The sequence below is a fragment of the Planktotalea sp. genome, assembly GCF_050633725.1.
Taxonomy (GTDB): domain Bacteria; phylum Pseudomonadota; class Alphaproteobacteria; order Rhodobacterales; family Rhodobacteraceae; genus Planktotalea.
Genome location: NZ_JBOEHB010000003.1, coordinates 170876 through 228546, shown reverse-complemented (window position 1 = coordinate 228546; position 57671 = coordinate 170876). Strand labels below are relative to the sequence as shown.

Here is a 57671-nt window from a genome sequence, read left to right as displayed (position 1 = left end):
TCATGATACAGTATTACCAATTTTGTTTCATCTCCTGACTGTGCATAACCTCTGGTTTGTCTCCGATTGGGCGTCTCAGATACGTGCTTTAGGAGATCGGAAATGAAGACAATTCCCACAACATCCGCCCTGTTACTTTCAACCTTTGTAGTCGCTGGCTGCATGCCAGGAACGGCCATCATGGAAGGTATGCAAGGCAAGGAGTCCGTAGCTGCAAGTCAGACGCTCATGGTTGACGGTTTCATGCGATCAAGCTGCCGAACGCTTTCCTTGCAAGAGCGCTCGCTTCGCGGACCAGTGACCAATCCACTCGCCAATATCGCGGGCGGTGGCATCTACGGTCAGCAGTACAAGGCAATCAAAATTGCCATGAAGCGCAAAGGCTGCGCGTCATGAATGAAGAGATATTGCTCGCCCAATTGAATGCACCATCAGTTGACTACTCTGGTGTCAAAGCGTTCAAACCCACCCAAGTCATTGTTTCTGAACCGAGTAGAACAGAACAAGCAGCTGATGACCCAACCAACTACCTCTTGGCAATTGGATTGATTGCCTCGGCGCTGGCTGTGTTCTTCTTTTCACGAGTCAAACAGGCGCAACCTGCCCCAAGCCGCACAACCATTGCAGCACTCGGAGGCTTGGGTGCCGCTTCACTTGCTTTGATGGCGCTCTGGCCGTCATTCTTTGGTCAGCCGCTACCGCTGAGTATTGTAGGCGAGATGGGGCCCCGTGTTCTTGAAGAACTAGTTGTTCCCGCTGTTCTCAAAGCCTTGTTCGCTGGGCTGGTTGTAGGTGGTCTTGTCTACGCACTGTTGCCGGGTGACGCCAAATCCCACGTGCCTCAGCCAATAAAGGAAGTGACGATGCAACGAGGTCTCACAACAGAAGTTGGTGAACGGATAAAGGTGTATAAAGGGTATGAAATTCTCAAGGCTGAGACAGGTGTGACGGTCAATGGGCAACCATATGGTGGCATCATTGCCGCCGAGAAGGCTATCACTGAGATGGTAGAGAACGCGCAGTGAAGGCTTTGCTCTGTACGCCATTAATCAATAACTTGATGAACACGCGGTAGTTGGGCAGGTTCAACAGGTCTGCCGGATCAGTCCAACCCACCTGGCGGGCCATAACTGGTGCATCTTTGGCACCAATCCTGAAGAGAATCATGGTTCCGACATTTCCAAAGATCGCATCCAGGATGCGGTCTTTGATGGCACTGGTGTACTGTGCGGCCAGAACAAGCCCCACGCGATACTTACGGAGCTCTGAGAGCATGCCTGCGATGGTACCCGTTGTCATGGATGCAAACTCATCGGCATAGATGACATAGGGCTTGCGTTAAAGTTCCGGGGTATCACTACGGGTGAAGGCAGCACTGGTCATCATTGAAAGGATTAACCCACCCAGGACAGATGAGATATCTGATCCCAGCTTTCCTTTTGAGAGGTTCACAACAAGCGGCGTTCCTTCATCCATTAGTGACCGGAAACGAAGGTTCTGATTTGGTGAGCAAAGCACCTTCTTGACCACTGGATTGGACAAGAACGCTCCCAGCTTGTTGGCAATCGGAGCCACACCATCAAACGCTGTTTTGTAGTTGAGTTTGGGGAATTCTTCCTGCCAGAACTTGAGGACTTCTTCATTGGTAACTGACTGAAGAACAGTCCTACGGAAGGCTTTGTTGGTGAAAATAGGGACAATGTCAGCAAAAGAAGACCCGGATCGTGAGATGAGCGCTAATACACTGAAACGTAACAAGTGTTCCATGCGTACACCCCAGGCATCTCGCCATTGCTGACGTAGGGCGTCGATGACTGCTGAGGCAACAAGTGGCCTGAACTCCTCGGTGACATAGCCCAATGGATTGTAGCCGTAGGGGCAGTCTGGATCAGCCACATCCCAATACATGGCATTCTCTGGCAACATGGGTTTGACTGCTTCTGCCAAGTCCCCATGCGGATCAATCAGACAGAAACCAACTCCTTGCTCAATATCCTGACGTATCATGTTGAGGATCAGCGTGGACTTACCTGTTCCTGTTTGACCGAGAATGAAGGTGTGGAAGAGACGGTCGGGTTGATAGATTCCGAATGGTTTCGGTTCTGATCGGCCCACAGTCTCTGCAAGGTAGGTGATGGGTTGATGGAATGGGTTGGGCATAACGCGATTGTCGCGTGCTAAGCCGCTTGGTCATAGGTGTTTTGGGTTTCAGTTTTGGGTAAATTGGCGGCACTTGTCCGGTCATGAATACCGGTGTGGAGCTCACAAAGTTGTTTCCAATCTTGGGACATGAACAGCTTTAAAAACTCGTCCATTCCCAGCTCTGGTATGTCCTGCCCCCTTCGAGATGTGGCGTGAGAATGGGGACAAAGCGTCTAGAGACTACGTGTTTCTAAAAGTGGATAGAAATCCACTTATTGGGTAATCTTGATATCATGAGGGCAGTTCTCGAACTGCTCCTGTTTGCGTGCATAAATTTCTTGGATACACTCAGTCAAATCAATCCATTTTTGGGACATGAACAGTCTCAAAAAATCTTCATATTCCAGCTCTGGTATCTCCTGCCCCCTTCGAGATGTGGCATGAGAAGGGGGACCAACATGGAAAGCGGCCCATTCCGACGTGCGCTCAAGCCACCAAACTGGCTGTAGTTCAACGTTTTTGCCGGACACCAAGCGGTTCGAGAACAGGGTTTCGAGCATTCGGCGCTTTTCGGCAGGAATAGCCAGAGAATGGCTAAGACAAAGGGTTTTGAGGAGTTCGAGCAGCTTTGCACTTTGCACTCTGAACCACGCCGGATCGATGGTTTTTTGCGATGTTTCGGAGAGAGCCTTTTCCTGAAGCAGAAACTGCGCGTTGCGCGCTTCAAAGACCTGTTTGTCGATCAATCCATCAAGTAGCGCATCCAATAGCTGCGCTTTTTTATTGGCGATCTTGCTCATCTCTAAGGCCGTGGTGTCAGCGCGTTCGGTTTCCAGTACACGTTCACCCCATCGCCCAAGTCTTCCCTGCAAAGCCCCCGCCGCATGTATGTTTAACTGGTATTTTCGAAGCTGCGTGGAAATCGAATTTTCTATGGCTTCCTCTCGCAGCGAACCGCTTGTGCACCCCTTTGTATGACATCGGTAGTACGCGTGACCTTTCTGACGCTCGGGTATGATCGCGGTTTGGCAGCGCGCACAGCGAAAAATCCTCCGGTAGTCAAATCCGTGTTTGGTGACCTTCTTGACTGTGCGTCTCGCTCGCACGGCACGCACCTGCTCAAACAAAGCCGATGAAATCAACGCCTCATGCTTACCTTGATAGGTCTTTTGTTGTCGGGATACGCGCATCAAACCAACATAGAACGGATTGGAGATCATGTTCTCGATGGTTGTCTTCCCAATTTTGGCATTGCCATGCGATGTCAGGCCAATCCTCTTGGCCTCATCAACCAGCGACCACAAAGAATGCTCTCCGGCGGCATAAACCTTAAACAAATGTCGGACTTTCGGTCCTTTGACGGGACAGATGGTTTTGAGCTTGCCGCCGCCGTTATCAAGATAACCGATAGGGGCTTTAAAAGGATACAGACCCTGCTTGAGCCGTCCGTCCAAACCCTTGATCGTCTCCTCTCGCAGGTTGCGGATATAGTCAGCTGCGATCACAGCCTGGATGTCGGCGGTCAGCCGCCCTCCCCTGCTGGCAAAGTCCACGCTTTCGGCTGCAAAGTGCACATCAATGCCAGCATCAGACAGATCGCCAACGGTTGCCCAGTCCCGCAAGTTGCGCGCGGAGCGATCAATCTTGTGCATGACGACGCCTTTTGCCTTACCTGCGCGCAAAAGCTTAATCATTTCTGTAAATATCGGCCGCCCACGTTTCGCCGCCGTTTCCTTTTCTTCAAACCAGCGCGTGATAGCGAGGTCTTGTGTGGCGCAATACCGCTCTATTGCTTCTCGCTGTGCCTCGAGCGAAACTCCTTCGCCTTGCTTGACGGTCGATACCCTAATGTATCCAAAATATTGTTTATTCATGATTACTTGAGATTATCATTCGACTCTACCAGATCGCATGAAAGAGTCGAATCTGGTGGATTGTCGAATGGCCATTTGCCTTCATCGAAAAGGCGCTGCGCCATCCGCTCACAGAGGTCTAAAAATGCATCAAAGTCATGTTGTGTAGTCATGTGCTGATTGTAGTGATGAGGCGTGTTTCTGATAGGTGCTGGCAGTTGCTGGTTTTGGACAATGCGCTGAGTGGAAAGGGTCAGATCGTGGAATGACCTCATATATCATGTAGCGATTTGACCCTTGGAACGGTACTGAAACTGCTACCGACTAGTTGGGGGTATGTGTGGGATGATATATTCATTCTCGGGTGGGTGCCGAACACGAGATAAATCGCATTGCCTTCGTGTTTGTTGCTCAGATTGATTTACACGGATGGTGTTAACCATCCTTTTTGTATTCCCGTTCGTGTTGATCAGTTTGAGCAAGAGATACCCACAAAGCGGATGCGAGGAGTTTCCGTTTTCGGCAACTCCTGCCCTCGTGTGGATGCATCAATCTTTACATATACTGCCTGAGCGGTCCGGACCGCAGATTACCAGGACCGGATTAATGATTTGGATTATGAAAGAATTTTTGAAAGTCGATCTACGGATCGCACGGCAGCGCTCAGGGCTTTTGGGCCAAGATGTTGCGACACTGCTAGGGACCAGCCGCGCACGCTTGTCAAAGCTAGAGAACGGTTATGCACGGCCCAAAGTCAAAGAACTGATTGGCCTCTCGATTGTCTACGACAAACCGCTCGATGAGTTGTTCCAGCTGTCAGCCAGTCGCTTGACTGAGAAACTGCAAAGCAGGCTAGCTCAACTGAAGCCAGCGCCTGAAATAGAAGCAAGAATTACCACGCTGTCGCGGCTAGCTGACCGATTACACAGCCTAAACCAAGAGAGGTATGACGCGTAAGCCATTTACGGTCATGGCCATCACAGCAAGCCACAACCGAATTGGGTTTTGCTTTCTCATCGACAAGCAACCTATGGATTGGCAGTTGGCGCATCATGCCTCCAAAAGCCCTGAGCTGACGTATGAGAAAGCAGCCCAATGGTTCGCCTACTATCAGCCTGATATCATTGTGACCGAAGACCTCAACGGGTCTCTAACCAAAGGTAAGAAAGCGCAGCGCCTGATCCTAGCGATCAAAGAAGCTGCCTTGCTGACAGATGCCCAGCACATAGAATGCGAACGTGTTCAGCCCTATGCCAACAAATACGAGCAGATAGATCGGCTGTGTGCTGAGTTTCCTCAGATGAGTGCAGTCGCACCAAAACGCCGACGCATCTTCGACAACGAACCTGCCGCCACCACGATCTTTGAATGTCTGGTGCTGGCAAAGCAGCTACAGAGTTAGACGTCTTTCAGAGGACTTGTCCGGACGGGTCCTCTGTTTGCTGGTGCATCCGAAATGGTTCGGATGCACCTCAAGCACAACATAGACAACTAATATGTAAGAGGGCACCAAAACCTCCAGCCATTTCAACGATCGACTACGGCTAGGCCATGACTGTGTCCCCGTCCAGGTCGTCGTAATACGCAGGAATGTTGATACCTCTGAGAAGGGCGACAAGGCTTCCATAGCCCCTTGTGCCTGGACCGCCTGTGTGTCAACTTCAAAGCACAAAGAGACCACATCGCTAACTGCAAAATATGAGAAAAGTGACCACGAACACATTTGCCGATGATTTCTAATTTCAACGAAACGCGGATTCGTGGTTCCATTTTCAATCAAAATCAAATGCCGATGTCACATCGTCGTTAAGGATTTTCCGGCCTATGCCTTTCAGCGCGTCAATTTCTTCGTGAGTAAGATTAGCATGGCCAACAGCTAGTTCTGCTTGTGCGCGCGTCACGAGTTCTTTTTGTTGAGCTAATACTCTAATTGCATCCTTGAATTCAGAACGGGTCGCTTCGTCATAACCACCCTCTTTCATTAACTCTGCTCTCAATCCAAGCTCATTTTCGATCACGTTCAGCATAAAAGAACAATACCGAATTAGTGAACGCGTCCGATCCACTTCAGCCGTGTCTATGGAAGACATTCTCTCGGGGAGCACCGAGAATATTTGCGAGTACTTTTCGGTACCAAATCTTGCTAAATCCCCAAGACTCGCTTTAAGTATTTCAAAAACCAGAACATATGCCCGAGATGCAACCTGAGCAAGTTTCGAACTTTCAACACCTTCCTCTGTGGCCAATATAGAAGTCCGACTGAGCGCCCATTGCTCAGCGGAAAGCAACCATTCGAGAATGAACTTGATTTCTTCAATATACGACTTCCAATCATGGCCGAGCTTGATTTTAACGATAAGCACGTCGATCACGGTGATCTCTTTTCCGGGCCGCATCCATTCGGACTTGTTTTCAGAAAGGAAGTTTGTTGATCTTTGAATTTTCTGGTTCGCAACCCCGATCCCTGCATCTGCAAGAGCCGAAATCGCCATAGCCGTTGCTTGGTAACTATCGTTCCATGAACCGGTTCCGGCCTCCCAATGGTCTTCACGAAATGGCCCGTCTGGATAGTCCAGAAGCAGCCATTCTGAGATTCTCTTGGCTTGCGCACTGGTATGGATGTTTTGACCGCAACTACTTAAGCCTGACAGAACACGAGCAGCGACCCAAGGCACACGCTTGGGATGTATCTCACCCAGAACACCAATCCTCTTCTCAAGTTCAGCAAGAATGGAAGCTGTGCGTTCACCATCTTGGAGAGCTGAGGATCCAAGAGCCATTAGTAACAGACCAAGGCACCAGTTGACGTGCATCGCATCCATATCAACCTCAGAATACCCTTCCCAAGCCACGTGATTAGACGCATCTTCTTCTTTCATCCGCTCTCGGATTGCGTCGAAATCGTCACGCTCAGAAACTTTTCCTTTCAGAGCAACCATGCCCGAATGACAATCCCAAATTGCAAAGACTTTTTTGAAGCAGGTCTCCCAAGCTCCCCAGTCAATTTGACCTAGCACAGTCAAAGCAAAACTCGCTGAAGCAGTGTTTGCCCCCCAGCTCGGATCGGCAACAGTCACGTTGAGTATTCGGCTTCGAATAGTGAGAAAAGCCCGCCACAACTCCAACGTCATACTTTCCCACTCAACTAAAGCCTGCCCTTCTGATTGATGTTCTGCAAGATCAAGCCGTTCAATTGTTTGAGCAACTGCCGCATCGCCCACTGTTCGGCAGTACTCAACCACTATTTCATCAATTTCACCAAATTTTGCCGAAAGCGTCGGATCAATAGTTAGCAAATACTTGCTGAGCACAAATGCCTTTGATCTGTGACCAAGTGAAACTTGTTCCAACGTCTGCCGCAAACCGACCAATGAACTTAGTTCACGAGAGCTGATCCCAGACCTGAACTGAAGCCATTTTCGATCCGCGTAAATTTCCAAAGCACCAAGCGCTGACAATAGGTACAACGCGCCAACAGCATTGTCAGAAATCGGATCGTCTCCAGCGGTTGCCATAAGAATCGCACGACCTATGTGCTCGAAACTAGGGAGACCGGATGCATCCGAAGTCGTATCAGAAATCTGCTTGGCAATGAAGCAGTCTCCAACAATTGCTGAGAGAATATCGTCCAGGACGCGCGGATCGCCAGAAAAGAACGGATTTGACGCCAAAATCGAACGAGCTTGGGCATCCGCGTCTAAGACCTTACTGCCGGGTGATTGCTTCTGAAGCAGTTCGATTTGACCTGCTTCTGGCCAACCTAAGTACAAGAATGTTGGTGTCGAGCTCTGGTCAGCGGAAAATCCATTTAGTACTGTCAATGCTTTAGAAAACTGCCGTACAGAACCTTGAATATTATCTATAATGATCAACGGCGGATTGTCAGATGTCTTGTCATGTTGTTGACATGACTTGATTATCGAAACGAAATTGCGAGAAAATTCGTCATATGATGAATTGACATCCAAATAGAAAAACTTGGTCCCTCGGCTTTCGGCGATTGAAGCGCATTGGGCCGCTAGTACTGTTTTCCCTGACGCCGATGGGCCTAGTAGTAGGAAATTTTCTCGCCGATCAAGTTTTGCGAGTATTTCATGTTGCAAAGCAGAATATACAGCATTGTTCGGGATCGATGCGAATAACTTTGCTCGCGATATTTTAACCGGATCGCCCTCAACAGGAATCGCTTCACTGAATGAATGTCCTCCAAAGTAATTGTGTAACAGTTCGGTCGTTATCCCAATCAAATCCGTCGAGCGTTCCAAGATATCCGTGACTTGCGTTTGCAAGAGACGGCGACCAGTGACCCGTTCGTGTATGTATAGAGCTTCGCCTTCTTCTCCGGCAGAAACGGAAAAATGGGAAGACAGAGTATCAACTATGCACTGCTTGAGTTCGGATGAGATCGACTTAGCAATCACTGTGAACACTGCCTGCTCAAGATCAGCACCCTTCTCAGTCAGAGTCCTTAGTGCATCTGCAAAATTCATAGTCAGTGTCCTCTAGGCGTGCTACATCTGCTGAATGCTTAATTTCATCCACTTTCAAAATTTATCGACCAGTCTTGGCTTTTTATCCGGCGCGGTTGCTTCGGTTGCAGTCACGTGGCTAATCCCCAGCAACAATGTCACAAAGAACGACACTATCACTTGCACTTCTGAAGCCAACGTTAACCATCTTTTGTGCGAATTCGTAAACCCGATCACAACGTCTGTCGAGTTGAACGATCAGGTTGGCGGTGGACTTGTGCTTTTGTCGTCATTTTTTGTTATGATCCTTGCTGCGTTGTCCAGCTCTATGAAATCCTGCTTTGAAAGAGCGGATCGTTTAAGTGAACGAGAGAGATTAGCAGTGTTACAAGGATTCGAAAGAAAAATTTTGGGCCGCGTGGTACTGACAACCATCGCTGCTACAGTTTGTGCTGTTGCAGGTGGAATATTTGTGACTCGATGAGTTATTTTCCTATCTCCATCCTAAGGTAAATACTCTCCTCAGACTCTCCCGGAACTATGACTTCCTCATATTCCAGAAGTTTGAGTTCCGCAGCTTTGAGGAAGTATTTGATTTCACTTAAGTCTGAAAAACGATACGACTCCATGGAGCGCATGTAATTTTGCGCAAGCTCTTTGACTATAGTTTCTTCAAATCCTGGGACTCCACCAAGTTCGTTGAAGCGCGCGATCGCTCGTTCGACAAACCAGCGCTTTCTGTCACCGCCTGACATATAACCATCCGCGTCATTGATTTTTCCACCCATTCTAACAGTTGTCACAAATCGGCCATTTGGCTGCAACAGACTGCTTACATTTGAAAGCACGCGCATCTTTTCAATTGAACGGAACCTAGTCAAAAACGCATCGGTAACAATCAGTTCAAATCGACGATCAATCGACCCATTTAGGATATCCATTTTCTGGCATGTGATATCACGCCCCAATTCCTCAGCCAGTTCTTTAGATAAAACTAACGGCGTGTCGCAAATGTCCGCCACTGTTAGGTAACAATCGCTTTGCAAAAGGACTAAATGTGCCATTGATGCATCTGCACAAGCCAAAACGAGAGCGTTGTCCTGAGCGTTGAGCTTAGCCACTCGAGAAGAGAAAAACTGAAAGTGCCAATAGGGATTCGACACAAGCCCCAAAACCCTTAGCAAGGTCCAAGAACCATGGTACCAACCACAGTTTTCAAGGTCCACCCAGCCGCCCTGGCAAAGCCCCTCGGATAATTCGAGAGCGCGTTTTGCTTGGGATTGCTGGAACTCATAGAGCCCCAAGTCCGTCAACCAAGCATCTCCAAAAGCAGTGGGAACTCATCAAATCCAGCAGATGAGTTTAAGTGTGCACCGCCTGGAATAACTTCCACTGACGCGCCAATTCTCAAGGAGAACTCGTTTGATAGCTCGATAGGAACATAGGGATCATTATCGGAATAGATACAAGTTACTTTCGAGAAGCGTCGAGCAGCAGCATCAATTAACTTCTTGTCGGCAAAAAAAGTTCGATTTACAGCGTCAAACTCAGGTATGTCTATCAATCCGTAAAACGGAGCAACCGCCACGAAGTGATTAGCTTTGACGCCCGTTTTTGCAAACCAATCGACAACAAAAGCTGGCCCAAGACTATGAGCCACAACATTTGTTTTCGGGCCGATCAAGCTTGAGTAACCACTCATTATCTCGGTCCAAGTGCTCAGATTTTGCATTTCGTCTGCTGTAAAGTGCGGAACTAGTACCTTTTGCCCTTGCTCTGTGAGCTGTCGATAAAGCCAAGGCGCCCAGTTTTGATATGGGCTACCGAAACTTCCATGAATAATTATACAATCAACAAACATAAATAGCTGTCCTTTATTGCGCCCATTATCCTACTGCGCTTAACGTCAGTTTACCAACGAAAGCACACTTTGCAACCTGTGTACTAGCCAAGGAGATTTGGCCGCAGTTACCTCCAGCCGTCGCTCGCGACTCGGACTATTCTCAAAGCATAAAAGCAAGAGTGGTGCTTGAATCTGAAGGTGACGTTTGTACTCTTTTTTACCAATATACACCTCATACATTGCCTCCATCCGCTCAACTGACTTCCGATCCAACTTACTGGTTTTAGGGTTGGTTCCACGCTCCACCTCAACCACGAACCACTTGTAGCGTGGCCCGTCTTCCGTGAGGTACTCAATACCGAATATCTGGTCCGGAATAAGGTCACGGGTCAGTGTTTTTCCGGTACTCGGGTCACTGAAAGTCACAGGGTATCGCAAGCGTCTTTGCGCTCTCTCAAGAACCCGCCAGCCTTGGATGTAGTTGCGGTCGGGCCGTTTGAGACAGTCGATCTCAACACCTGCTGTCAGTTTCGCAACCTCTCGCTGATGCCAGAACGGGCCTCCCGCCTTGTGAACCCAGTCCGACCACATATCCGCTTCTTTGAGTGCATCCTGCCCAGCATCCGTCAATCCATAAATCAAGGGTTTGTACCGGGCATCAATGGTTTGGAATTGTTGTGGCGGCCTTGAGAGATACGGGCTGTGGTGTGCTGTGTTCGCCTCATTGAACAAGTCAGTGAGACGGTTCTGTGCTCGGGCTTTGTTTTGCCCCAAACCTTCAGAGAACGCCAAAAGCTCTGAAGTAGACAACGGCCCGTGATGGTGAATGGCCTGCATCCACAACAAGTCCCGCTCGGTCAGCCGTATCCGCTTGCCTGTTGACTGCGCCACCATGCGGCTGCGCCGTCCAACGGCGTCGTGTGAGGCTCTGTGTACCATCACCAGTACGGAGTTGGCTCATTGGGGTCTGTGGGTGGCTCTTCGTTCTCCTGAGGCTCTTCTGGAGCTTGCGTTCTCCCATCAAGCTCTGAGTAGTGCACGGCATAGCGCTCACGCATGATGGTGCGCAAATCATCCTTCTCCCAAGGGGCCATCCTCTCCATGTTCTCCATGACAAAGAATGGGAACGAGAGCGGCACAGCCTGCGGGGTAATCCCACGCAAGTAACTCGCAAATCTACCCTTCGGTTGTCGCTCAATCATAGAAGCATCCGCATGCATGCCGTTCGACAGCACCCTCGCATCTTTGTTGGACACTCCTCCTGCCATTTTGATGGAGGTATTGGCTGCAAAGGCTTCTTGCAGACGTGGTTCCAGCTGCCCCAGGAACTGGTGCGCTAGCACCATGCCAATCTTGTATTTGCGTGCTTGGCTTAAGATCGTACCGATTTTGCGGTCAAAGTAGTCCTGTGCCTCATCAATGTAGACCATGGTGGGCATGCGGTCATTCTTGGGCAAGGTGGCGCGTTCTTGAGCGGCTTGGGCAACAAGTGCGATGAAGAAGCGTCCGAAGATTTCAGTGCCGGACTCTTTGAGAAGGTCCTTGGCGGTGTTGATGAGGATCACTTTGCCAGCGTTCATCTCAGCAAACAGGTCAAGCTTGCTCTCGGGGTGCGAGAACATCCGCTCAAACGTCGTGTTCTCTAAGATTCCCCACAAACGACGCAGAACCTGCCGTCGGGTGGCTGCAAACTCTTTGGAGTGGAACTCGGTGGTGAAGAAGTGTTTGGCGCTGCCTGTTAAGTACTCAAAGTACGGGGAGAACTTTTCTTCGCTCCCTTCCTCCATTAGCTCTCGTAGTGTATGGATAGTAGCATTGGGGATGTGCAGCATGAGCCGGGTAACATAACGGAAGATGACGTTTTGTTTCTGGGTCATGCTCGCGTCCAAGAGCGACCCGAGAACAAAGTCATAGAGCTCAAGGATTGAGTTGGTCAGCCGCTCCCGGTCCAGCGGCGCATAACCTTCAAGACGGTCTTGACCCACGTCAAAGAGATTGAGCGAGACAGGCCACTCAACGTCGGATGGATCAACGATAACGACGCGGTCGTGCAGCGAACCACACTCTGCAAAGACAGCGAGGTTTGAAATGGTGTTGATCAGGTCTCCCTGACTGTCGATGACCACGACAGAGCGCTCACCGCGTTCTACAGCCTTCAAGTCTTCTGTAATCAAGTATTGCAGGGTTTGCGTTTTCCCATGCCCTGACCCTGCGATGATGTGATGGTGTTCAAAGCGGGTTTTTGTCGGCAGGGTGAAGGCAACCTCTTGGTCAAAGAGTGCGGGCAGAGGTGTCCCACCTAGGTAGGTGTACAGAAGGTCCTTAGGGTCAGTGATCTCACTCTTGGAAGGATATTTGGGCGCGCGAGTAAAGGCAGATGGGTCAGCCGGATTACCACCGGACGCCAAAATGAGATTGTAGTCGAGTTTAGCTTGGGTGGACGAGAGAAGCCCTGCTTCGATCAGTTCTTTGGCTGAGACTGTCTTAGCGATGTCTTCCACAAGCGCGCCCATTTCAGGCACCAAGTGCACCATGGAAGCGGGAACGGTGACGCCGTCACCACCCGAGCTTTCCAACAAGGCGGGCACCGCGGAAAAGACAGCGCTGAACACGTGAGAGGTATATAGTCGGATGAGCTCGCAGCTGCGGTCAAAGTCGTCGAAGAGTGCCTGCTGCCGTCTTAGCTCTTCCCGCAGCTCAAAGTGCGCTACAACCGACAAATCATTCTTGGGGCGATAGTCTGGAAGCTGGAACATCTGTTCCGAAAGGATGGTCTCACCAATGAAGGTTTGGATGATAGGCCGCTGTTGATGGTCGCGGTCAAGTTCGAGACCATCCAGCACGCTGTCAGTCTGCACATGAACCAGCTTAGCGCGCCCGTCATCGAACAAGAGATGATGAGTAGAGAATAGCGCTTCTACTTCACGATACAGAGCATCTGTTTGCGCGCCTTCACTGGGAGACCCCAATCCCCCAATGAAGGCATGCAAACGTGGTCCCAGGTGAAGAGGCACACCTAGAACAGGGGTCCGGAGTGGATAACAGCTTTTGCTTCTTCGGGAGTGAGAGGATAGATTTCATTGCGATCCACACCATCCCAGTGTTTGGCGCTTTCCATCACTTGTCGCAGGTATTGGCTGATGTTGAGCAAGAAGCTTTCTTTGCGCACGAGCTCGCAGATGGATGGGCAGTGAAAATACCGCCCAAGCATCAAGTCCACGACCTTTATCGTTTCTCGTTTCTGGTGGTAGTAGGTGAAGCCTGCTGCAATGCCGAGAATGGCAGCGACAACCAACACACCAATCCAGCCTAAGCCAATGGCGCTCCATAAATTGAAAGCGATGATGGGTATGGCGATGAGAAAGACGACAAAGCCAATGAGAATACAAAAGCGTTTGAGTTCTGGCTCAGGAACATCAATGAGAATAGTATTGGTGAACTTGTACTTCTCGATGAGATCACGTTCTTCTTGAGTAATGTCCAATTTTGCGTGTAAATCAAAACGTGGACGTCCAAACGCTGTACGACCCTGAGAACGGCGAAATAATAAATCCATAAGAAGACCCCACACAACTAAACCGAATATATATACAATTAATACGTGCATACATGCGTGCGTCAAGCATGCATGCGCCTGCACACGTCATGCGCCTCATACGCGTCGCACCTGCATACGCAGGAGTCTGTGGCACATAGGGGGAACGCAAAGATCTCTGGTTCATTTCAGTTGGTAGAGCGATAGCGGGTCAATCCCGAGATGTCGCGCGCGGGCCTTTTGAGATTGTGTTCCAATGTGTTCCGCTATGCTCTTTCTTGTTGGCGCATACAAAACAGGTGAACTTGCGCATACAGGGATGCGCAACTCTCAACTATCATGCGGCTAGCTCAAGAACGGGTTCCAGTAGCTTGGATCGAGAAACGACTTTGCTCTTCTCTTTCCAAATATCGCCTCACTCAAAGAACGCTTGAGGTCCCTATCAACGTCAGCTTCTGAATAACTTTCCCATGCCGCAGCAAGTACATTATTGGTGCTCTCTTGCGCTACATTTTGGAAGTCTTTCAGTTTCGTGTAGCTCATGTTGGAAAAGATTTTTAAGGCGGCTGCGTTTCGCCCTTCCAATGCAGGAATTAGAAGATTTCGAAGTATATTGTCTTTTTCAGCCTTTGATATGGGGCCACCATTTTGCGCCATGTTTGAAATTATTGTGGGACACAAACGCACAGCCTCAGCAAGCGAGCTTCCAGTCACTCCAGAAACACTCTCGCGCAACGTCCGCCAAATCTCTTCGTGATATTTCTCGTCAATTGCGGTTAGCAGAATATCCAGTGCACCATCACTGGCTTCTAGCTCGATTTGCCCTGCAAGCACGCCCCTCACAACTTCAATGTACGGAGCTCGGAATGTGCCGCCATCTAATCTGCAGCCTGAAGACCCCAGCTTCTCGACAAGTACATCGACCGTCGCGTCCATTGCCCTGATGTGTTCCGGCCAAGCGCTCGAGTCGATCTCATGAAGTAGTTCCTCGACTTTTGAATGAAAGGTGTCCCAATCGCCTTCACCAAGTGCGTGAGTTGCTTTCAGGAAGCCGTTGGGGACATCAGACATTTTGAGCTTTGAAATGTCATCCTCTGTCGCACGAGCCGCATACTTCTGGAGGACAAAAGGCAATCTTTCTTTCGAAATCAAGCTGCTGATGAACGAAAACTGCTCCAAGAAATACGGAAACTTCAGATAAGGAGGACGTTCCTGTTCAAACATGTTCTCGACGATTGCACGAGCCGCCTTGTGCTCGCGGTTCTCGCCACCGAACTCCATCCAACGAGATGCAGTTAAACTATCGATAGCTTTCACAGCGATCAACGAAGCTTGGATGGCAGTGATATCAGTGTCACCTTCGAGAATACTGTTGAATTCAACGAAGGCATCCGAACTATCGGCAGTTCTCGTATTATTGGCCTGAAGCGTGGTCGGGTTAGAAAGGGATTCACCGAGTTTTTCTCTACAAAGGAAAAGCAGCAGTGCTTGGCCTTCCTCATCGTCGCCCACGTTTCTGAAGAACGCGCCTTCGTTCAGACATTCGTCCAATTCAATGTCTGAACGCTTCTTCTCAACTACATGCTGCCATGTTAGTGAAACGATTTCGAGCAGTTGCTTGGCGTTTCCTTCGTCTAACTCTACTTCCTTGCATTCAGACAAGCAGGCGTTTGCTAGTTTTACCCATTCATCATCGGTAAGGAGCTTGCACTCCTCGAACTGTATGAGCGCCTTCCGTGCTTGTGTTGGGTATTTGGGAAACTCAGTTTCGAAATAATCAGCGTCAGCATCTCCGCCAAACATCGAAGCAAAGGTTCTTGATACATTGGTTCTCGGGACTATCGCGGTGCCAAAATCGGCCAGTTTGAAACCACTTTCTGCGATGGTCGCGCTCAAGCCAAAAACAAAATCTGGTGACATAGGCAGCTTTTGACCACGCAAAGAATTCTTCAAAGCATCGTGGCCGTGGAGGTCCGATAGAGCGTCATCACTAGCAGTCAAAAACTTCGAAACATTCGTCCCCGTCGAATAGCTCGGGTTTTCCTGTGCGTTCACACTTTTCATCGCGGCTTTGGTAAAATGGTTGACCGTTGAGTTGAGTGAACCGTTCGCGGCCAACTTGAAAATGGGCATGTAAGCAAGGTACTCTTCTGCCTCGACAGAGATGCTTTCAACTTTCTTGAAACCGTCTAGCACCGCTCGAGTGATGTAGTCTTTCGCGTCGCCAATATATCTGTCCAACAGGTCCGATGCGTTGCTAATCGCATGCTTCAAATCGCCAGTACTTGTCCATTCGTCGATATTGTCCTGAAGAACGTCATCGACCCGATAGTCAAAGCCGGGCGCAGAGGAGATTTTGATCAAGTCTTCGGCGTCGTCAGCGATAAAGGCGGACGCAATCTCATCATCAAGCAGGATTTGAAAAGCTAGTTCTTCGTCAACATTGAAAACCATCGCGGCCAGGTGCTCGACAAGCTTTGGATTTGCAGTCAGGCGAGCAATCTTGGCGTTCAAGCCGTTTTCGCTATTGAGGATTGATGGGTTGATACTCAGCTTATCTTGATGAGCAATGAACGCCGCAACTGTTGGAAGTTCATACGTTCCATCTTGTAGCTCATACAAGCTACTCAAGTCATTGACGAACGAGACGATTTGGCGTGGAGTCGTAACCCCACCTTCCACGCTCAACAGCTCGCAGAAGATTCGATAGGTTCTGAACCTGTCGTCTGCTGAAACTTGTTCAGGGAGTGCCTCCTCTAGCTTGTCAGCAAAAAACTCCCTTGCGTTTGAAAGCACAGGTGGGGCCACAACCAAGATCTCATCAAAGGTCTTTGAGAAAAGTTCCCGAGAAGCAAGACTAGTAAGGTCGCCTTCAGTCTCCTCTACATCATCATCTTCGTTGACATTTGCTTCGATGAGTTTGCGGTCATAAGGCACGATTGCGGTTATGTCGGCATTTTTTCCCGAGGAGTGTTCTCCTTGCGTGCGTGAGAAAATTGACCGCGCCAAGGCCCAATACTCTTTGATTTCTTTTCGAGGAAGCCTGTCAATGTTGTCCAAGACGACAACAACTCGGTCTGTCTCGGTTTGAACAACACTCAAGATTTCTCGAAGGGTCGAGTGAAATTCGTAGTCGTTAGGGTCAATTTCGCGGACTCTTTGAACAACTTTTTGGTCTTGATGCTGACGTGAACTGATGAGCAGTAGTCTGGATATCGAAGTTCTGTAGCTTGACCACCATTTCTCGCCTTTTTTGGGCTCAATGCGATATGCCGCCAAAACCAGAGTGATTACCAAGAAACCAAGCAGGATGAGAAAAGGAGGAGTTCCTAGGAAATTCCATAGACTTAATTCTGGGTTCTTGTTGATAGTATCGAACGCGCTTTTCGCCCAGAAATAGTACAAAGGAAGGAAGGGTAAGAAAACTAGTACGCAAACCCCGTACCAATCAAGGATAGGCTGATTATTGGTTTCAATTTCCTTTGTTTTTCCCTGAATTTGTTTTTCAATATCGTCGAGGTAAGGTCTTTTCTTTGGGAAGTTTTGCTTAGCCCACGTAATGAAGTGTTCTAAGTATGATCTGCGGAACCCTGAACCCTGAGATTTCCAGATATCAAAGGTAAAAAAGTGGTACGTCTTCTTGCCTTTACCGTTTTGCTCTTTCAGCTTCCTTGCTGCCATTTCGACAACGCTAGATTTACCGCTACCCCAAGAACCATCAAGGCCGATTGCACGATCCCCGTCATCGAACTTGACGATTGCCCGCGAGAGTGAGTGCGCGGTCCGTTCATGCCCACCACCATGAAACAAGTCCGTCTTTGTCGGTTCATCTTGAATGATTATTCTTCTTACTTTTCTACTCATACCTACGCCTCAAATATTCTTACTGTATCGATAAGTGATAACCCGCCTGAAATCACTCTGAAATGACGGCCCGAGTGTGCACCTCGGGCCGCCCATGCTCCAAAGAAGCATGTGTTTACTCTCGAGCAAGTAGTCGCTCTTCAAGCCAGTCCAAGACTTCCTGTTCCACCCATCCAACACGATTCGGGCCCAGCATTACCCGCTTAGGGAATTTGCCTGCCTTCTCGAGTCGAGCGACGTGCTGCGGGGAGTAATGAACTAACTCTTTTAGCGCCTTCTTCGACAGTATTTTCATCACGATATCTCCTTGAGTAAGGAGCATCGCGATGCCCCGAGCTGAGGTTGAACCTCGGTCCGAGCGCCACCATATCTACCAGAAGTTGAATTATCTTGTCACTATTATCACCATACGAAGCGATCAATACACATGAGATTTGCAGAAATTGATGGCCAAAGAGTTGAGCCCAAGCCGAGGCTTCACGCGACCTGCCCATTTTGTGGAAGCAGCGGAATAGCAAGATGCGGGAAAATTCGAGTCTGGCATTGGGCTCATAAAAGTAAGCAGCACTGTGACCACTGGTGGGAGCCAGAGAAAGAATGGCATCGCAATTGGAAAAACCAATTCCCCGAAGGATGGCAAGAGCAAGGGCGAAGAGACGAGAATGGCGAGTTGCATATTGCCGACGTTCTGACGCCTCATGGATTAGTGCTTGAGTTTCAACACTCTGCTATCCAACGTGAAGAAGTGGAAATTCGCACCAAATTTCACAAAAACATGTGCTGGGTTGTTGATGGCCTAAGACTTAAGACGACATTACCGCAATTCAAAGAGGCCCTGGAGCACAGTACACGCCTGAGATCCACCGGAGCTGCGGTGTTTGAGATGCATTTCTACGACTGCAGATTTCTCAAGAAGTGGTGTGATTTGGATGCTCCTGTAGTCATCGATTTTGGGACTGAAACCATGTGGGTGATTGGATATAGTCTCGATCACTCTGTTGCTATGTATATGATAAAAAAAGACCATATGGTGAATGCTTTCAAAGCTGGGCATCGGTTGCCGATGATACTGCCCATGAACGCACCTCCTCGCAGGTATCGGTGACGGCCTTTTGACCTACAAACTCCCAAGGTAGTCATCAAATTTTTGTACAGCTTCTTTCATTTCTTCGAAATATGAGTGGCGGTTGTACACTGCCACCACGCCACTGATCGTTCCAGAAACATGATTGAGTAGCTTTTCTGTAACATGAATTGGCGTACCGATCTGAGCATGAACCGTTGCAAAGGTCCGCCGAAGATCGTGTAAGGTGTAGGGCTTAACGTCCACAAGCGCTTCATCGAAACGCTTCTTGTGCCATGCCCACGTGGTGAATGGTTTCTCGAAATCAGTTGCCGCTGGGAACAGCAGGTCACCTGTGTCTGGAAGTTGCGTGATTACTGCCTGAGCCATCGGTGAGAGTGGAAAACGATGCTCTCTCTTGTTCTTTGCAAAGCCCTTGGGGAATACCACTTCACCATCAGAAATCCATGATCGTCTCAGTTGCCCAACTTCAGTTCTGCGCTGACCTGTGAGAACAAGAAGCAGAACGATGGGTCCAAACGGGAAAGGTGTCTCTTGAGCGCGCTTGAATACTTGGCGCAGCTCATCGTCGGATAGCACCCTGTCGCGCTCAGAGGTCTTTTGCTTCACGGGTGGAACAACTGAATACTCAACCAATCCATGCCGTACACACCAATTCATCATGGTACGGATAGCGACGTATGCGTGGGACTGTTCAGATGGAGTGGATGCGAGACCTGAGACCACTTTCATCACTTGCGCCCTACTCACTTCCTTCACGGCGGTTGTGAAATTGAAGTGCTTGTTCAAGAGCCGACGATAGTCAGCGACAGTGCGGGGTTTGTTACGTCCTTCACAATCGATCAGAAATTGTGACTTTGCTTCTTGGAATGTCACCACGGGCTGAGAAGGCGCAAAACCGCCCTCCTCGTATTCGACAAAAAACTTTTTGGCTTGAGCACGTGCCTCAGACAGTGACAAGTCGGGATAGCGGCCCAAGGTCTTGAGTCGCCGCTTCTCTCCGAACATGATGACAAAGGACTTGCTCTTTGTCGAACAACGCAGACCAAAGCCGGGAGTAGTTTCGTCCCAGTGGGTCACCTGCCCTTTCGTCGGTAGCGAGAGCTTTTTGATAGCGATGTCGGTTAAGCGCAGCTTCACTTCAGTCTCTTTTTAGTCACATAAATCACAAGCGTAAGGACGTGTATCTATGTTCAACTATACACGGATTTTTCAGCTTTATGCAATATATATAGTGACTTAAGTGATTACATGTTCACCTGTGATTTTCACGTGCAGCGGATCGCAAATCCGCGTACACCGGTTCGTTTCCGGTACTCGCCTCCAGTGTTTTCAAGCGTTTACCGAAAATCCTTGGGACGGACCGCAGTCCATTTTACAATCATGTTCCAGAGACGTTCGTTTCAAACGTTGGCAACATGAGACGGACATTGCAGCATCAGCCAACATGACCGCAAAGTCACACAATCAAGACACCAATCCGCAACAGCAATCCAAATACACTATGGCGCGCCAAAATCTATTCAGCGCAAGCACGTCAGACAATGGGTGAAGCCACCACCGAAGCGTTGGAAAGACCCCTAAATGAGGATCTTGAATGTGATACCGAGGGAAGCCAGTTTCCGCTCCCGAAATAGGCATCACCTTCGACACTAAAAATTGTGAAACACCTCCATTTTACCTTTTATTGGCAGCGCCTTACAAAACAGTCGGCGTGTCCAGAACTCGCCTTCAGTATAGTCAATTTGTCGTATGACCTATGCGCCACGCGCCAAATCACAACAAGGCAAAAACCTATGCATTTGCTGCGATACTTATCGCAAGAGCGCGTGAAAAAGGACGGTGCCAAGCGTCATTAAAGGCATCGCGAGATAGACCAAAAAGGCAAGCAAAAAGCCGAAGCCTGCCGCGAACAAGCAAATCCCTGCGACGGCCCCTCCAATGCTTCCGCCCAGAAGCGCTGCCAGTGCGGGGGAGGACGCAATGGCAGCGTCTTCTGGTTCAAGTTCGACCACTTGGACCTGGGGGTCGCGCCAAAGCATGTCGTGTTGGAAGTTGGGGACATTCCAAACCATTTTGTTGGCAACGGGCGTAAGCGGGTCGGACTTGGATACCAAAGGCTGCGTGACGACGTCGTATTCGTCATCTTTGAAACTCGTTTCTAACATTGTTTAAAACTCCTCCTGTTCGCGCTTCTTTGGCAGGGTGATCCCGGGATTCAGTCTGCTTTCACAGACCGAAGGCCGAACTGTAGACTGAGAGGATTGACGGGCAGCGAACAAAGCCGTTGTTGAGAATTGCAACTTGGGGACGCTCGAAAACAAGCACTGAAAAGGCGTTCTGACGCGAAGAATTGCTTTCGCTTTTTTGCGCCCCCTCCTCCAAGTCGCCGAGCAACCTTACATTTGGAACACTGCGCTCTTTGGCACATGGCCGCGCATCTTCCAGACGATTTGACGTCAAGCCAAGCATATTGAACGCAACAGAGCGCATAATCGATTGTGCGCAGTCTTGTGCCACGTCTGTGTAGTGAAGCAGATGAAACAGCGATGTATAGCCCTGAGTACGCGTGATGATGATGTCATCAACAGATAAATCACCGCATTGAACTTCACCGCGTTTGGTGAAAACCTTCCAAGAACTTGGAATTCCAAATGCTTTGAGCATGGTCACGGGCGTGTCGGAATTTAAAGTGTCCGATCGTTTCGCAGGTTCTCTTAGAGAATCTTGCGTGAGAGAAGTTTCAAATATGCGCTCCACAGGCCACTCCAATACATTGTAACATCGTGGTTAGAGCTTAAGCGGAGGCTGTTAATATCGGCCAACTATGATTGAAATCTTACAGTTTCAGGTATTTTTGGCTCATTTTTAAATAAACATCGGACCTTTTCATAAAGGCCGCAGTTTGAATCGGGTCAATTCAATGTTTCACTGAACCTTGCGCGGATCATGCCGTCGACACGTTCTTTCAAATTTGAAAGCACAAAGGGTTTTTGGACCAGCTCGTAATCATGGTCGATTTTTGAATTTTTCAATACTTCATCACCATAGCCTGTCATAAACACAATTGGGATATTTGGCATTTTCTTACTGGCACTGCTCGCAACCTGAATGCCATTTCCGTCCGGCAAGACAAGATCCAACATCATCGCATCGTAAGTCACGTCTGAATGCTCTAACACCTCCAAGGCATTTTGAATGTTATGAGCGCAATCGAGCGTGTACCCCAAGTTGCCAAAATACGATTGAATCAAGCTTGCGAGGTCGATGTTATCCTCCAACAAGAATAGGTGTTGTGTATCTTTCTCAGCCTTCTTTACGCTCGCAGGGCCATTCGTGTCTTCTTTCGACTTTGCCTTTGACAACGTTTTAAGGGTTGGAAAGAATAGATCGACTTGAGCGCCTTGTTTTGAGTTTTGCAGTTCTATCCAGCCCTCAGATTGAAGTGCGAAGCCCTCGACAGAAGATAGGCCAAGCCCCGTTCCAATCTTACCATCAGAGAAAAAGGGTTGAGTGGCTTCTCTTAACGCGACTTGGGAAAATCCGGGTCCGCTGTCTAGCAGGCTTATGTGTAAGAATTCGCCTTGCGAGAGCGAAAGTTCTAACGTGATCTGCCCTGTGCCGTTCATTGCAGTCGCGCAGTTCTTGATCACGTTGACTAAAGAACTCACAAGATACGCCTGATCCAAAAGAACTTCCGGATCGTCTTTGATGTCAACAACAAGGTCGATGTCGGAATAGCTTGAGTTTACGAAACTTTGGAGTTCTGGAATGACGTGCGAAACACGCAAGCGCTTTGCGACGAGGTCTTGTTTCTGAGAGTAGCTGACGAGCGTTCGGTTCAGATGGACAGCGTTGTCACATGAGCGCTGAGCAGCGTCGAGAAACTTGCGAGTTGTCGGAGCAAGCGACGGCTCGAGCGTGACCAGCTCAAGCGTATTTTGAATAACGGCCAAGAAATTGTTGATATCGTGCGCGATAGTCCCCGAAACTTTCCCAAGCGTTTCAAGTTTGCGCTTTTGCTCTGACGCCGTGGCATCGCGCAAAATTTCTGTAACGTCTTTTGCCATCAGTATTTTTTGGTCGGTCCCTGCCCGCTCTAACATGCGCCATTCAAACTTTTTGCCACCATGGTAGTTGAAAAGACTGGTCTCGCTGGGGCGCTCTCCTAACCGCGCGAGGCTGGAAATCGGAACGCTGTGTTCAAGACAATGATCATGCAGCAGGTTAATCGCGTTAATATCAACGCCAGTCAGGGCAAGCTGTGTTGAGTTAAGAAGCGTACAAGCCGCTGGGTTTGCCATGATCACAAGATCGTCTTTAAAGACCAAAACAGGATCCGAAAAATTCTCCAAAATCGCGTAGGATATTTCCAAGAACTTGTCGCGGTCATTCTCTGCGCGATGACGGATCTTGAGTTCATCTCGCAATCTTAGCTGCTGTGAAAGAACGTCCATGTAGGGAAGCGCAATATTGCGCAGCAAGTCACTTTCGACGGGCAAGCTCGCAACCAAATACAATTGGTCATTGTTTGAAACATGCTCGCTAGATGTAACGCTTGGCACCGTTTCACTGGAAATCTGGTCCATTTTGGAGGCTGTCGAAAACTCCATTCCCTTTAAGCCACCGTGACGTTTTGAAAGCTCGGAAAGCAACTTTACGTCGTCAAAAATTGTACCCGAGGGGTTGCTTGGTTCAGAAGCGATTGCGCGGCTCAGCGAAATCAACCCTTCTCTCACGTTGATGGTATCGGCCTGCCGTTCAAGGGATCGGTTCAAAAATGCAAAGCTTGGTCGAAACGCCATCAGATACGACAGGGCAAGCAACACAACCAATATCGCTGCGCTGGCGATGAGCAAAGAGCTTTCTAAGGTTGCCAACCGTGCGAGCGCCCGTTCAAGCGTTTTAGTTTGTTGGTCAAAACGCCCATCCCAAGGGGCGCTTTGGATAAAAGAGGTTTCAACGGGCTTGAGCTGGGCAATGTTGGCAACGCCTTTCAACAGGGTTTCGTTTTCGAAAAGCTGTTGAGTTTTTTCAAAGGTTGCGATTTCGGCTTCATCAAGATCAAAGAAACTGGAATGAATTTCTTTGGGGATAAACAGTCTCGTTACGACAAAGATATTTGACAGCAAGCCATGAAGCTCAACTTCGGTTTCCTTTATCTCTTCAATGAGCCTTCTGGTATCTCGGGTGACGGCTGCGGTGGTTGAGCTGGACTTCCTTGTGTCCAGTGTAAAAAGAAACGAGAATTTTTCGGTAAGATCATCAAATTTCTTCCACTGCACGCGCTGCAAACGATCAAGATGCAAGACTGTTGTCAGCGCGCTATTTACGCCAAAAGCCAAAGCCGAAAACGCCATGAGAACGAACCCTGAGCAGAGGATGGAATTCCTCAAAGATCGCTGTGTGTACTTAGCAACCTCGGACGGGGTCGTGAACTTGGGTTTGTTTTTCTTGCCTCGCGAAAACACCCTCAAAATCACTGACCCCGCTCAACGGTATTGTACATCAGTTCAGCAGCAACTTTGGCAGAGATGGATGGGTTTTCCCACGTTTGTACAAGTATGGAACTAATCAAAGCCGTTGAGTTTTTGCCCCGCGTTCCAGGAGAGGAAAACCGTTCATTCGGATCAAGGTTCCAGCGTTCCAGAGATGCTTTCGAACAAGGGTTCAAACCAGCGGGATCAAGGTTTTTGACAACAGAAATCCCTCCCTTCTTTTGTAGGTATCTATATTGCGCCTCTTCTTCGAGAATTGCGTCGAGCAAATTTCCATATTGCTCTCTCCAGCCAGGTAGCGATGTTTCGAAAGCCACAAAAATGTCGGTGCCAAAATACGCCGAATGCAAGCCCGGAAGTCCCGCGCATTTGTAGGTGCTAAGATCGCCCACGCTATGGGTGTTTATTTCAGACCACGCATAATCACCGATGATTGTGTAAGCGGCCTCGCCATCAATCACCATTTTGACCATGTCCGCCCAATTGCGCCCGTTACTTTCGCTGTCAGAAATTCTGACGAGCTCTAAGAACTGGAACATCGCCGCTTCTAGCTGCTCAAGCAGTTTTCCGTCTGGATCAAACTCGCCATGTAGCGCATGAATAGCTGCGCGTTGACCAATTGAAGCCAGTATCCCATTGAAAAGTTCGAGCAAAACCCAAGGTTCGGAGGTGCCCGCATAGGCCATCTCACCGCTCGCTTGCAGTTTGCTGTTAAGATCGGCCAGCTCGTCCCAAGTCTTAGGAATTGTGGTAACACCTACCTGCTTCAGGCGCGCCATGTTGTAAATGATTGAGCTTTGCAGATGAATCCCCACAGGAATTGCATAGATGTGTTCACCGACGGTGATTTTCGAGAGCACTTCAGGGTGAATCTTGTCGCGAAGTTGCTTCTTGTCCGCAAAGCCCGGATCGAGAAACGTCAAACCATCTCGAACAACTGTTTCGAGATCCTCTCCCCCGAGCCAATGGGTGATTTCTGGCGGGTACCCTAGCCCAATTCGTTTTGAAATTTCATATCGCAAATCGTTGTATGACGGGCTTTCAACGACATTTACGTCAATGTTCAGCGGCTCAATGCTCTCAACAAGACTTTGCAGTGCATCGCGCTCCCCTTGCGTGCGCCAGAACGTATGGAATTCGATCTGCATCTTTTCTGCGCTGCTTTGGGCATTGATTGAAGACGCCCAAACCAAAGCAACGAAAACTCCAATTGCCTTCAACATGGCCCTACCCCCCAAATTTTTGATGATTTACGCTTCTGCCAGGTTCTGACGATGCTCTCTTGGGCTATGACCGAATTCACGTTTGAAACTTGTCGAAAAATACGATGCAGAACTAAACCCGCACATCAGCGAGACCTCTTTCACCGAATAGTCTTGGTTCAAGAGCACCTCTGCGGAACGGGTGCGAAACCGCCGCAAGAGCGTGGAAAAGCTCTCTCCCGTTGCGTTCGCAAGATATCGCTGAAAGCAGCGCCGACTTAAGCCCATTTCTTTGGCAACGGCGTCAACGCCAAGCTCTGTATCAGAACACCCAATGGAGAACTGCCTAATCAAGTCGTCTAGGAACTGAAGTTCTTTTGCCTTTTTCCCTTCAGCGTCACATCCGATAAGTGAAAGCGAAAAGGTCCCTTCTTCTACTTCATGCACGCTCTTGTATCGTTCGCGAAGGACCTGAATATTTTTGAGTTTATTTCTGATTTTGTTGCTAAAATCATGAATGTTGAATGGCTTGGTCACAAAGTCTTCGGCCATATGCTTCCAACTCATTTCGCGCGCGTTCTTTTCGGAATAGCCGGTCATGAAAACAATGGAGGGCGCATAACCTGCTTGAGCGTTTACACTCTTGGCAATGTCAAAACCTTCACCATCTGTTAAACTTATATCAAGTATCAAAAGATCAAACCGATACTTGGTTAGCATCTCTAGAGCTGTTTTAACACTTGGTGCGGTTTGAACTAAGCAAAAGTCGGACAAAGCCGCTGACAAGATCATCCGGAAATCTTCATGGTCATCAACTATAAGAACACTGCCAACAACTAGCACAACTCATACCTCGTTTTTTTCGACTTTATAGAATCCTAACCTAAGCTATTAATTGGCGCGAACTTTGAAGGCCAACTTCCGTCATCTTAACAAAGATGGCGCAAATTTAAATCTTTTTGAGCAATTCAGTTGAACAAACAACATTGCACAGCCGTACTACGCGTTTGTGATGTCAAATTAGGCGCAGTCACACGATCAAATGACGGTGTTTAGAAGTGCATCAGCGCTTTGGCTTCTACCGCCTTCAAACTCATTCTAGCGCAATGGCCATAGTTTGAAATGTCACTGCGTAAGTCTGGAAACAATTCAAACAGTTCAGCCTGCGCTTTCGGGGCCAAGGCATCGACACTATACGAACCCGGATGGAAGCTTTCGGTTGCCACGCCCTGCGCGAAAATAATTTCGTGTTGCTCAAACAGAATGTGAACATAGGTTACTGTTTCCATTGGGTTACGAACAACGCTGTTATCATCCACCAGATGAATGGCTGGCACCAAAACTTCATTTGTTCCAAACAGCAGTTCTGCCTCGTACCCCTTGAACAGCATCCGATGTTGCGGAGACACAATGAGATCACCTTTCGATCCTAGGAACGTGCCTTTTTTGAACTTGATCGGAGCAAACTTGTCCATTGCGGGAACAGTCGTCGTGCCAATCCAGCGGATTTTCTGAATTCCGTTGTCCTGAGTGATAACATCATCGCCAATCTTCAAACTTTCGATTGCACGGCCCCCATAGGGCGTTGCGATTTCTGTTCCAGCAACAAAGCAAATGATGTTCTCGATGTTGGAAAAGTTAACAACCGTTCCGTCCAACAACAAAACAGAGCCGCTCAAGCCCCCGTTTACGTCATCGGGGTCTGTTAGTTTGAGTGAGCCCGCCACATGCAGACCGTTCAGGTTAAGCGTATCGCCGTCCGTTTCATCGCCCTCACCACCCGTCACCGTAATTGCGTTGGTTGCGATTTCTCCTAGCGACACGATGTTAAAGAGATCATCCCCATCGCCGCCCGTGACGGTATCTCCTTGGCCGACGAACAGTACATCGTCGCCGTCGCCGCCTGAAATTAGATCTGCGTTTTCCCCGCCATGGATCGTATCTTGGCCAAGCCCGCCCTCGAGCGTGTCCATGCCAGAGCTTGCGGAAATAAAGTCATCGCCGCTGCCACCATAGACCGAGTCATCGCCCGCGCCAGCAACTATCGTATCATTCCCAGCGCCGCCGCTTACGCTGTCATCGTCGTCTCCAGCGTCTATGAGGTCATCGCCCAATCCAGCAAGGATCGTATCATCGCCATCGCCGCCGACAACAACGTCATCGTTTGATCCGTTCAAGTCGTCGCCATTGTCGATTTGATCGCCTTCTGGATCACCAACGTAGCTCGCATCTATCAGGTTATCGCCCGCATCGCCTTCAACAATGTAGTTTAACGGAGTGTTCGTTGTATTGATGCTGATAAAGCCGACATCTGTATTTCCGGCGCCATCAATCACTTTATAGGTGAAGGCTTCCTCGCCAATGTCCCCATCGTTATCGATCGTCAGAGTACCATCAAGATTCAGCGTGACATCTTCACCGCTCGGCAAAGTAACCGTTGCGCCGGGTACAATCGCGGTTCCATTGATCTCAACAATAGATAAACCACTGCCAGTCTGATCGATGTCATTTGCCAAAACATCGACAGTAATTGATGAATTCGGCAGCATATCGACGCTATTGTCGAATGCGAGCGCGATGGTTTGTACCGAGTTAGCCGCAATCAGAACGTTTGAATCATATTCATCGTCGCCACCATCCGCGATCGCAATCTTTATCGTATTTGCGACCCCTGTGTTTACAGGTGCTTTAATAGACAATGCAATTGTAGCGCCATCCATTTCAGTGTTGAATGGATCGCTTAAGTCAGGATTGTCGACATACAGATTAGATGACGCTGTCGTATTAATGGTATCGATAGACACCAGATCGCTCGGAGCAGGTGTAAACGGAGCATAAGTGCCATTCACCCAAACGCCAAAGGCATCATTCACTCCAGAAGACACGAATTCGAGATATTCTTCTGACGAGAACAAAAACTGCATGGTGATATAGTCACCTGTGGGCGTAAAGTTCGCCTCGAGCACCACTGCGTCTTCTGTCAATTGCCCCGTTATTGCATCAAGCTGTGCATCGCCAGCTCCGTTATAACCGGTTGAAACGCCTGCATCAGTGTTCGTATTTGTAGTACCTGAACTATTCGTGAAGTCAGCAACATTGCCCGTCGACAGGATAATTCCTGTGTCGGAAACTGACAGATCTCCAAGCGTTACATCGGCACCAGAATAGATGCCCGATTGCAAGCCATCACCGGTAATCGTCGCCGAGTTAACGACAACGCCACTACCAAAAATGTTCTGTGCTAGGTCCAGCGCAGTGGCTGTATTGTCGATGGTCAGTTCAGCAGCAATAGGCATAATAGTTTCCCAATTAGGTTTTCGTTTTGGACAAAACCCCTCCGTCGCTTAAGCTCACTCAGAGCCTAACCGCGTATTTTTGACCCATTTTCAGAGAACCAGCAGCGGTTCTAAGTCTTGAAATGTGGTCGGCTTGTTCGCTTTCAGGAGGGTTTAAAGGGGTGTGCTAAGGGATTGTCGCGCGCGCCTTATCTTGGTGAGCGCAAGACAATTGCGAGCAGGTTTGACGAATTGCGTTCGCCCTACCATTTGGCATCACATGCGCAGATATTAGGCAATTTAACTTTCGCCCAAAATCAGAAGAGATTAATTGATCAACATAAAACATGAGACTGTTCCCATTAACTCATTCGTTAGAATTAGATTGGGGATACAGAGTTTGATTTTACAGCTTCATCTAGCCGCAACAATTTCGTTTAAATATTTTTGGCGCAGTATTATTCTCTTTGTCTTCTGCTTGAGTGTTTGAAACACGAAGACAATGAAACGCCTGCCTAGCCCCCTGGCCGCCCAAGTTGCTGAGCAACGACGTCTAGAAGGTGCTTGTTGCGAAAGGGCTTTCTGAGCTGGCGGAAATCCCCGAACTGTTTGCATTGCTGCATGGTCTTTTCCGGGAAATTGCCCGAAATCAGTAGAAAATCTGGCAACGCCCCGACTTCGGAGAATGCGACAAGAACTTCGGTGGCGGTACAATCTTCCAGAATGAGATCGCAGATCACAAGATCATAGACGTTCTTATGCAGAGCGCCTGCGCGAATGTCCGAAATAGAGCTTGCCTTTTGAACATCGTATCCTTGCTGGGCCAAGATAAAGGCCAGGATGTCACGTATCGTTACTTCGTCTTCCACAATCAGGATCTTCTGCTTCTCTCGCGTGGCAGACGACGGCGACACGTCCAGTTCGATGTCACTGGCCTCAATGTCCCCTTCATAGATCGGCAGGACGAGCTTTGCCGTTGTTCCCTTGCCGATAACGGACTCAAATTCAATTTTTCCGTTGGATTGCTTTGCGAAACCGCTGACCATTGCAACGCCAAGGCCCGACCCTTCGGACTGGCTCTTAGTGGTGAAAAACGGCTCTTCGACCCTTTCCAGCACCTCGCGTGGCATACCGACACCGTTGTCAGATATCTCGAAGCTTATGTAATGAGCGCCGTCAATTTCGACTTCTACGGCTCTCAACTCGATCGCTCCATTGGAATTTTCTGCCACCGCGGACTTTGAGTTTACCAGCAGATTTAGAAGCGCGGTCTCGAGTGAGCCACGATCCACCTTGATATAGGCGTCGGTGGCAGCCTCTATCCTCAGGCGGATTTGCTTTCCGGCCAACGGTTGGAATATCCCCGCAATATTATGGATCGCCTCTGCCGCCTTAAAGACTGTGATATTCTGCGCGTTTTGCCGTGCAAAGCTTAGCATTTGGTTTGCTAAGGATGCGCCACGCTCGGTGTATTTGATAATGCTTTCAAAGTGATCGTGCGCAGACGATGAAATATCCTCTTTGTCCTGTACCAGCTCGATGTTGGCCAAGATAACCGACAAAATGTTATTGAAATCGTGCGCAATCCCACTAGCAAGCGTCCCGAGGGCAGACAATTTGCTCTTCTGAATTCTATCGTTTTCTTCTTTTTGTTGCTCATCCTGATCCTTGATGAAGAACAAAAATCCACTTTCTGGACCGCTTCCCCCAACGCGAACCAATCGCAGCTCAAAGAGCCTTCCGTTTGGACCTTCGATATCTCGTTGCGAGCCTGAATCTTGAATCCCTCTCAGATCAAAAAGTTCGGTCAAATCCACTTCGTCTTTGTGATCACCGACAAGTTCCTGAAAAGACTTGTTAGAGCGCAAAACCTGGAATTGAGCATTGGTTTGAACAATTGCATCTTGTATCTCCGGCAAGGACAGCTCGACGACAGCTTGTTCTCGTCTCAGCGCTTCGCTTCGGCTCTTTAGCTCGTCAAAGAGTACGTCCAGCTCATCACGTGTATTTCGCCCAGCCGACTCTGTTTGAAACCTCTGAAAATCCGCGACGGGCAGCCCATCTGCAAGATGCTTGGACAGTTTCTTTACTGGGGCGACCACGATCCTGAACACCGCAACCGAGATAAGCAGCGCCGACAAAATCACCGAGGTTAGTGAAACAAACCGGCTTGCGACAAGATCAGCGAGCGCCACCGCCCCTAGCGGTTCTTCGCGAACGCAGACATTCACATCCCCACTGCCAAGCGCGAAATTCAATGGCCGCTCATCCGCAATACTGAACAAAACATTATGGCTACATGGCAAGCTTTCACCATTGAAAGCCCCTGCATCGCCAACCAGAAAGTCAAATGTCGTATCCTGATACGTAACCGCAACGACACTTGGCAGCTGCAACACACCTTCAAGCCATAGCCCAATGGCATCACTGTTGATTTGATAAGCCGCGCGGATCAAACTGGGGCGCACCCGCTCCAAATAGCGGTTCAGATCGTCAAGATGAAGTTGTTTGAGAGCTTTGACCGCGAACCAATACTCAATTGACAGGGCCATGGCGGTAACGATTAAGATCGTAAATGCGGACGCAATGAAGACCCGACCAGACAGGCTACCGCTAAATCGATGGTATTTATTTAGCCCCATCAAGATGCAAACCGATTAGTCAAATTTAAGTTCAACAAAATCCTCAACGCGTTCATTGATCACGCCAGAGTTTACCATAAACTCATGAATAGTTCCATTCTCACGCAGCAATCGAATTCCTTTGTTTAAGGCTGTCAAAAACTCCTCACCATTAGGGTGTGTTGAAGAGATCGTATAACTGCGACCATCCCCGAAAAGCATTTTGTAGTTTGGGATTGGGAGCAGTTTTAGCCCCTGCCCAGAATCCGTGAAGGAAAAATCTTCTTCAGCAGTAAAGGGTTGCATGATGACATCCGCACGCTTGTTAGCGACCATTACCATCAGATTGTTCCAGCCATCGGCTGTTACTTCGATCAGGTTTCGATCAGCAAGGACTTTGCGGTCGATCTCCCAATTTCTAGAGACACCAAAGCGAAGTTGTTTCAGTTCATCAGGGTCGTCCAGTTCAAGAATATCGCTCCTTGCTTCATGAGTGTACAACCCCACAAAAAACTCATCCGCGGCAAGTATTGGCTCGCTCAAGAGAATTCCATCCGCATTCGCCCGAGAGTCCGTCAAGAAACTCGCAACGCCGTGTGAAACTTGCTGGCTCAGCCTGATTTGCTCTAACGAGCGCGCGTGCGAGGTATCGCTGGCATAGGGGCTATACATGATCCGGCAATTGCACCCGCCCAAGACAGGTGCAATTTGGTGAATGAGTATTTCAGCAATATGCCGTGTTCGCGCGATTTTTGGCAGATCTGCGATATCAATATCCGCGATATCCTTCCCAGCCAGAGATCTTTTGTAGTCCTCGTAAATTGGCAAGTTTAAGAAGAGTTCATAGACCCGAAATTTGGAATCTCCTGCCGACAATTGGCTGCCCCAAACCGTCACCAAAATGAAAAATATTCTCTTTAACATCGCAAACACCTGTTACTTTGAGCCATATTAGCATTGGCTAAGAACGCGACTAGCCTCAGAAAACGGTGTCTCGCCTGCGCTCCAACACCGGAGCTAGTTTGCGTCCTGTCGTAAACCCCTTCAATCTGGCCCGAACCTTTGATCAGCAGAAATTTCTGCCAAAGCTTCTACTTTTATTTTAAAAACCGTGAGCGGCTCTGAGGTAAACCAACCGTTTCGGCGGTTCTTAAGTTGCAAAGAATTTGCATTTTTACGCAAATCCAAAGTTTTTGGCGCATTTTTAAAAGTTTTCTGATCAAAGCCAAAGCACTAACAAGCAATAGAAGCTGAAGCGAGCGCCCCTTTAGGCGATGCTCCCAACGTAGCTGATCCGCCTTGTTAAAAGGACGTTTTTGACTTTACTCAAGGGTAAATCCTACATCCTTTTTGACATGGTGTGCTGCGGGCTAAAGCGTGGTTAATCCACCGAACGCGCGCACATCTGTGCCTTCTTTCCGACGCTGATTTGTATAGGCCGCAAATGCGTTTTGCACAGCGCTTGGCTGCCAGTTCAAAAGCGCTTCGGCATAACAGGGGCGCTCTTTCACCCGCTCGAACCATGCGCCGAGGTAAGGCATCTGTTCAAATGGCCAACCCATCAATGCAAAACGATGCGCATTCGGGAGCCACGCAATGTCAGACAGCGAAAAGGCATCCCCAGACAAATAGGCCCGCCCGTCCGCCAAACGCGCTTCCAGAACCTGAAAACCAGCATCCGTGCGCCGCACAGCATGTTCGATGCGCGCGCGTTCGAAACCGGCTGCGAAATCAGTGTAGAATTGCTTTAGCCAAGCGTTCTTATGCGTCTGTTGAAACGCCTTCTGTTTTGCCTCGCTTGGAGGGGGGCCGCCTCGGAACAGGAACTCAAAGGTTAAAAGCTTCAAATCCAATTGCGCACCATCTGCCAAGGCCAACAGATCCGCATCCGCAGACGTTAGCGCCGCGGTGTCGCCTGCTAAATGTTTAATGATGTCAATTGATTCAACAAACAGTTCACCCTCATCAACCAGCGCAGGTACGAGACCTTTGGGATGAATGGCTTGATAGGCTTCGCTCGCGTGTTCCCCCTCTTCGAGATTGACCAAATGGCTTTCATAGTTGAGCCCACGTTCGGCCAAAACGAGGCGTACACGTTGCGAGCAACTGGACAACGGCGCATGCCACAGATGAAGCCCTTTCAGGCCAAGCAACTCCGCGTTTGAAGTATCAATCTGCGGCATGAAATACCCTGCCCTAAAAGTTCACCCGATCGCCGCCTTTGAGATCCAAAATCTCACGGGCTTCATCGGGCGTTGCGACTTCACATCCCAAATCTTCAACGATGCGACGGATTTTGGCGACCTGCTGCGCGTTGCTTTCAGCGAGCTTACCGCGCGAAATGAACAAGCTATCCTCAAGGCCGACGCGCACGTTGCCGCCCATCTGGCTCGCCGTGGTGCCAAGCGTCATCTGCGCTCCGCCTGCGCCAAGCACGGACCAACGGTAATCATCGCCGAACAGGCGGTCCGCTGTCTGTTTCATAAAGACAAGGTTCTCTATTTCAGGTCCGATACCACCTAGAATGCCAAAAATGAACTGAATGAACACAGGTGCTTTGAACAAGCCAATATCCATACAGAATTTCAGGTTATAAAGATGACCAACATCATAGCATTCGTGCTCGAACTTCACATCATGCGGCGCGAGGGTTTCTGCCGCCTCTTTGATGTCCTTAAATGTGTTACGAAAGATATTGCCGTCAGAATTGGCGACATAATCCTTTTCCCAATCAAACTTCCAATCGTCATCTTTGTAGCGCCCCGCGAGCGGGTGGAACGAGAAATTCATAGAGCCCATGTTCATTGAACACATCTCGGGCGAGAAGGTCTTGGCGGGGGTGATACGGTCCTGAATAGAAAGCGTAAGCGAGCCACCCGTCGAGATATTTACAACAGCATCTGTCGCTTGCTTGATGCGCGGCAGGAAGGGTGCAAAGTCGTCGATAGCCACAGACGGCGCACCTGTTTCATTGTCGCGCGCATGCAGGTGCAAGATCGACGCGCCTGCCTCGGCGGCCTCAAGTGCCTGCTGGGCGATGTCGTCATAGGTGTAAGGCAGCGCATCAGACATGGTCGGCGTGTGAATCGCGCCAGTAACAGCACAGGTGATGATGGTCTTTTGCTTCTTGGCCATGGGTCAGGCTCCTTTAGACGACTTGGTGTTTTTGACACGGAAACTGAGCGGGAAGAGTTCCAGATCATAGCGCGCGCGGATCAGCCCCCAAATTCCGTTGGGTGCTTTGAGCATAATGGCAATCGCAACTGCGCCGAGCACCATCAGATAAATCGTTCCCAAATCCGCCAGGGTTTCGCGCAGGGCGAAGAAGATCAGCGTGCCAAGGATCGGTCCTTCGATGGTGCCAATCCCGCCGATGACGACGATAAAGATAACAAAGGCGGTCCAGTCATTGACCGAAAACGCCGCATCGGGCGAGATGCGCAGCTTTTGCAAGAAGATCAGCGCGCCAACCATCGCTGTGAGCGCAGCGGTGACGATGTAGACTAGGAATTTGGTGCGCCAAATATCGATGCCTAGCGATCCAGCAGCCAGTTCATTGTCGCGAATAGCCGACAAGGCCAAGCCCTTGCGCGAGCGAAGGAAGAAGAAGACCGCCGCGATCACGATCACCGCTGAGGCCAACGCGAGCCAGTAGCTCAGGTGTTCCCGCCCCGAGCGCGAGGAGGACAGCGATTTCACAATGCCCACAGGCAGTGATGATCCCGATCCGCCCCCAAGCGCCGCGATTTGCGCAAAGGACAGGCGGAATACTTCGGCAATAACCCACGTGCCAATCGCAAAGTAGGCACCGCGCAAACGGAAGATCAGCAAAGCAACGGGGATCGATATGAGCGCGCCAAGCACACCTGCAAGCACAATCGCGCCAATCGGGTGCAGTCCGCCAAACATTGTCAGCGCAAAGAGCATATAGCCGCCAAAGCCCACATAGGCCTGTTGCCCGACCGAGACGAGCCCCGCATACCCCGCCATCAGGTTCCAAAGGCTTGCTAACGCGAGATACAAAAACAGCTCGCCCATCAAACGCATATCAGCGCGCCCTGCCCACCACGGGGCGGCGATCAGAACGATCAGAACCAAGGCAAGCAAGACCGAGGCGACTTTGGTCGCCGAAGAGGCGCGCGTTACGTGAAAATCTGACAGGTTCATCCGCTTATCCTCGGGAAAAGGCCCTGTGGGCGCACAGCTAGAATGACGAGAAAGGCGATATGCCCAGCCAGCAGCTGCCAGCCCGGATCAATCTTGGCACCCACGGTTTGCGCCACGCCCAAGATGACACCGCCCGCAAGCGTGCCCCACAGATTGCCCAGCCCGCCAATAATTACGGCTTCAAAGCCAAAGATCAGACGCCCGCCACCAATTGAGGGATCAAAGCTGGTGCGAATGCCAAGCATAATACCAGCGATAGCTGTCACTGCGAGCGCGAGCGCCATTGCGAGGCCAAAGATATGACGCCGATTCAACCCCATGAGCTGCGCGATTTCAGCGTTGTCAGAGGTGGCCCGAAAGGCCCGCCCAAGTGCGGTTTGATAAAAGGTCCATTGCAGCGCGGCGATCACTGCCACGGCGATTGCGAATGTCAGCAGTGGCAAAACACCGATAGACAAACCGCCCGCAGAAACGCTCGCGGTTTCTAGCGCGCCAGCATTCATCTTTTGTGGATCGGCCGAGTAGATTTCCAGCAATGCGTTCTGCAAGATCACCGACAAGCCAAACGTGACAAGCAGCGGTGGCAACAGATCACCGCCCAGCGTTTGGTTCAATATTCCGCGCTGCAAGACATACCCGATCAGCGCCATGCAGGGCACCACAACGAGAAGCGCAAGCAAAGGATGCAGGCCCAAAATCGCGGTCACGCTTAGGCCAAGATAGGCCCCGAGAATGATCAAATCACCATGTGCAATATTCACCAAACGCATCACGCCAAAGATCAGCGACAGCCCCGCTGCGAAAAGCGCATATAACCCGCCCAGCAACGTGCCTTGAACGACTGCATTCACCCATTCCATATTATTCGACTCCGAAATATGCGCGCGATATATCTTCGCGGGCGACCGTTGCGGATGGCCCGCTCAGAGAAACGCGGCCTTCTTGCAAACAATAAAAACGGCTGGACACCGACAGGGCTTTGGAGATGTCCTGCTCGACTATCAGCGCGCTCATGCCGCTGCCTATGATGCCCGGCAGGGCCTCATAGATGTCTTTGATGATAATCGGCGCAAGGCCGAGCGAAATCTCGTCAAACAGGATCAGATCAGGGTTCGCCATCAACGCGCGCCCGATCGCAACCATCTGTTGTTGCCCGCCAGACAGCGATGTTGATTGCTGATCCTTGCGCTCCTCTAGGATCGGGAACAGCTTGTAGATCGCCTCTAACGACCACGGACCCTTGCGGCCAATCTGCCCGCCGATAATCAGGTTTTCTTCAACCGACAAGGACGGGAATAACTGCCGCCCCTCCGGCACCAAGGCGATACCGCGGGTCGCTACCTCATCGGCGCGCAAAGCACCGATTGCTTCGCCGCTATATTTCACCATCTCAGGCGCGTTCTGGGTCAGACCCGAAATAGAGCGCAGCAAAGTTGTTTTGCCCGCGCCGTTGGCTCCGATGATTGCCAGAACTTCACCCTGTTCGATCTCCAGATCGATGCCAAAGAGCGCTTGAAAATCGCCATAAAAGGCATCCAGCGCCGATATGCTTAGAATAGGATCAGGCATCGGCTTCTATCCCCAGATAAATCTCTTGGACTTCGGGGCTTTGCATAATCGCGTGCGGCTCGCCTTCTGCGATCTTTTTCCCGAAATCAATGACGATCAGGCGATCCACAACCGCCAAAAGCGCGTGAACGACATGTTCGATCCAGATGATCGTAACGCCGCTCGCGTGAATGTCTTTAATCGTTTGAACCAGCGAGGTGCATTCCGCCTCTGTCAAGCCACCCGCAATTTCGTCCAGCATCAGCAATTTCGGCTTGGCACAGAGCGCGCGCGTCAGCTCAAGACGTTTACGCCCCAGCAGCGTCAGCCCCCCTGCCAACGTGTTGGCGCGATCCAGAAGTTCGGTTTGCTCAAGCACCTCTAGACAATGCTTATGCGCTTCAACCCCAGTTAGACCGCCAGCTTGCGTGGCCGCGATCATCGCGTTTTCAAAAACAGTCATGCCCGAGAACGGCTGCGGCACTTGAAAACTGCGCGCCATTCCTGCGCGGCAGCGTTTTGCCGCATTCATCTTGGTGACATCGCGCCCGTCAAAATGAACTTGCCCAGAGTCAGGACCAAGGGTTCCAGTGATCAGGTTAAACATCGATGTTTTACCTGCGCCGTTCGGGCCGATCACGCCAAGGGCTTCGCCGGCGTTGACGCTATAGCTTAGTTCATCTGCGACGCAGACCGCGCCGAAAGACTTCGACACGTGATCCAATTGTAGAAAAGCAGCCATGATGACCCCTTGGTTTCATCTGCATCAGCTGCGCCAATACAGGCGCAGCCGAGAGGTATTTAGATTAAGCCAGAAGCTTCAGCTCACCCGTGGTTGGGATGTTTGGCGCAGCAGAGTTTGCCACGATCTTGAGATCCAAAGCATCTCCGTCACGCTGCCACTGACCAGCAACAAGTGGCGTCTTGGTCACGTTATTGATCGGTCCATTCGCCCAGTTCACGTTGCCCGTGATCGTGTCGAGGTTGGTCGACGCAATGGCCGCTACGATCGCCGCTGGATCTTCGAGATCCTCAGCGCGTTTGATCACATCTGCAACGACTTCGAACAGCGCGTGTTTAAAGCCAATCGGCTGTGTCCAAGGGCGACCAGACGCGGCTGTGTATCCATCTGCAAGCTCTTTGGAGCTGGCACCCGTCAAGGACGAGCTGAACGGATGGTTCGGTGACCACCAAACTTCGGAGGACAGACCATCGCCGCGCTCACCAAGGCTCTCGATTACCGATGGGAACAGCAATGCTTTACCGATCGTTACGATCTTTGGGTTGAACCCTTGCTGCGCCGCTTGCGCCCAGAATGTCGCAAAGTCAGGTGCAATCATGTTGCCTGTCAGAATTTCACAATCAGCCGCTTTGAACGCTGCAATCTGGTTGCTGAAGTCATCTGAGAGTGGCTGATAGCGACCTGGATCAAGCAGATCATATCCCGCAGCCGCCAAAGGCTTTGGCAAGCCAAGCTCTGGATCGCCCCATGCATTGCCATCCGCATCATTCGGGAACAAGCCGCCGACCTTTTTCTCAACGCCAGCGCTGCCCCACATGTCAAGGAAGGCACCGATGACATCCTCAAGACCCCAGAAGAAGTGATAGGTGTTCTCAAAGCCCTGCCCCGGAACGCCATTACGACCAAAGAAATAAGGCTGCCACGGGCAATCTGTTGTGATGCACGGCACTTCGTTGACTTCGCATTGATCGGAAACAGGGTTCACCGTGTCGGGCGTAGACGCCGCGACCATAATGTCCACCTCGTCGCCGAGGATCAGATCGGCCGCAACTTCGGCGGCGCGGTTCGGGTTGGACTGGCTGTCTTTGGAAATGATTTCAACAGTATAGGATTTACCGTTGTTCTCGAGCCCTGCGGAAAAGGCTTTGCCAATCGCGTCGAGCACATAATCATCCGCTTCTGCAAAACCTGCAAGCGGGCCTGTGCGCGGCGACACATGTCCGATGCGGATCACAGGATTGGCCGCATAGGCCCGTGTGCTGGTCAAAATCGCAGGCGCTGCGAGGCCAGCTGCACTCGCCGTCAGAAACGTACGCCGTGTCCATGGTGTTTTCGTCATCTTAGTCTTCCTCCCAAATTCGATCTTTTCGATCGTTCCTTATTCGCCCTTCTCAGGCAGAATCCCCTCAAGTCGCGTCAGATGTTGCGCAACACGTGCGCGTGTCTGATTGGCTTCTTCTGGGGTCCATTTTCGAAATCCCTCGCCAGATTTCATACCCAGCCGTCCCTCCTCGACGAGCTGTTTAAGATAAGGCGAAGGCCCTTTTCGGCTCTCTAGGTCAAAGAGCACATTCTCGTGGATATCCAGACTTAGGTCCGTCCCCACCAGATCCGCGTTCTCAAGCGGACCAAGCACAGCAAGGCGGCGGCCAAAACTCGCTTTGATCACCGTATCAACAGCCTCTGCATCGCAAATACCGTTTTCCACGAGGCTGATTGCCTCGCGCCAAAGCGCATGTTGCAAACGGTTCCCGATAAAGCCCGGCACATCCTTGTTCACGCGCACAGGGGTTTTCCCCGCATCCGCAAGAAGCGCCATCATGTCATCGGCGACGGCTGCGTCGGTCCATTCAGTGCTGACCACTTCGACAAGCGGGATCATATGGGGCGGGTTCCACCAATGGGTTCCCACCGCGCGCCCTTTCAGGCGCAGTTTGCTCATGATCTTGGTGATCGGCATGACAGAGGTGTTGGACGCCAAGATACACGTCTCTGGTGCATGCTCTTCGATTTCAGCGAAAATGCTTTGCTTCAGCTCCATCTTTTCTGGAGCTGCCTCAAAGACAACCTCGGCTGTTTTGACGGCATCGGCGGTGGTCTCACAGACGGTGACCCGCTCAACGATGCTAGGGATATTATCTTGGCTTACGCCCATTGCGGTGAGGCTGTCAGCGATCCGCTGCAACACGCTAGCGCGCGCCTCCTCAAAGGGGTCGGTAATGCTGACGCGATGTCCTGCCCGCGCGAGCGTGAGAGCAATGCCATGCCCCATAAGACCCGCACCGATAACGGCGATATGACGCTGCGCGCTCATCCTGCTGTGTATCCGCCGTCGGCATATAGTATATGCCCTGTGTAGAAATCAGACGCTTTGGACGACAGGAATAACAAGGGCCCAGCAAGATCTTCGGGTTCACCCAAACGTCCGACTGGCACTCGTGCAAGAAAGCCTGCGCGCACCGCGTTGGCCTTTTCATTGTCCTCAAACATCCAAGCCGTCAAAGGGGATCGAAAGACTGTGGGCGCAATCGCATTCACTGTGATGCCTGTCGCGCCGAGCTCGCAGCCAAGCGCTTTGGTCAGACCATCAGTCGCCGCTTTGGACGCGCAATAGGCAGTATAGCCCGCAGGATGCCCCAAAAGTCCGCGCGCAGAGCTAACAAGAACGATCTTGCCGCCATGCCCTTGGGCTTTCATTTGACCTGCCGCTGCGCGCGAGATCAGCCATGTTTGCGTAACATTGGCGTCCATAACGTCGGTAAACGTCTTGGGGTCCATATCATTGATCAGCGCCACTTTGTTCATGCCAGAGGCAACAACAAGAATGTCGAGCTTGCCATAGGCTTCAACCGCTTGTGATACCAAGCTGGCGCAGGTTTCTTCATCTGTCGGGCGCGTATTGATCGCAGTAACATCTGCGCCAATCTCACGGCACTCGGTTGCGATCTCATCCAGCGCGCTTTGATTGCCCGCGACCAGAACCAGCTTGGCCCCCGCCCCTGCAAGAATGCGTGCGGCGACCATGCCAAAGGCACCTGACGCACCGGTGATCAGGGCGACATTGCCCTTAACGTCAAACATCGAAAGTGGGTTTTGCATCGCGCTCACCTATGCTTCGGGTGGATAAGGGATGACGACCAGCATCTTTGCGGTGTCATTGCTGCGGTTCTCGATCTTGCGAACTTCGCCAGCGGGAATTGTGCAGCTGTCGTATTTGCCAAGCGTGGTTTCAACGCCGTCAACGATCACCGTCATCTCGCCCTCGAGCATGACATAGACCTTCTCGAAGGGCGTTGAATCCGGGCCAGCGCCGCCACCGGGAAGAAATTGACTAAAGCCAACCCATTGATTGGTTGGACCACCTTCTTCGAAGCCTTGCAGCCGCAGGCCGTGGCATTCGAAATGATTGGGCGCAACATAGGGCTGCGCGTCCTGAAAACGCTTGAGATGCATAATTCTCCTCCCCAGAAGGTCTGCATAAATCGCGCCGCCCATGCGATACGGGCGGCGCTTTGATCTTTAGAAGTCTTCGCCAGCCTCGATACGGTAGGCTTGCTTCTTGTCTGTGATTGCCACGAGACGGATGATGCAGCCGTCGCCGCGATCCCAGTTCCATGGGAAGAAGGCGAATGTCACACGTTTGCCAGTGACCGCATCCAGATCGCCGCCAACGTTTTCGATGCCCAAGATGCCCGCGTTAAAGAGCGTGTTGTGAACTGGCTCCCACTCTGGGAAATCGACTTCCCAAGGCACGCCGCCAGACCACTCAAGATACTCTGCCTCAAGGTGCGGCATGATCGGGCCGTTGCGCTGTGGGCCAATCGCTGTTGCAAGCGGGTGATCGTTGGCTTGGGTGTCGTGACCGACAACCTTAACGCCCTTTTCAACCATCCAGTCCGCTGCGGACTGAACAAGACCGGGGCAATACGCAAAGTAATCGCCATCTTCGTACTGCTTGTGCCAACCTGTGTTGATGATCAGAACGTCGCCCTTGCGGATCGCGTGACCGCAGGCCTTTTCCAGATCTTCGCCCGTAATCTTTTCCCATTTCTTCTTGGGGATAGACACAACGAGACCAGAACCAAAGAAATGCGGCAGCGGCACTTCGTCAATGAACGGCGTGCCTTGAACCACATGCGCAGGCGCGTCGATGTGCGTTGTCACGTGCATTGTTGTTGTGATTGTCTGGCTCAAAACGCCAGATTTGGCCATGTAGTGCTTACGCTTGATGTCGACATCGTCAAAGTATGGCCAGTTCGGGCACTGATACCCAAAACGGTGGCTGAGGTTGACGAATTCAAGCCCCATGTCGTTGTCATCATTTGCCTGAAACTCAATTCCGCGAATTTCTACCATCAGGTCCATCTCCCTTTTTGTGGCGATTGCCACACCCGAAAATTTCGATTTATCAGGATGGTTCCTCCCAACCCTGTCCCGCAAAACGGTACACATGCACCACATATCGGTCAACATTTTTCTCACAATGCGATGCAGTGTACCGCATTGTGGTTTTTACCTTGACTCTCCTGCAATTTCCGCATGTTACATAGAGACCAGCAACAAAGGCGCGATGATGAAGACTGACGAAATTGAAAACGGTCGATCGGGGATTCAGGTCATTGAACGCGCCGCAGCGATTCTGCGCGCCCTCAAAGAAGACCCCAGCGGGATGAGCCTTGGGCAAATCGCATCAACGGTCGGACTACCTCGTTCAACCGTGCAACGCATTGTCGCCGCGCTGCAAAAAGAACGCTTTGTAATTGCCCAAGCTGGTGGCGGCGGCCTTCGTCTTGGGCCAGAACTTGGCGCGCTCGCCGAAGCCACGCGCTACAACATTGTCGAGCAATGCCGCATTCTTTTGTCAGAGCTTACTCAAGCAACTGGCGAAACTGCGGATCTGTCGGTGTTGCGCGGCGATACAATGGTCTTTCTCGATCAGGTTCCCGGCACCCATCGACTTCGCGCGATTTCATCTGTGGGTGAAGTTTTCCCACTTACAACAACTGCCAATGGCCGCGCGAGTTTGGCGCTTCTGCCCCGCCCAAAGGCAATAGAGTTGGCAAAAGCCGAATGGGCGCGTCAAAACACTGAACCATACATCGCCCGTTTGGAGCGTATCCTTGATGACATCACCGAAAGCGGCATTGCTTATGACGACGATGAACACACGGACGGGATTAGCGCGATCGGCTTTGCCTTTGGAGATATGCTTGGCGCTGTTCATGCGATTTCAGTGCCAGTCCCAACCGCGCGCTTTGCGCGGCAAAAGGCCAATATCGAGAATGCGCTAAGAACGACAAAAGCCAATGTCATTCGAATGATGGTGTCTTGATCTGCGAGCGCGTTCGCAAGGCGTGAAAGAGCAAGGCACGAAGAACTCATACAGAAAAGGCCCTGCCAGTCACCTAGCAGAGCCTTGAATAGTCCGATATCAAAGGAAAGGCGTTAAGCTTTCTCTTTGTTCTTCATCGTATTGCGAATCTGTGTGCTTGAGATCGACGGTGTACGCTCAAGATAAACGACTTCGCAGTGCTCTTTCAGGAAGTCAAAATCGCCCTTCCAATCGTCGCCCATCACGAATGTATCAATGTCAAAGAGCTGAACGTCTTTAACCTTTTGATCCCAGCTGTTCTCTGGAATCACGAGATCAACATATCGGATCGCTTCGAGATCATACTTTCGCTCTGCGAAAGAAAACTCGGCGCTCTTGCCTTTGGTTGCGTTGAATTCGTCCGTAGACAAAGCAACGACAAGAAAGTCGCCCTCGGCTTTGGCGCGGCGCAACAAGCGAATGTGGCCATGGTGTAAAGTATCAAATGTACCGTATGTGATAACGCGCTTCATGAAAATTCTCTTCTTTAGCTCTTAGTTATAAGGTGTTTAGCGTGACATGTCATATAACGCCACTCTTGATCGCGGGGCGCGGTGTTTAAGCGCGCTTCAAAACTCATTTCGCAATGGTCGTGTCATCAAATCTTGGATAACTGCCTCCAAAGTAACATCCCCTTTGATCAACGCCGAAACGGTTCGCGTGATCGGCAGCTCAATGTCGCTCACAGATTCGCAAATCGCATGAGCTGTCATGATGCCTTCAACCACCGCGTCACGGTCGGTTTCGGTTTCCCCGCCAAGGTCGATCCCGTAGGCGTAATTTCGCGATTTCGTAGAGGTGCAGGTCAACACCAGATCACCAAATCCTGCGAGACCGTAAAGTGATTGTGTCTTTGCACCACGGGCGGCGGCCAGTGTCACAATCTCAGCAAAGCCGCGCGTCATCAAAGCCGAGCGCGCGCTCTCACCAAGGCCAGCGCCGATACTCACACCAGCAGCAATCGCTACAACGTTTTTCAACGCGCCGCCCAGCTGCGCCCCGACGGGATCATCACTCGCATAAAGACGCAGGACCGAATTTGACAACGATGCCTGAAGCGCTGTTGTCTTTTCCTCCCCCATGTCGCTGGCAAGGGTCAGCGCCGTTGGCTTGCCGCGGCCAATATCAACGGCAAAGCTGGGGCCCGTCAAAACGGCGCAATCTGCATCTTCAATAATGTCGCGCACGACTTGCGTCGGTAGAAAACCTGTTCCGCGCTCTATCCCCTTGCAGCATAGAACCAGCGTTTTCCCTTTTAAAACAGATGCGTGCTCCTCAAGAAACCCACGCAGGGATTGGGTCGGAACCGCCAAAAGCAAGACCGGTGCGCTCGCGGCGCGCTCTATATCTGCACAGACCTCAAGGGTTTCAGGGAATGGCACATCTGGCAATCGAGCAGCGTTGACGCCGCCGCGTTTCATTGCTTCCATCTTGGCGGAGTCACGGCCCCAAAGCCCTATCTTTCGCCCAAAACGCGCTTGAGATATCGCAAGCGACGTGCCAAATGCCCCCGCTCCAAATACACTACAATCAAAATTCATTGTCTTTTCGCTTATCATTTTGCCCTAGGGCACCAAAATTTCGTCTTCCAAAAACCAATAACAGCAACAACCTAACACTCGTTCTTCGCATACTGCACCGCAGCAGGATCCAAAACCACAATCTTTGAACAAGGCACCATCCTTCTGAGGGGCCTCGCTTGGTTCAAATGCCTTGGCAAAAGGACCGAACCTCGGGGCTTGAAAGTTCCGCCTTGAAAGGGTGCTTTGATCGTTACTCACATGCAGCTTTGGCAGGCTATTTTGTAAACCGTTGAAAACGCTGCTCAAAGCGTTTTGATCAAAAAGCTTGCATTTGACAAGCATGCAGACCCCGCTTGCACCTTTGTTTGACGGTAATTTAACAGAGTGAGGTCATGGGGAATATGCACTCATGGGGCTAAAATTTGATTTTATGTCAACACCTTAAATCTGTTTTGAAGACTACTTCGCTTTCGGCGGATTGTCGCGCGGCGCTTTGGGCAAGAGCGCTCAAAAATTAGGCAGAAAGCCGCATTAGGCAAAGGTGTTCTCCAAGAAAGTGGCCTCTACGACCACGACCTTACAAGATATTTCGCCGCCTTCGGGCGCATCCAATCTCGCCTTGCAACGGCAAAACACACTGCAAAACCCTTGTTTTCGCAAGGGATCGTAAAGAGGATTGCCCAAAGCCGCAAAGCAACCTCATTTTGATGGTCCTAAACCTGCCTCCGATCCGCACCTACAGCCAATCGCCAAGGCACGTTCTGAAAACTTGCGGTTCGAATTATTAACGGTATGATAGATGCTTGGACACCATCCGATTATCAGACCAAGTTGCATACGCCGAAAAACATTGTTGGCGCACCTGCGCCCATTCGACAGATCGAACTAGAAAAAAAGTAGACCTAATACATGCGTAAAATTTTATTCGCACCAACTGAATTCACCGCTAAAGACGACTTAAGCGAGCAGATTTCTTCGCAAGTAATGGCCCAGATTGACGAAGCCCTCGTCTTTGGCGACGCAGATATGGCCGATATGGATAGCCCCGATCCACTGCTGGTCTCGATGACGCTAAAAGACTCTTCAGATGTGTTTTTGAACTTTGATTTGTCGGATCGCCGTGCATTGATTCAAAAGGACTATGATGGCGTTCCACTTGCTTCTTATTTCAAGCATTTGCTTGTCCCGGGCCGCTGGTCGCGCAACGCACTGTTAAGCGATTCCGAGACAGCCTTGCAACCTGATCAAGTCTTCATCACAGGATCGCCGCGCATTGATTTCCTGCGTGATCTCGCCGCAAAGCGCCCGTCGCCAGAAGGGCCGCTAAAAGTTCTGTTCTGCCCGTTGCATTCAAACTGGTTTGACGCAGACGGCCAAGTTATGAGCTGCGATGAAGAGTTTTCACCGCTTCTGCCGATGCTCGAAGATCTGTGCACGGTCACTAAGGTTGTCGATCAACGCAATTTGCCCGGTAAAAAGCCAGTTACTCAAGAGCTACTGGACGCAGACGTCATCATCACGGACTATACGTCCGTAATGTTTGAAGCATGGGCGCTCGGGAAACCGGTGATTTTCCCGCGCTGGATCGCTGGAAATCGTGTGGTTATAAAAGCCGCGAAAACGGCTGAAGCCCATGTATATCGGGAAAAAATCGGGCATCATCCCACGAGCTTGGTTGAGATGCGCGCTCTTTTAGAGCAAGGCCGCGAACTTGGGCTTGGTGAAGGCGTTGACGCCTTCATGGACGAATATCTTTATAACTATGACCCGAGCAAAAACGCGGCTCAAACCACCGCGCAAACGCTTGAGTTCATTGCTGATGAACGAAACGAAGCGCGCAAGGGAACGCTTGTTTTCCAAGCCAACAATGCCGCCAATGAAGGCGATCATGAAGCCGCGATAGAATACTATAAAGAGGCGATAGACATCGCCCCATTTGACCCTACCCTTCTGGATGGTTTGGCAAAGTCGGCACATTCCCTGCGTCAGTTCCCGCTTGAAATAGAAGCTTTGCAGCGCGCCGCAGCGTTCGAGAAATTCAATGCTCGGATGTATTGGCGTTTGGGAACAGCACAAAAATCGATGCGCCAACATTGCGCAGCGGCAGAGTCCTACAAAGCCGCCATCGCGCTGAACGACAAAGTCTCCTATAAATGGTACTATCAACTTGGCTATGTGCTCGAAAATCCGGGCCATGACGGTGAGCCGGATATCCCTGCCGCAAAAGCCGCCTACGAAGTTGCTTCCTCTCTGGCAAAGCAGCAAAAAGTTTCGAATAATACCGTTGGTGATCTACATATCCTCGCAGGTCATTGGCTCGAAGCCCAAACCGCTTTCGAACAATACATCCAAGAGGACCCCTTCCACCCGCGATACCATTATTGCCGAGGGCGGACCTATGATCGCACCTATCAATGGGCAAAAGCAGAAGAATGCTATCGCACCGCACTTGCGCTAAAGCCTAAATCGCCCGACTGGCACTACCAGCTGGGGTTCGTACTGGAGCGCCAAGGCAAGTTCGAAGAAGCCGCCGAAGCTTATCTTCATGCCGCGCCTCAAAATGCCAAGAAGGGCAAAGACTGGTACTACAGAGCGGGCTACGTTCTTGAAAAACTAGGTAAATTCAAAGAAGCGTGCAGTGCCTACCTTAAGTCCACGACCTTTGAGCTGGATCTAGCCGAGATTGCCGATCCTTATACTGAACAGTTCGCAGAACGACGCTCTGCGTTGTTTGAGAAATGGCTGAAAAAGAACCCTAGCTCGTCCGAGGTTTGGCAAAAGTTTAGCCAAGCGTTAGAGCAAGACGGTGATTTGGCAGGCGCGTCGAAAGCGCACCGCAAGTTCATGTTGCACAGCAGCTCAATGAACGCGAACGACGAAAAGCTCCAAATCCGTCTTGATGCCCCCATTCGGCAAAAGCAATTCTTTGAAGATCGCCTTGCCATTGATTGCCGTTATGCCGCTGAGTGGTTGAAATATAGCGATCTGCTTGAGAACTTTGGCGATTTGGACGGGGCCAGCGAGGCCGTTAAGCAAGCTATTTGGCGCACAAACGAGCATGATCCAAAGCTGTTTAACCGACGCGGTTGGCTTCTTGCTCGCCTCGGAAAATTTGAAGAAAGCTGCGAGTCTTTCCGCCACAGTCACTTGTTACAGCGCGCGCATGGCACAAGCTATGGTGGGCGGTTCAGAACCGATCTGAACCTGCAAGCTGTTGCAATATATAGAGAGTTTTTTGACGAACTACCGATCATCAAAAACACGATCCTTTATGAAAGCTTTGGTGGTCAAGGTTTCTCGGACAACCCGCTTGCAATGTTTGAGCAGGCGCGCCGCGATCCGCGATTTGAAGGATGGACCCACATTTGGGTCGTCGACGATCTGGAAAAAGTTCCCGCCGCGTTGCACGGCGAAAAGGACGTGTTCTTCGTCGAAAAAGAAACCACGCTTTACATGCGCTATTTGTGCACGACCGAGTATTTGATCAACAACGCCACGTTCCCGTTTTACTATGTGCGAAAAGAGGGTCAGAAGTACCTGAATACGTGGCACGGCACACCGCTCAAAACACTGGGTTACGACATTGAGGCGACTCCGCTTCAACGCGCAAACACTGCGCGTAACCTCATTCAATCCTCGCTCTTTATTGCACCGAACAAGCACACAGAAAGCGTAATGATTGACCGTTACGGCGTGCGCAATCTGTTCACGGGCCGTTCGATGTTGTCGGGCTATCCTCGCATTGACATGATGATCAATGCGACCAAGGACGACAAAGAGCTGTTGTTCGAGCAGCTCGAGCTTGATCCAAGCAAGCCAGTCGTTCTTTTTGCACCAACATATCGCGGACATTGGGCGACACCCGAACTTGAATCCGAAGAGTTGGCGCGCCTTGTCAGCCAAATGAAGAGCGATGACTACAATCTCGTCTTCCGCGGCCATTATTTTGCGCAGAACACCATTTTGGAAATGGGCCTGCCCGTCACGATTGCCCCGCACGAGATTGATACATGCAAGCTTCTCTCAATCGTCGATGTGCTAGTGTCAGATTATTCATCCATCTTCTACGACTTCTTGATCACTGGGAAACCTGTGATCCACTACGTCTACGATTGGGACTATTATGTCGAAACGCGCGGCGTCTATTTCGAAAAATCCGCGCTGCCGGGCGTAATTTGTGAAGACAAACCTGCGTTGCTGCAAGCCCTCAAGGATTGCATTGCCGAGCCTGACAAACATATCAGCGCCGCTTATAACGCCGCGAAAGAAGCGTTTTGCGTTGTCGAAGATGGCAAGGCAAGCGAGCGCGTCATCGAAGCCCTCTTCTTTGAAGAGCCGGTTATCGTGCCGCCTGAACTGTCCGAGTTCAAAGGCCATTTGCTGTTCCATTGTGGCGAGTTGGCCCACACCGCAACGACGATTTCTGCACAAAACCTGCTACGGGCGACCAAAGAGGCTGGTTACAAAAACACCATGCTGGTGGATCGCCGTATGATCATCGACCATGCAGATCGCACTGAGATCGCACAAGGCATGTTGGATGACACGGATGTGATCATTCGATTTGGCCGCGCCTGTCTTTCCCTCGAAGAAGCTTGGGTAAATGACAAGTTCAACAGCACAGCAGGCTATGCCAGCGACGCAATGGAAGCCGTGCATATCGGCGCAATGAAACACGAGGCGCGCCGTCTGATGGGCCATGCCTCCTTTGATGCAGCGATCGAATTTGACGGAACCCGCGCCTTCTGGGCCAACCTACTTTCGGCGGCAAACGCAAAGCACCATGTTATTTGCCTAAACGATAATTTGAAGGAGCAAACGGAAACCAAGTTTCCACATATGGCGAACCTTCAAAAGCCGATCGAAAAGTACGACACGATCCTGAGCCCGACCGACGCTCTTACCGAGATTCACAAGAAGCAACTTGAGTTGATCCCGGGCGATAGGTTCAAAACACTGGGCAGCGTCATCGATGTAACCTCCCTCGTGAGCCGTGCCGCGGACCTGCCAGATGATCCTGCGTTCAAAGCTTTCCAGGACGATACGCGCCTTAAATTGATCAGCCTTGAAAACCTCTGGCCTGAACGTGAATTCGCCTGCATCTTGGATGCGGTAAAAGCACTGGACGACAAAGGGACAGAGATTTCTTTGTATGTTCTGGGCCAAGGACCAAGCCATTTGGCGCTGAAATATGATATCGCTGAGCGCAACTTAAAACACTGCGTCCACTTTATCGGCTGGCAGGACAATCCCTTCCCGTACCTGTCCAACGCAGATTGCGCAGTGTCGACGTCGGGCCGTCAGCAAGTCGCCCTTGAGGCCGCTGCGCTAGGCACGCCTTGCATCGCAATTGGCGAGAACGATGAAGTGTCGCGCAAGATGTCTAAATACGTCTCGCAGCAGGTCATTGCGGATGCGGCCAAGCTGGCAGCGGCAATCAAGAAGCATTCAGGTTCGGATGCCAAGCCCATCAGCCTTGACGCGCAAAAACACAATGATCACGTCGTGAAGACCTTAGGTGACATTCTAACCTAAACCATTGAAAACAAAATTTAAAAAGGCATTCGCTCAACCATGAGCGGGTGCCTTTTTTCGGATTCTTTGCCTTCAACTCCGAGGAGTGCACGAGACGACGTTCGGTCAAATTGAACCTCAGCCATACGTTTTTTCTTGCACATGCGCGTTTTCAGATGAATGTAGACTGAAATCTGATCAAAAAGGCCGATCCAATGGACAACGCACGCAATTTCTATATCAACGGCAAATGGACCGCTCCTTTGGACGGGCGCGATTTTGATGTCATCAACCCATCTACGGAAGAAGTCGCTACGACAATTTCTTTGGGTGGCGCGGCTGATACAGATGCAGCTGTTGCAGCAGCAAAAGCAGCTTTCCCGATTTGGAGCGCATCCTCCAAAGCCGAACGCCTTGAATTGATGGAAACCATTTTGGACGTCTATATGCGTCGCTCGGATGAAATGGGTGCCACAATCAGCGAAGAAATGGGTGCGCCGATTGATATGTCAAAAGTGCAGCAGTCCGGCACAGGCTCGTTCCACTTGAAAGCCTTCATTCAATCTCTGAAAGAATTTGAATTTGAAGGCCCGCTACGCGCCGGCGAAGAAGACACACATATCATCCATGAGCCAATCGGCGTTTGCGCACTGATCACACCTTGGAACTGGCCAATGAACCAGATCACCCTAAAGGTGATCCCTGCCCTCGCAACAGGCTGTACAATGGTTTTGAAACCATCCGAGCAATCCCCATTGTCCGGTATCCTCTTTAGCGAAATCATGCATGAGGCAGGCGCACCCGCTGGCGTTTACAACATGGTAAATGGCGACGGTGTTGGCGTGGGTAGTCAGCTGTCCTCGCATAAAGACGTCGATATGGTTAGCTTTACCGGCTCGACCCGTGCAGGTCGTGCGATCACGATTGCTGCCGCTGACACAATCAAGCGCGTTAGCCTTGAGTTGGGCGGCAAAGGCGCGAACCTTGTGTTTGCTGACGCCGACCCAAAAGCAGTCAAGCAGGGCATTATCCGCTGCATGAACAACACTGGCCAGTCTTGCAACGCGCCAACACGTATGTTGGTTGAACGGTCCCGCTATGACGAAGCAGTTGAGCAAGCGAAAGCCGCAGCAGAAGCCACAACCGTGAACTCTGCCTCCGAAGAAGGGCGTCACATTGGCCCACTCGTTTCAGAAATGCAGTTCAACAAGGTTCAGGACTTGATCCAGAAGGGCATCGATGAGGGCGCAAAGCTCATTGCTGGGGGCGTTGGTCGCCCCGACGGTCTAAACCGTGGTTTCTATACGCGTCCGACTGTTTTTGCAGATTGCAACAACGACATGACCGTGATGCGCGAAGAGATCTTTGGACCAGTTTTGGCAATGATGCCATTTGATACCGAAGAAGAAGCCATCGCAATCGCCAATGACACTGATTACGGCCTCACCAACTACGTTCAAACATCCGATCCCGAACGCGCGCGCCGCGTTGCGCGTCAGCTGCGCTCTGGCATGGTTGATATGAACGGCAAAGGCCGCGGTGCTGGCTCGCCCTTTGGCGGAATGAAGCAATCCGGAAACGGCCGTGAAGGCGGTAAATGGGGGCTGGATGAGTTCCTCGAAGTGAAGGCAATCGGCGGCTGGCCTGTCGAGTAAGCCTAGCAAAAACTTAAACAAAAAGCGGCACCGTGAAATTCACGGTGCCGCTTTTCTTTTGAGGTCCGTTGAGGACAATGCTGTAAGATCGTAGTCGCGAAACACTTTACTCCGCAGCTAACGCATAGTCTTCCATAGGCGGGCATGTGCAGCTTAGGTTGCGATCGCCCCAGACGTTGTCGACGCGGTTCACGGGCGGCCAATATTTGTCCACACGGAACGCACCGGGAGGGAAGCACCCTGTCTCGCGCGAGTAAGGACGATCCCAGTCTTTCACTAAGTCTTCCATCGTGTGCGGCGCGTTCTTGAGCGGGTTGTTTTCGCCATCAATTTCGCCCGCTTCGATCTGTGCAATCTCAGCGCGGATCGCGAGCATGGCATCGCAGAAGCGATCAAGCTCGGCCTTGGTCTCGGATTCAGTCGGTTCAATCATCAGCGTGCCAGCCACGGGCCAGCTCATCGTGGGGGCGTGGAAACCGCAATCCATCAGGCGTTTGGCGATATCATCCACTGTCACATGCGCACTTTCCGCGAAGGGGCGCGTGTCGATGATGCACTCATGGGCAACGCGGCCTGTTGGACCTTTGTAAAGCACGTCAAACGCGCCTTCCAAACGTTTCGCCAGATAGTTGGCGTTCAGGATCGCAACGCGCGTGGCTTGGGTGAGGCCATCGCCGCCCATCATCAGGCAATAGGCCCATGAGATCGGAAGCAGCGAGGGCGATCCAAAGGGAGCGGCAGAAACCGCACCTTCGCCGCCATTAGGATCACCGGGTAGATGCTCAATGAGGTGGGATTTCACACCAATCGGCCCCATGCCGGGTCCGCCGCCACCATGCGGGATGCAGAACGTCTTATGCAGGTTGAGGTGGCTCACATCACCGCCAAGATCACCGGGGCGTGACAAGCCGACCATGGCGTTCATGTTGGCGCCGTCGATATAGACCTGACCGCCAGCGTCGTGGGTGATCTTGCACACATCAATCACCGTCTCTTCGAACACACCATGCGTGGATGGATATGTGATCATGCAGGCCGCAAGGTTATCCGCGTGCTCGGTGGCCTTGGCACGGAAATCATCGAGATCAATATCGCCGTTTTCAGCGGACAAGACAGGAACCACTTTCCAGCCCACCATCTGAGCTGAGGCAGGGTTCGTGCCATGCGCGCTCATCGGGATCAGGCAAATATCGCGATGCCCCTGCCCGCTCGCGCGGTGATAGCTGGCAATGCTCAAGAGGCCCGCATATTCGCCCTGCGCGCCCGAATTGGGCTGCATGGAGATCGCATCATACCCTGTCACATCGCAAAGCTTAGCGGAAAGATCATCGATCATTTCGATATAGCCAGCTGCCTGATCCTTGGGGATAAACGGGTGCAACAGGGAAAACTCATCCCAGCTCACGGGCATCATTTCAGCGGCAGAGTTCAGCTTCATCGTGCAAGAGCCAAGCGGGATCATTGCGCGATCGAGCGCAAGATCGCGATCCGCAAGGCGACGCATATAGCGCATCATTTCCGTCTCTGCGCGGTTCATGTGGAACACGGGGTGCGTCAGGAAATCGGAGGTGCGGATCAGCTTTTCGGGCATGTGGTAATGCGGTGTGTAATCCTTGTCTTCTTGCTCAATGCCAAAGGCGCGCCAGACAGCTTCAATCGTGGCTGGGCGCGTGCGCTCATCCAAGGTGATGCCAATTTGTGTTTTACCGACGGGGCGTAGATTAATCCCCTCGCGCACCGCCGCCTGCATGACGCCGCGCTGCAAGAGGCCGACCTCAACGGTGATCGTGTCAAAATACGCCGCAGGTCGCACCTCAAAGCCTGCCATTTTCAGCCCTTCGGCCAAACGCGCCGTCTTGCGATGGATACGCTGCGCAATCGCGCGCAGGCCCTCGGGGCCATGGAAAACTGCGTAAAAACCAGCCATGACAGCAAGCAGCGCTTGGGCAGTACAGACATTCGAGGTCGCTTTTTCGCGGCGAATGTGTTGCTCACGGGTTTGCAAGGACAGGCGGTAAGCGCGGTTGCCGTGGCTATCAATCGACACGCCAACAATACGGCCCGGCATATTGCGCGCATAGGCTTTCTTGGTCGCCATATATGCGGCATGCGGGCCACCATAACCAACAGGAACACCAAAGCGCTGGGTCGATCCGACGGCGATATCAGCCCCCATCGCGCCCGGCTCTTTGAGCAATGTCAGCGCAAGCGGATCGGCCGTCATGACCGCGACAGCTTTGGACGCATGCAGCTTGGCAATATCATCGCTGAAATCGCGCAAGTGACCATGGGTGCCGGGATACTGGAATATCGCGCCGAACACGGCATCGGCATCCATATCCTCAGGCGCACCGATGATGATCTCGATGCCCAAAGGTGCGGCGCGGGTTTTCATCACAGCGATGTTCTGCGGATGACAGTTTTCATCCACGAAAAAGGCTTTCGCTTTTGACTTGGACACACGCTGCGCCATGGTCATCGCTTCCGCGCAGGCCGTTGCCTCATCCAGCAATGAGGCGTTGGCAATTTCCAAACCCGTTAGATCGCTCACCATTGTCTGGAAGTTCAAGAGCGCTTCAAGGCGGCCTTGCGAAATCTCGGGTTGATAAGGCGTATAGGCCGTATACCACGCGGGATTTTCAAAGATGTTGCGCTGGATCGCGGGCGGCGTAACCGTGCCGTGATAGCCCTGCCCGATGAGCGAGGTCAGGACTTTGTTTTTGCCCGCAACTTTCTTCATGTGATAGAGCAATTCGCGCTCGGACTTTGGTTTGCCAAAGTCCAAGGCAGCCGTTTGGCGAATTGCTTGTGGCAAGGTATCATCGATCAAGGCGTTCAGATCTTTCGCCCCCACAACGTCCAACATTTGCTCCATTTCGCTAGGCGAAGGACCGATGTGACGTCGGTTCGCAAAATCATAAGGCAGATAGTCGGTGGGGGTGAAAGTCATGTGTCGCTCTCCCGTTTAAGCGATGAATTTTTTGTAGGCAGCTTCGGTCATATATTCGTCCATTTGAGACGCATCAGACGCTTCGATTTTGACGAACCAACCCGCGCCAATCGCATCCTCATTCGCAAGCGCTGGATTTTCCGCAAGCGCTTCGTTCACTTCAATGATTTCGCCGTCGATGGGTGCCAGAATATCTGAAGCCGCTTTGACAGATTCGATCACTACGATCTCTTCGTCTTTGGTGACTGTCGTGCCGACTTCTGGAAGTTCGACAAAAACGATATCGCCCAATTGCTCGGTAGCATGCTCTGTGATGCCGATGACAACACCGTCATCTTCTACGCGTAGCCATTCGTGCTCTTCTGTGAATTTCATGTGATTTCTCCGTAAGTTATCGTTTAAAGTTCGCGGGAACGAATGGCAGCTTTGTTATCGTGAGCGGCAAACGTTTGCCACGCAATTCGCCATAAACTGTTGTCCCCACTGCGCTATGCTTTGCGAGGATCAATCCCATCGCGACAGGGCCGCCAACAGTTGGACCAAATCCGCCCGAAGTTATCGCCCCGATTGGATCGCCGCCTACCTCTGCCGCAAAAAGCTCAACCCCTTCGCGCATTGGTGCGCGCCCTTCTGGCAGAAGCCCGACGCGTTTGCGCGCGGCACCGTTTTCGAAGTGGTCAAAGAGTGTCGCGGCTCCCGGAAAACCGCCTGCGCGCGCACCCTCTTTGCGCCGAACTTTTTGGACCGCCCAATTCAGCGCGGCTTCGATCGGCGATGTTGTATCGTCAATATCATGCCCATAGAGGCATAGTCCGCCTTCAAGGCGTAGGGAATCGCGCGCTCCAAGGCCAATCGCCTCAACGTCGTCATGGGCGAGCAAGGCTTCGGCCAAGGCAACGGCATGTTCATTCAGCACTGAAATCTCGTAGCCATCCTCGCCCGTGTAGCCAGAGCGGGAAACCCAACACTCGGACCCATTCAGCTCCATAGTCGCAACGTCCATAAAGCGCATCTCTGCTGCCTTGGGGTTGAGCGTGCTCAAAACCGCCTCCGACGCGGGGCCTTGCAGCGCCAAAAGCGCACGATCTGTAACCGGCTCAACCGTTACATTTGGCTCTAAGTGGCTCTTCATGTGAGCAATATCAGCGGCTTTGCAGGCTGCATTCACTACCACGAAAATATGATCGCCGCGATTGGCAAGCATCAGATCATCCATGATCCCACCTTGCGCATTGGTGAACATGCCATAGCGCTGGCGGTTTTCCTCCAGCCCGATGATGTCGACAGGAATTAGCGTTTCCAACGCGGCGGCCGCACCCTGCCCGATTACTTTGACTTGCCCCATGTGGCTCACATCAAAAAAACCGGCTTTTTCACGGGTCTGCACATGTTCTTTCATCACACCAAGCGGATATTGAACCGGCATCGAATAACCAGCGAAAGGAACCATCTTGGCTCCAAGGTTCACGTGCAAATCGTGCAATGGGGTCTCGAGTAAATCTGACATCAACGGCCCTTTTCAATCTTTGGCCGAATACCTTGGATAGGAACGGCACCACATTAACGCGCAATTTTGCTGCGCGCGTGATGCCCCCTCTGTCTTTTTGCCTGAGATCGCTATCCCTTCGGCGGACGCACGACGCGCCTCTCTCCAGAGTTTTTGTATCTGCATCGGTCCTTTGGGCCTGAGAGTTTCCGGGGCGGTTGCTCCTTCGGCACCAGCGCTGCTGGTTCTCCCGATACTGATGCCTCAGATGTGCGAAAACTCGGCGCGCTTGTCAACACACTATCGACCAGCCCCCACTGTCATCCTCTCCAACGGCGCAAAACACAAACTGTCGGGAAAACAATTTTCTTGTGCGGTGCGATCTTTCCTGACAACGCTAGGTGATATTTCCGTTCTAAGGGGCGATTCTAGCACGACTTTATTCAAAGCAAGGTTCATGTATGTGGGTTGAAACCCTAACAGGTTTTATTTTTTCGACAGGCACAATCGTTCTGGCCGCCGCTGCAATGCAGACAGTGGGTTACGTGTTTTCCAGTCAAATTACTTTGCGCATCTTTTTGCTTTTAGGAACGTTGCTTTATCTCATTTACTACTTCGTAGCCGCAGAGGATCCGCTTTGGCCTGCCATTTTCGGCACAATCTGCATTGGTGCGACGTCGGTCTACGGCCTTGGGCGCGCGCTGGCCAATCGCTCGAAATGGACCATCACAAAAGATCAGTTGCCAATCTTCGAAGCCATGAGTGAAATTGAACCCGGTGCATTTCGAAAGCTAATGAAGGACGCGCACATCAAAACATTTGATGCGCCAACGCTCATGACCGAGCATGGGAAAGTCCCTGAACATGTCTTTTATACGCTCGACGGCGCTGTCGATGTGCTCAAAAGCAATATGACTTTTTCAATTGAACGCTTTAATTTCATTGGTGAAATTTCAATCATTGGTGGCTTCGGTGCGACCGCGACGGTGCATAGCCGCGCGCAGACCAAAGTTGTGATGTGGGATCGCGCAAAATTGCTTGCGAAAATGCAAAGGGACGAACGTTTTCGCATCGCGGTTGAGGCGTTATTTTCTAAAGACATGGCCACCAAGCTGGCACAAGCCGCGAAGATAAGTTGAATGAGCGGAGGTTACGGTGCGACTTTTTTCTAACGAGTACCTGCTGCGGTGCAGAGCATGACCCCGTCAGGCGATCAGGCTGCTTTGCGGCTTTGCTATTTGTTTTCTTCCCTGCGCCCTTGCGATTTTGACACTCTGGTGACTGCAAGCAGCCGCATGCGCTACGGGCGCAGGACTGAGATTTTCGCCA

47 protein-coding genes and 1 riboswitch (1 of these 48 cut by a window edge) are annotated in these 57671 nt (G+C 51.0%); of the genes, 11 read left to right on the top strand and 36 right to left on the bottom strand.

Translation table 11 applies throughout. The features are described 5' to 3' along the window. The first annotated feature begins 102 nt into the window (after nucleotides 1-102). On the top strand, nucleotides 103-396 hold the full coding sequence (locus ACRBCU_RS04685; protein WP_431364207.1) for a hypothetical protein: 294 nt from the start codon (nucleotides 103-105) through the stop codon (nucleotides 394-396). Continuing rightward, nucleotides 393-1025, top strand: coding sequence for a hypothetical protein (locus ACRBCU_RS04680; RefSeq protein ID WP_431364206.1), 633 nt, complete (start codon nucleotides 393-395; stop codon nucleotides 1023-1025). The genes ACRBCU_RS04685 and ACRBCU_RS04680 overlap by 4 nt, the downstream gene beginning before the upstream one ends. Here ACRBCU_RS04680 and ACRBCU_RS04675 read toward each other — a convergent pair. The 3 genes from ACRBCU_RS04675 to ACRBCU_RS04665 all read right to left on the bottom strand — a co-directional run bounded on the left by ACRBCU_RS04675 (nucleotide 997) and on the right by ACRBCU_RS04665 (nucleotide 4016). Next, nucleotides 997-1299, bottom strand: coding sequence for a hypothetical protein (locus ACRBCU_RS04675; protein WP_431364205.1), 303 nt, complete (start codon nucleotides 1297-1299; stop codon nucleotides 997-999). The genes ACRBCU_RS04680 and ACRBCU_RS04675 overlap by 29 nt on opposite strands. A 39-nt stretch (nucleotides 1300-1338) precedes the next feature. Continuing rightward, nucleotides 1339-2160 carry a type IV secretory system conjugative DNA transfer family protein gene (locus tag ACRBCU_RS04670; protein WP_431364204.1) on the bottom strand — a complete coding sequence of 274 codons (822 nt, stop codon included), beginning with the start codon at nucleotides 2158-2160 and terminating at the stop codon, nucleotides 1339-1341. Nucleotides 2161-2414: 254 nt separating this feature from the next. Further along, nucleotides 2415-4016 (bottom strand): recombinase family protein, encoded by a 1602-nt coding sequence (locus ACRBCU_RS04665; protein ID WP_431364203.1) that lies wholly within the window; start codon nucleotides 4014-4016, stop codon nucleotides 2415-2417. Between the two features lie 585 nt (nucleotides 4017-4601). On the opposite strand from ACRBCU_RS04665, the gene ACRBCU_RS04660 reads away from it, so the two are divergent. Beyond that, nucleotides 4602-4952, top strand: a complete 351-nt coding sequence (locus ACRBCU_RS04660; protein ID WP_431364202.1) for a helix-turn-helix domain-containing protein — start codon at nucleotides 4602-4604, stop codon at nucleotides 4950-4952. Then, nucleotides 4942-5397 carry a hypothetical protein gene (locus ACRBCU_RS04655; protein ID WP_431364201.1) on the top strand — a complete coding sequence of 152 codons (456 nt, stop codon included), beginning with the start codon at nucleotides 4942-4944 and terminating at the stop codon, nucleotides 5395-5397. The genes ACRBCU_RS04660 and ACRBCU_RS04655 overlap by 11 nt, the downstream gene beginning before the upstream one ends. 370 nt (nucleotides 5398-5767) lie before the next feature. On the opposite strand, the gene ACRBCU_RS04650 is transcribed toward ACRBCU_RS04655, so the two are convergent. Further along, entirely contained in the window at nucleotides 5768-8485 is a 2718-nt protein-coding gene (locus tag ACRBCU_RS04650) for an ATP-binding protein (protein ID WP_431364200.1), read from the bottom strand. A gap of 34 nt (nucleotides 8486-8519) precedes the next feature. On the opposite strand from ACRBCU_RS04650, the gene ACRBCU_RS04645 reads away from it, so the two are divergent. Then, on the top strand, nucleotides 8520-8948 hold the full coding sequence (locus ACRBCU_RS04645) for a hypothetical protein (RefSeq protein WP_431364199.1): 429 nt from the start codon (nucleotides 8520-8522) through the stop codon (nucleotides 8946-8948). A gap of 1 nt (nucleotide 8949) precedes the next feature. On the opposite strand, the gene ACRBCU_RS04640 is transcribed toward ACRBCU_RS04645, so the two are convergent. From ACRBCU_RS04640 to ACRBCU_RS04610, 7 genes are all read right to left on the bottom strand, one after another. Further along, entirely contained in the window at nucleotides 8950-9777 is an 828-nt protein-coding gene (locus ACRBCU_RS04640; protein WP_431364198.1) for a hypothetical protein, read from the bottom strand. Continuing rightward, the gene (locus ACRBCU_RS04635) at nucleotides 9774-10325 is read right to left on the bottom strand and encodes an RBBP9/YdeN family alpha/beta hydrolase (RefSeq protein ID WP_431364197.1); all 552 of its coding nucleotides are present in this window, start codon (nucleotides 10323-10325) and stop codon (nucleotides 9774-9776) included. Before ACRBCU_RS04635 ends, ACRBCU_RS04640 begins: the two co-directional genes overlap by 4 nt. Before the next feature lie 45 nt (nucleotides 10326-10370). Further along, entirely contained in the window at nucleotides 10371-11201 is an 831-nt protein-coding gene (locus tag ACRBCU_RS04630) for a hypothetical protein (protein WP_431364196.1), read from the bottom strand. Nucleotides 11202-11245: 44 nt separating this feature from the next. Continuing rightward, complete coding sequence (locus ACRBCU_RS04625) at nucleotides 11246-13297, bottom strand: type IV secretory system conjugative DNA transfer family protein (protein ID WP_431364195.1); 2052 nt, start codon at nucleotides 13295-13297, stop codon at nucleotides 11246-11248. Nucleotides 13298-13323: 26 nt separating this feature from the next. Beyond that, a complete protein-coding gene (locus ACRBCU_RS04620) occupies nucleotides 13324-13863 on the bottom strand; it encodes a hypothetical protein (protein WP_431364194.1) in 540 nt (179 codons plus the stop codon). A gap of 324 nt (nucleotides 13864-14187) precedes the next feature. After that, a complete protein-coding gene (locus tag ACRBCU_RS04615) occupies nucleotides 14188-17706 on the bottom strand; it encodes a P-loop NTPase fold protein (RefSeq protein WP_431364193.1) in 3519 nt (1172 codons plus the stop codon). Nucleotides 17707-17821: 115 nt separating this feature from the next. After that, nucleotides 17822-18001, bottom strand: a complete 180-nt coding sequence (locus ACRBCU_RS04610) for a helix-turn-helix transcriptional regulator (protein ID WP_431364213.1) — start codon at nucleotides 17999-18001, stop codon at nucleotides 17822-17824. A gap of 132 nt (nucleotides 18002-18133) precedes the next feature. Between ACRBCU_RS04610 and ACRBCU_RS04605 the strand changes: the two genes are divergently transcribed. Beyond that, a complete protein-coding gene (locus ACRBCU_RS04605; protein WP_431364192.1) occupies nucleotides 18134-18811 on the top strand; it encodes a competence protein CoiA in 678 nt (225 codons plus the stop codon). Between the two features lie 12 nt (nucleotides 18812-18823). Here the strand turns inward: ACRBCU_RS04605 and ACRBCU_RS04600 are convergent, their stop codons facing one another. From ACRBCU_RS04600 to ACRBCU_RS04505, 20 genes are all read right to left on the bottom strand, one after another. Next, entirely contained in the window at nucleotides 18824-19930 is a 1107-nt protein-coding gene (locus ACRBCU_RS04600) for a tyrosine-type recombinase/integrase (protein WP_431364191.1), read from the bottom strand. Between the two features lie 674 nt (nucleotides 19931-20604). Next, complete coding sequence (locus ACRBCU_RS04595) at nucleotides 20605-20958, bottom strand: hypothetical protein (RefSeq protein WP_431364190.1); 354 nt, start codon at nucleotides 20956-20958, stop codon at nucleotides 20605-20607. A gap of 61 nt (nucleotides 20959-21019) precedes the next feature. Continuing rightward, a complete protein-coding gene (locus tag ACRBCU_RS04590) occupies nucleotides 21020-21457 on the bottom strand; it encodes a hypothetical protein (RefSeq protein WP_431364189.1) in 438 nt (145 codons plus the stop codon). Between the two features lie 248 nt (nucleotides 21458-21705). Next, on the bottom strand, nucleotides 21706-24150 hold the full coding sequence (locus tag ACRBCU_RS04585) for a response regulator (protein ID WP_431364188.1): 2445 nt from the start codon (nucleotides 24148-24150) through the stop codon (nucleotides 21706-21708). A gap of 119 nt (nucleotides 24151-24269) precedes the next feature. Further along, entirely contained in the window at nucleotides 24270-25511 is a 1242-nt protein-coding gene (locus ACRBCU_RS04580) for an ABC transporter substrate-binding protein (protein ID WP_431364187.1), read from the bottom strand. A gap of 27 nt (nucleotides 25512-25538) precedes the next feature. Further along, nucleotides 25539-26333, bottom strand: coding sequence for a helix-turn-helix domain-containing protein (locus tag ACRBCU_RS04575; protein ID WP_431364186.1), 795 nt, complete (start codon nucleotides 26331-26333; stop codon nucleotides 25539-25541). Between the two features lie 209 nt (nucleotides 26334-26542). Then, on the bottom strand, nucleotides 26543-28786 hold the full coding sequence (locus tag ACRBCU_RS04570) for a choice-of-anchor L domain-containing protein (RefSeq protein ID WP_431364185.1): 2244 nt from the start codon (nucleotides 28784-28786) through the stop codon (nucleotides 26543-26545). Nucleotides 28787-29280: 494 nt separating this feature from the next. Continuing rightward, on the bottom strand, nucleotides 29281-31317 hold the full coding sequence (locus tag ACRBCU_RS04565; protein WP_431364184.1) for an ATP-binding protein: 2037 nt from the start codon (nucleotides 31315-31317) through the stop codon (nucleotides 29281-29283). A gap of 105 nt (nucleotides 31318-31422) precedes the next feature. Beyond that, entirely contained in the window at nucleotides 31423-32310 is an 888-nt protein-coding gene (locus ACRBCU_RS04560) for a hypothetical protein (RefSeq protein WP_431364183.1), read from the bottom strand. Nucleotides 32311-32756: 446 nt separating this feature from the next. Further along, on the bottom strand, nucleotides 32757-33569 hold the full coding sequence (locus ACRBCU_RS04555) for a glutathione S-transferase family protein (protein WP_431364182.1): 813 nt from the start codon (nucleotides 33567-33569) through the stop codon (nucleotides 32757-32759). A 13-nt stretch (nucleotides 33570-33582) separates the two neighbouring features. Continuing rightward, the gene (locus tag ACRBCU_RS04550) at nucleotides 33583-34521 is read right to left on the bottom strand and encodes a 3-keto-5-aminohexanoate cleavage protein (protein ID WP_431364181.1); all 939 of its coding nucleotides are present in this window, start codon (nucleotides 34519-34521) and stop codon (nucleotides 33583-33585) included. A 3-nt stretch (nucleotides 34522-34524) separates the two neighbouring features. Then, complete coding sequence (locus ACRBCU_RS04545) at nucleotides 34525-35553, bottom strand: branched-chain amino acid ABC transporter permease (protein WP_431364180.1); 1029 nt, start codon at nucleotides 35551-35553, stop codon at nucleotides 34525-34527. Further along, nucleotides 35550-36413 (bottom strand): branched-chain amino acid ABC transporter permease, encoded by an 864-nt coding sequence (locus ACRBCU_RS04540; protein ID WP_431364179.1) that lies wholly within the window; start codon nucleotides 36411-36413, stop codon nucleotides 35550-35552. The genes ACRBCU_RS04545 and ACRBCU_RS04540 overlap by 4 nt, the downstream gene beginning before the upstream one ends. A 1-nt stretch (nucleotide 36414) precedes the next feature. Beyond that, on the bottom strand, nucleotides 36415-37122 hold the full coding sequence (locus ACRBCU_RS04535) for an ABC transporter ATP-binding protein (protein WP_431364178.1): 708 nt from the start codon (nucleotides 37120-37122) through the stop codon (nucleotides 36415-36417). Continuing rightward, on the bottom strand, nucleotides 37115-37843 hold the full coding sequence (locus ACRBCU_RS04530; RefSeq protein ID WP_431364177.1) for an ABC transporter ATP-binding protein: 729 nt from the start codon (nucleotides 37841-37843) through the stop codon (nucleotides 37115-37117). The genes ACRBCU_RS04535 and ACRBCU_RS04530 overlap by 8 nt, the downstream gene beginning before the upstream one ends. 64 nt (nucleotides 37844-37907) lie before the next feature. Continuing rightward, a complete protein-coding gene (locus tag ACRBCU_RS04525; RefSeq protein WP_431364176.1) occupies nucleotides 37908-39182 on the bottom strand; it encodes an ABC transporter substrate-binding protein in 1275 nt (424 codons plus the stop codon). A 39-nt stretch (nucleotides 39183-39221) separates the two neighbouring features. Then, nucleotides 39222-40157, bottom strand: a complete 936-nt coding sequence (locus tag ACRBCU_RS04520; protein ID WP_431364175.1) for a 3-hydroxyacyl-CoA dehydrogenase family protein — start codon at nucleotides 40155-40157, stop codon at nucleotides 39222-39224. Further along, nucleotides 40154-40942: an SDR family NAD(P)-dependent oxidoreductase gene (locus ACRBCU_RS04515; RefSeq protein WP_431364174.1), complete on the bottom strand. Its 789-nt coding sequence runs from the start codon at nucleotides 40940-40942 to the stop codon at nucleotides 40154-40156. Before ACRBCU_RS04515 ends, ACRBCU_RS04520 begins: the two co-directional genes overlap by 4 nt. A gap of 9 nt (nucleotides 40943-40951) precedes the next feature. Beyond that, the gene (locus ACRBCU_RS04510; RefSeq protein WP_431364173.1) at nucleotides 40952-41296 is read right to left on the bottom strand and encodes a cupin domain-containing protein; all 345 of its coding nucleotides are present in this window, start codon (nucleotides 41294-41296) and stop codon (nucleotides 40952-40954) included. Nucleotides 41297-41362: 66 nt separating this feature from the next. After that, the gene (locus ACRBCU_RS04505) at nucleotides 41363-42199 is read right to left on the bottom strand and encodes a cyclase family protein (protein ID WP_431364172.1); all 837 of its coding nucleotides are present in this window, start codon (nucleotides 42197-42199) and stop codon (nucleotides 41363-41365) included. Nucleotides 42200-42416: 217 nt separating this feature from the next. Here ACRBCU_RS04505 and ACRBCU_RS04500 point away from each other — a divergent pair, with 217 nt between their 5' ends. Continuing rightward, entirely contained in the window at nucleotides 42417-43175 is a 759-nt protein-coding gene (locus tag ACRBCU_RS04500) for an IclR family transcriptional regulator (protein ID WP_431364171.1), read from the top strand. Between the two features lie 113 nt (nucleotides 43176-43288). Here the strand turns inward: ACRBCU_RS04500 and tagD are convergent, their stop codons facing one another. After that, complete coding sequence (tagD, locus tag ACRBCU_RS04495) at nucleotides 43289-43687, bottom strand: glycerol-3-phosphate cytidylyltransferase (RefSeq protein ID WP_431364170.1); 399 nt, start codon at nucleotides 43685-43687, stop codon at nucleotides 43289-43291. Between the two features lie 96 nt (nucleotides 43688-43783). Then, a complete protein-coding gene (locus ACRBCU_RS04490) occupies nucleotides 43784-44755 on the bottom strand; it encodes an NAD(P)H-dependent glycerol-3-phosphate dehydrogenase (RefSeq protein ID WP_431364169.1) in 972 nt (323 codons plus the stop codon). Nucleotides 44756-45646: 891 nt separating this feature from the next. Between ACRBCU_RS04490 and ACRBCU_RS04485 the strand changes: the two genes are divergently transcribed. After that, nucleotides 45647-50272: a CDP-glycerol glycerophosphotransferase family protein gene (locus ACRBCU_RS04485; RefSeq protein WP_431364168.1), complete on the top strand. Its 4626-nt coding sequence runs from the start codon at nucleotides 45647-45649 to the stop codon at nucleotides 50270-50272. A 194-nt stretch (nucleotides 50273-50466) separates the two neighbouring features. Next, nucleotides 50467-51906, top strand: coding sequence for an aldehyde dehydrogenase family protein (locus tag ACRBCU_RS04480; RefSeq protein ID WP_431364167.1), 1440 nt, complete (start codon nucleotides 50467-50469; stop codon nucleotides 51904-51906). 106 nt (nucleotides 51907-52012) lie between these two features. Here the strand turns inward: ACRBCU_RS04480 and gcvP are convergent, their stop codons facing one another. From gcvP to gcvT, 3 genes are read right to left on the bottom strand one after another with little or no spacing between them, the layout of a single operon-like run. After that, nucleotides 52013-54856, bottom strand: coding sequence for an aminomethyl-transferring glycine dehydrogenase (gene gcvP, locus ACRBCU_RS04475; RefSeq protein WP_431364166.1), 2844 nt, complete (start codon nucleotides 54854-54856; stop codon nucleotides 52013-52015). A gap of 15 nt (nucleotides 54857-54871) precedes the next feature. Beyond that, the gene (gene gcvH / locus ACRBCU_RS04470) at nucleotides 54872-55231 is read right to left on the bottom strand and encodes a glycine cleavage system protein GcvH (RefSeq protein WP_431364165.1); all 360 of its coding nucleotides are present in this window, start codon (nucleotides 55229-55231) and stop codon (nucleotides 54872-54874) included. Nucleotides 55232-55247: 16 nt separating this feature from the next. Beyond that, the gene (gene gcvT / locus ACRBCU_RS04465; protein ID WP_431364164.1) at nucleotides 55248-56363 is read right to left on the bottom strand and encodes a glycine cleavage system aminomethyltransferase GcvT; all 1116 of its coding nucleotides are present in this window, start codon (nucleotides 56361-56363) and stop codon (nucleotides 55248-55250) included. 155 nt (nucleotides 56364-56518) lie between these two features. After that, nucleotides 56519-56605, bottom strand: a riboswitch (glycine riboswitch). Nucleotides 56606-56803: 198 nt separating this feature from the next. Here gcvT and ACRBCU_RS04460 point away from each other — a divergent pair. Both ACRBCU_RS04460 and ACRBCU_RS04455 read left to right on the top strand, forming a co-directional pair. After that, nucleotides 56804-57481, top strand: a complete 678-nt coding sequence (locus ACRBCU_RS04460) for a hypothetical protein (protein ID WP_431364163.1) — start codon at nucleotides 56804-56806, stop codon at nucleotides 57479-57481. 57 nt (nucleotides 57482-57538) lie between these two features. Beyond that, nucleotides 57539-57671, top strand: the 5' end (the start) of a protein-coding gene (locus tag ACRBCU_RS04455) for a Crp/Fnr family transcriptional regulator (RefSeq protein ID WP_431364162.1). It continues 554 nt past the right edge of the window; the window shows 133 of its 687 coding nt (coding positions 1-133); its start codon is at nucleotides 57539-57541; its stop codon lies beyond the right edge, outside the window.

Bases quoted from the DNA above. Each gene is read 5' to 3' on its own strand.
- ACRBCU_RS04560 (WP_431364183.1), bottom strand. From the start codon at position 32,310: ATGTTAAAGAGAATATTTTTCATTTTGGTGACGGTTTGGGGCAGCCAA.
- ACRBCU_RS04580 (WP_431364187.1), bottom strand. From the start codon at position 25,511: ATGTTGAAGGCAATTGGAGTTTTCGTTGCTTTGGTTTGGGCGTCTTCA.
- ACRBCU_RS04550 (WP_431364181.1), bottom strand. From the start codon at position 34,521: ATGGCCAAGAAGCAAAAGACCATCATCACCTGTGCTGTTACTGGCGCG.
- ACRBCU_RS04505 (WP_431364172.1), bottom strand. From the start codon at position 42,199: ATGGTAGAAATTCGCGGAATTGAGTTTCAGGCAAATGATGACAACGAC.
- ACRBCU_RS04490 (WP_431364169.1), bottom strand. From the start codon at position 44,755: ATGAATTTTGATTGTAGTGTATTTGGAGCGGGGGCATTTGGCACGTCG.
- ACRBCU_RS04675 (WP_431364205.1), bottom strand. From the start codon at position 1,299: ATGACAACGGGTACCATCGCAGGCATGCTCTCAGAGCTCCGTAAGTAT.
- ACRBCU_RS04655 (WP_431364201.1), top strand. From the start codon at position 4,942: ATGACGCGTAAGCCATTTACGGTCATGGCCATCACAGCAAGCCACAAC.
- ACRBCU_RS04480 (WP_431364167.1), top strand. From the start codon at position 50,467: ATGGACAACGCACGCAATTTCTATATCAACGGCAAATGGACCGCTCCT.
- tagD (WP_431364170.1), bottom strand. From the start codon at position 43,687: ATGAAGCGCGTTATCACATACGGTACATTTGATACTTTACACCATGGC.
- ACRBCU_RS04615 (WP_431364193.1), bottom strand. From the start codon at position 17,706: ATGAGTAGAAAAGTAAGAAGAATAATCATTCAAGATGAACCGACAAAG.
- ACRBCU_RS04570 (WP_431364185.1), bottom strand. From the start codon at position 28,786: ATGCCTATTGCTGCTGAACTGACCATCGACAATACAGCCACTGCGCTG.
- ACRBCU_RS04535 (WP_431364178.1), bottom strand. From the start codon at position 37,122: ATGCCTGATCCTATTCTAAGCATATCGGCGCTGGATGCCTTTTATGGC.
- ACRBCU_RS04520 (WP_431364175.1), bottom strand. From the start codon at position 40,157: ATGAGCGCGCAGCGTCATATCGCCGTTATCGGTGCGGGTCTTATGGGG.
- ACRBCU_RS04530 (WP_431364177.1), bottom strand. From the start codon at position 37,843: ATGGCTGCTTTTCTACAATTGGATCACGTGTCGAAGTCTTTCGGCGCG.
- ACRBCU_RS04650 (WP_431364200.1), bottom strand. From the start codon at position 8,485: ATGAATTTTGCAGATGCACTAAGGACTCTGACTGAGAAGGGTGCTGAT.
- ACRBCU_RS04665 (WP_431364203.1), bottom strand. From the start codon at position 4,016: ATGAATAAACAATATTTTGGATACATTAGGGTATCGACCGTCAAGCAA.
- ACRBCU_RS04555 (WP_431364182.1), bottom strand. From the start codon at position 33,569: ATGCCGCAGATTGATACTTCAAACGCGGAGTTGCTTGGCCTGAAAGGG.
- ACRBCU_RS04515 (WP_431364174.1), bottom strand. From the start codon at position 40,942: ATGCAAAACCCACTTTCGATGTTTGACGTTAAGGGCAATGTCGCCCTG.
- ACRBCU_RS04545 (WP_431364180.1), bottom strand. From the start codon at position 35,553: ATGAACCTGTCAGATTTTCACGTAACGCGCGCCTCTTCGGCGACCAAA.
- ACRBCU_RS04680 (WP_431364206.1), top strand. From the start codon at position 393: ATGAATGAAGAGATATTGCTCGCCCAATTGAATGCACCATCAGTTGAC.
- ACRBCU_RS04670 (WP_431364204.1), bottom strand. From the start codon at position 2,160: ATGCCCAACCCATTCCATCAACCCATCACCTACCTTGCAGAGACTGTG.
- ACRBCU_RS04645 (WP_431364199.1), top strand. From the start codon at position 8,520: ATGCTTAATTTCATCCACTTTCAAAATTTATCGACCAGTCTTGGCTTT.
- ACRBCU_RS04610 (WP_431364213.1), bottom strand. From the start codon at position 18,001: ATGAAAATACTGTCGAAGAAGGCGCTAAAAGAGTTAGTTCATTACTCC.
- ACRBCU_RS04460 (WP_431364163.1), top strand. From the start codon at position 56,804: ATGTGGGTTGAAACCCTAACAGGTTTTATTTTTTCGACAGGCACAATC.
- ACRBCU_RS04685 (WP_431364207.1), top strand. From the start codon at position 103: ATGAAGACAATTCCCACAACATCCGCCCTGTTACTTTCAACCTTTGTA.
- ACRBCU_RS04585 (WP_431364188.1), bottom strand. From the start codon at position 24,150: ATGGCGTTTTCGGCTTTGGCTTTTGGCGTAAATAGCGCGCTGACAACA.
- ACRBCU_RS04595 (WP_431364190.1), bottom strand. From the start codon at position 20,958: ATGTTAGAAACGAGTTTCAAAGATGACGAATACGACGTCGTCACGCAG.
- ACRBCU_RS04485 (WP_431364168.1), top strand. From the start codon at position 45,647: ATGCGTAAAATTTTATTCGCACCAACTGAATTCACCGCTAAAGACGAC.
- ACRBCU_RS04565 (WP_431364184.1), bottom strand. From the start codon at position 31,317: ATGGCCCTGTCAATTGAGTATTGGTTCGCGGTCAAAGCTCTCAAACAA.
- ACRBCU_RS04590 (WP_431364189.1), bottom strand. From the start codon at position 21,457: ATGCTCAAAGCATTTGGAATTCCAAGTTCTTGGAAGGTTTTCACCAAA.
- ACRBCU_RS04500 (WP_431364171.1), top strand. From the start codon at position 42,417: ATGAAGACTGACGAAATTGAAAACGGTCGATCGGGGATTCAGGTCATT.
- ACRBCU_RS04660 (WP_431364202.1), top strand. From the start codon at position 4,602: ATGATTTGGATTATGAAAGAATTTTTGAAAGTCGATCTACGGATCGCA.
- ACRBCU_RS04635 (WP_431364197.1), bottom strand. From the start codon at position 10,325: ATGTTTGTTGATTGTATAATTATTCATGGAAGTTTCGGTAGCCCATAT.
- ACRBCU_RS04630 (WP_431364196.1), bottom strand. From the start codon at position 11,201: ATGGTGGCGCAGTCAACAGGCAAGCGGATACGGCTGACCGAGCGGGAC.
- ACRBCU_RS04525 (WP_431364176.1), bottom strand. From the start codon at position 39,182: ATGACGAAAACACCATGGACACGGCGTACGTTTCTGACGGCGAGTGCA.
- gcvP (WP_431364166.1), bottom strand. From the start codon at position 54,856: ATGACTTTCACCCCCACCGACTATCTGCCTTATGATTTTGCGAACCGA.
- ACRBCU_RS04540 (WP_431364179.1), bottom strand. From the start codon at position 36,413: ATGGAATGGGTGAATGCAGTCGTTCAAGGCACGTTGCTGGGCGGGTTA.
- gcvH (WP_431364165.1), bottom strand. From the start codon at position 55,231: ATGAAATTCACAGAAGAGCACGAATGGCTACGCGTAGAAGATGACGGT.
- ACRBCU_RS04620 (WP_431364194.1), bottom strand. From the start codon at position 13,863: ATGGATTTATTATTTCGCCGTTCTCAGGGTCGTACAGCGTTTGGACGT.
- gcvT (WP_431364164.1), bottom strand. From the start codon at position 56,363: ATGTCAGATTTACTCGAGACCCCATTGCACGATTTGCACGTGAACCTT.
- ACRBCU_RS04510 (WP_431364173.1), bottom strand. From the start codon at position 41,296: ATGCATCTCAAGCGTTTTCAGGACGCGCAGCCCTATGTTGCGCCCAAT.
- ACRBCU_RS04605 (WP_431364192.1), top strand. From the start codon at position 18,134: ATGAGATTTGCAGAAATTGATGGCCAAAGAGTTGAGCCCAAGCCGAGG.